General features: G+C 45.9%; 33 protein-coding genes, 1 tRNA gene and 1 pseudogene (1 of these 35 running past the window's edge). 18 read left to right on the top strand and 17 right to left on the bottom strand.

The genetic code is table 11. The annotated features are described in order from the left end of the window. The first annotated feature begins 599 nt into the window (after positions 1-599). The 4 genes from RIG66_RS20010 (at position 600) to RIG66_RS20025 (ending at position 13,933) form a co-directional block, all read left to right on the top strand. Complete coding sequence (locus tag RIG66_RS20010; RefSeq protein WP_446380503.1) at positions 600-1,619, top strand: SH3 domain-containing protein; 1,020 nt, start codon at positions 600-602, stop codon at positions 1,617-1,619. 74 nt (positions 1,620-1,693) lie between these two features. Next, positions 1,694-2,617, top strand: a complete 924-nt coding sequence (locus RIG66_RS20015; protein WP_446380504.1) for a type IV pilin-like G/H family protein — start codon at positions 1,694-1,696, stop codon at positions 2,615-2,617. Positions 2,618-2,994: 377 nt separating this feature from the next. Further along, positions 2,995-8,481 (top strand): AAA family ATPase, encoded by a 5,487-nt coding sequence (locus tag RIG66_RS20020; RefSeq protein ID WP_446380505.1) that lies wholly within the window; start codon positions 2,995-2,997, stop codon positions 8,479-8,481. Positions 8,482-9,271: 790 nt separating this feature from the next. Further along, positions 9,272-13,933 (top strand): response regulator, encoded by a 4,662-nt coding sequence (locus RIG66_RS20025; RefSeq protein WP_446380506.1) that lies wholly within the window; start codon positions 9,272-9,274, stop codon positions 13,931-13,933. Positions 13,934-14,618: 685 nt separating this feature from the next. Here the strand turns inward: RIG66_RS20025 and RIG66_RS20030 are convergent. The 5 genes from RIG66_RS20030 to RIG66_RS20050 form a co-directional block, all read right to left on the bottom strand. Continuing rightward, positions 14,619-14,822: a type II toxin-antitoxin system VapC family toxin gene (locus RIG66_RS20030; RefSeq protein ID WP_446380507.1), complete on the bottom strand. Its 204-nt coding sequence runs from the start codon at positions 14,820-14,822 to the stop codon at positions 14,619-14,621. Next, entirely contained in the window at positions 14,797-14,994 is a 198-nt protein-coding gene (locus tag RIG66_RS20035) for a hypothetical protein (protein WP_446380508.1), read from the bottom strand. The genes RIG66_RS20030 and RIG66_RS20035 overlap by 26 nt, the downstream gene beginning before the upstream one ends. A gap of 58 nt (positions 14,995-15,052) precedes the next feature. Next, positions 15,053-15,646 (bottom strand): hypothetical protein, encoded by a 594-nt coding sequence (locus RIG66_RS20040; RefSeq protein WP_446380509.1) that lies wholly within the window; start codon positions 15,644-15,646, stop codon positions 15,053-15,055. A 113-nt stretch (positions 15,647-15,759) separates the two neighbouring features. Beyond that, a complete protein-coding gene (locus RIG66_RS20045; protein ID WP_446380510.1) occupies positions 15,760-19,785 on the bottom strand; it encodes a response regulator in 4,026 nt (1,341 codons plus the stop codon). Positions 19,786-20,299: 514 nt separating this feature from the next. Continuing rightward, positions 20,300-23,743 (bottom strand): response regulator, encoded by a 3,444-nt coding sequence (locus RIG66_RS20050; RefSeq protein ID WP_446380511.1) that lies wholly within the window; start codon positions 23,741-23,743, stop codon positions 20,300-20,302. A 704-nt stretch (positions 23,744-24,447) separates the two neighbouring features. Between RIG66_RS20050 and ldpA the strand changes: the two genes are divergently transcribed. Both ldpA and RIG66_RS20060 read left to right on the top strand, forming a co-directional pair. Further along, on the top strand, positions 24,448-25,686 hold the full coding sequence (ldpA, locus tag RIG66_RS20055) for a circadian clock protein LdpA (protein WP_446380512.1): 1,239 nt from the start codon (positions 24,448-24,450) through the stop codon (positions 25,684-25,686). A 191-nt stretch (positions 25,687-25,877) separates the two neighbouring features. Further along, positions 25,878-27,593: a R3H domain-containing nucleic acid-binding protein gene (locus tag RIG66_RS20060; protein ID WP_446349997.1), complete on the top strand. Its 1,716-nt coding sequence runs from the start codon at positions 25,878-25,880 to the stop codon at positions 27,591-27,593. Here RIG66_RS20060 and RIG66_RS20065 read toward each other — a convergent pair. Then, positions 27,581-27,814 (bottom strand): hypothetical protein, encoded by a 234-nt coding sequence (locus RIG66_RS20065; protein ID WP_446380513.1) that lies wholly within the window; start codon positions 27,812-27,814, stop codon positions 27,581-27,583. The two genes, RIG66_RS20060 and RIG66_RS20065, sit on opposite strands and share 13 nt — an antisense overlap. 484 nt (positions 27,815-28,298) lie before the next feature. On the opposite strand from RIG66_RS20065, the gene RIG66_RS20070 reads away from it, so the two are divergent. Then, a tRNA-Gln gene (locus tag RIG66_RS20070) sits at positions 28,299-28,370 on the top strand. Between the two features lie 308 nt (positions 28,371-28,678). Here RIG66_RS20070 and RIG66_RS20075 read toward each other — a convergent pair. Beyond that, a complete protein-coding gene (locus RIG66_RS20075) occupies positions 28,679-30,724 on the bottom strand; it encodes an ATP-binding protein (protein ID WP_446380514.1) in 2,046 nt (681 codons plus the stop codon). A 106-nt stretch (positions 30,725-30,830) separates the two neighbouring features. On the opposite strand from RIG66_RS20075, the gene RIG66_RS20080 reads away from it, so the two are divergent. From RIG66_RS20080 to RIG66_RS20095, 4 genes are all read left to right on the top strand, one after another. Next, the gene (locus RIG66_RS20080) at positions 30,831-31,808 is read left to right on the top strand and encodes an eCIS core domain-containing protein (protein WP_446380515.1); all 978 of its coding nucleotides are present in this window, start codon (positions 30,831-30,833) and stop codon (positions 31,806-31,808) included. Between the two features lie 543 nt (positions 31,809-32,351). After that, a complete protein-coding gene (locus RIG66_RS20085) occupies positions 32,352-33,836 on the top strand; it encodes an eCIS core domain-containing protein (protein WP_446380516.1) in 1,485 nt (494 codons plus the stop codon). Positions 33,837-33,862: 26 nt separating this feature from the next. Continuing rightward, positions 33,863-34,525: a hypothetical protein gene (locus RIG66_RS20090; RefSeq protein ID WP_446380517.1), complete on the top strand. Its 663-nt coding sequence runs from the start codon at positions 33,863-33,865 to the stop codon at positions 34,523-34,525. A gap of 236 nt (positions 34,526-34,761) precedes the next feature. Next, the gene (locus RIG66_RS20095; RefSeq protein ID WP_446380518.1) at positions 34,762-35,448 is read left to right on the top strand and encodes a hypothetical protein; all 687 of its coding nucleotides are present in this window, start codon (positions 34,762-34,764) and stop codon (positions 35,446-35,448) included. A gap of 70 nt (positions 35,449-35,518) precedes the next feature. On the opposite strand, the gene ileS is transcribed toward RIG66_RS20095, so the two are convergent. Both ileS and RIG66_RS20105 read right to left on the bottom strand, forming a co-directional pair. Beyond that, on the bottom strand, positions 35,519-39,013 hold the full coding sequence (gene ileS, locus RIG66_RS20100; protein WP_446380519.1) for an isoleucine--tRNA ligase: 3,495 nt from the start codon (positions 39,011-39,013) through the stop codon (positions 35,519-35,521). A gap of 125 nt (positions 39,014-39,138) precedes the next feature. Then, positions 39,139-40,593: a Ycf66 family protein gene (locus RIG66_RS20105; RefSeq protein WP_446380520.1), complete on the bottom strand. Its 1,455-nt coding sequence runs from the start codon at positions 40,591-40,593 to the stop codon at positions 39,139-39,141. Positions 40,594-40,940: 347 nt separating this feature from the next. Here RIG66_RS20105 and RIG66_RS20110 point away from each other — a divergent pair, with 347 nt between their 5' ends. After that, a complete protein-coding gene (locus RIG66_RS20110; protein WP_446380521.1) occupies positions 40,941-41,225 on the top strand; it encodes a hypothetical protein in 285 nt (94 codons plus the stop codon). 201 nt (positions 41,226-41,426) lie between these two features. On the opposite strand, the gene RIG66_RS20115 is transcribed toward RIG66_RS20110, so the two are convergent. Both RIG66_RS20115 and RIG66_RS20120 read right to left on the bottom strand, forming a co-directional pair. After that, a complete protein-coding gene (locus RIG66_RS20115; RefSeq protein ID WP_446380522.1) occupies positions 41,427-43,814 on the bottom strand; it encodes a tetratricopeptide repeat protein in 2,388 nt (795 codons plus the stop codon). A gap of 108 nt (positions 43,815-43,922) precedes the next feature. Next, complete coding sequence (locus RIG66_RS20120) at positions 43,923-44,357, bottom strand: hypothetical protein (RefSeq protein ID WP_446380523.1); 435 nt, start codon at positions 44,355-44,357, stop codon at positions 43,923-43,925. Positions 44,358-44,815: 458 nt separating this feature from the next. On the opposite strand from RIG66_RS20120, the pseudogene RIG66_RS20125 reads away from it, so the two are divergent. Both RIG66_RS20125 and RIG66_RS20130 read left to right on the top strand, forming a co-directional pair. Beyond that, positions 44,816-45,070 (top strand): annotated as a pseudogene (locus RIG66_RS20125) (transposase); the annotation flags it as partial. A 385-nt stretch (positions 45,071-45,455) separates the two neighbouring features. Continuing rightward, complete coding sequence (locus tag RIG66_RS20130) at positions 45,456-46,592, top strand: hypothetical protein (protein WP_446380524.1); 1,137 nt, start codon at positions 45,456-45,458, stop codon at positions 46,590-46,592. Positions 46,593-46,625: 33 nt separating this feature from the next. Here RIG66_RS20130 and RIG66_RS20135 read toward each other — a convergent pair whose 3' ends face one another. The 3 genes from RIG66_RS20135 to RIG66_RS20145 form a co-directional block, all read right to left on the bottom strand. Next, positions 46,626-46,979, bottom strand: a complete 354-nt coding sequence (locus RIG66_RS20135) for a hypothetical protein (protein WP_446380525.1) — start codon at positions 46,977-46,979, stop codon at positions 46,626-46,628. 78 nt (positions 46,980-47,057) lie between these two features. Beyond that, positions 47,058-47,255: a DNA cytosine methyltransferase gene (locus tag RIG66_RS20140; protein ID WP_446380526.1), complete on the bottom strand. Its 198-nt coding sequence runs from the start codon at positions 47,253-47,255 to the stop codon at positions 47,058-47,060. A 132-nt stretch (positions 47,256-47,387) separates the two neighbouring features. Further along, positions 47,388-48,917: a YifB family Mg chelatase-like AAA ATPase gene (locus RIG66_RS20145; RefSeq protein ID WP_446380527.1), complete on the bottom strand. Its 1,530-nt coding sequence runs from the start codon at positions 48,915-48,917 to the stop codon at positions 47,388-47,390. A 361-nt stretch (positions 48,918-49,278) separates the two neighbouring features. Here RIG66_RS20145 and RIG66_RS20150 point away from each other — a divergent pair, with 361 nt between their 5' ends. Genes RIG66_RS20150 through RIG66_RS20160 form a run of 3 tightly spaced genes read left to right on the top strand, consistent with a single transcriptional unit; the run spans position 49,279 to position 51,609 of the window. Beyond that, positions 49,279-50,079, top strand: a complete 801-nt coding sequence (locus RIG66_RS20150) for a TIGR04255 family protein (protein WP_446380528.1) — start codon at positions 49,279-49,281, stop codon at positions 50,077-50,079. Further along, the gene (locus tag RIG66_RS20155) at positions 50,076-50,762 is read left to right on the top strand and encodes a helix-turn-helix domain-containing protein (protein WP_446380529.1); all 687 of its coding nucleotides are present in this window, start codon (positions 50,076-50,078) and stop codon (positions 50,760-50,762) included. The genes RIG66_RS20150 and RIG66_RS20155 overlap by 4 nt, the downstream gene beginning before the upstream one ends. Next, the gene (locus tag RIG66_RS20160; RefSeq protein WP_446380530.1) at positions 50,752-51,609 is read left to right on the top strand and encodes a hypothetical protein; all 858 of its coding nucleotides are present in this window, start codon (positions 50,752-50,754) and stop codon (positions 51,607-51,609) included. Before RIG66_RS20155 ends, RIG66_RS20160 begins: the two co-directional genes overlap by 11 nt. A 58-nt stretch (positions 51,610-51,667) precedes the next feature. On the opposite strand, the gene RIG66_RS20165 is transcribed toward RIG66_RS20160, so the two are convergent. The 3 genes from RIG66_RS20165 to RIG66_RS20175 form a co-directional block, all read right to left on the bottom strand. Then, on the bottom strand, positions 51,668-53,701 hold the full coding sequence (locus tag RIG66_RS20165) for a tetratricopeptide repeat protein (protein ID WP_446380531.1): 2,034 nt from the start codon (positions 53,699-53,701) through the stop codon (positions 51,668-51,670). 227 nt (positions 53,702-53,928) lie between these two features. Continuing rightward, complete coding sequence (locus tag RIG66_RS20170; RefSeq protein ID WP_446380532.1) at positions 53,929-54,102, bottom strand: hypothetical protein; 174 nt, start codon at positions 54,100-54,102, stop codon at positions 53,929-53,931. Positions 54,103-54,114: 12 nt separating this feature from the next. Further along, the gene (locus RIG66_RS20175) at positions 54,115-55,920 is read right to left on the bottom strand and encodes a tetratricopeptide repeat protein (protein ID WP_446380533.1); all 1,806 of its coding nucleotides are present in this window, start codon (positions 55,918-55,920) and stop codon (positions 54,115-54,117) included. Positions 55,921-56,230: 310 nt separating this feature from the next. On the opposite strand from RIG66_RS20175, the gene RIG66_RS20180 reads away from it, so the two are divergent. Next, on the top strand, positions 56,231-57,671 hold the 5' portion of the coding sequence (locus tag RIG66_RS20180) for an AAA family ATPase (RefSeq protein WP_446380534.1). It continues 104 nt past the right edge of the window; the window shows 1,441 of its 1,545 coding nt (coding positions 1-1,441); it begins with the start codon at positions 56,231-56,233; the stop codon falls past the right edge of the window.

The raw sequence follows: 57,671 nt of genomic DNA on the forward strand, positions 1-57,671 counted from the left end.
TTTTACCCCATCCTTAGTCTTAGTAGGACTCTCCGTGCCCGCTTCTGAGCAATCCTCTATTTTGATTTTGCTCGTTCGGAGTGAGGGGAAGCTGGGGTAGCTGGGGAAGCTGGGGGAGCTGGGGTAGATGGGGAATCTGGGGAAGCTGGGGGAGCTGGTGTAGCTGGGGAAGCAGGGGAAGCTGGGGAAGCTGTAGGGGAAGGTTTTCACCCTGATGTGACTCAGTGTAATCAGTGTCACTACCCTCTCACTTCCCCACCCCACTCTTCCCAAGAAATCTGTGAAATCAGTGTTTTGACGAATGACGAATAACAATCCCCACAATTTTGTCTGACTACTGAAATCTTTCTTTTGAGGGAAGTTAGTCTACTTAATTATCCTTAATAATACTACTAGAAAAGAAAATTATAAAATTATACTTAGATGAACCCAGCCGTCGTCGTTTCGCTATCCCCAACTACTTCTGTAAGTCGTCGGACAAAAGATACCCTACTAAGTTTTGTCAACAAGCCTCAAACCCTTACAAAGGACAAAGGACAAATAACGAATGACGCTCTCAAAGGTTCATTACTGCGATAAACGAACCGTGAGGTATTCTGATGGAAACCCTAGCCTATACCCATTTCTCCGCCCAAGCCGATGACAAGATTCCCCAGTCCCAGTTCAGTGCTGATGAGTCTGGTTTTAAGTCAGAGGTTGACTGGAAACTACCGAGTTTAGCCTGGATTCGGGGATTAGCCTTGGCGATCGCACTTTCTTCCTTAACCGTAACCAGTAGCGTTTGGGCGGCTGTGGTTAATACCAATGGTAGTCCCCTAAATGTGCGATCGGGTCCCGGTTTGGGGTATGGCGTGGTTAGCACTCTCGCCAATGGCACTACCATTAATCTCAGTGGTCTTGATGCCGATGGCTGGTCTCAACTCAGCAATGGCAACTGGGTTGCTTCTCGCTGGGTACGAGGTGAAGCTGAGAATGGCGATAGTGATGTTCCATCCGCTGTCTTACGTCCCGGTAGTACGGGGACAGCGGTAACTAATTTGCAAAATCGATTGCAAGAGGTTGGGGTTTATAACGGACCCGTCACTGGCTATTATGGTCGCCTCACCGAAGCCGCTGTGAGAAGGGTTCAGGCGTCTGAGGGATTGACGCCGGATGGGATTGCTGGATCGACGACGTTAACCGCCTTATATGGAGAGGATGGGGATGGGGGAGGTGCAACTCCGGTGACGAATACAGCCGTAGTTAACACCAATAACAATCCCCTCAACGTGCGATCGGGTCCCGGTTTGGGGTATCGTGTGGTGGGTACGGTCGCCGATAACCGAACCGTTAGCCTCAGTGGTCGTAGCGTTAGTGGCTGGTCTCAACTGGCAAATGGCAACTGGGTCTCCTCTCGCTGGATCAGGGGTGAAGGTGGCGGTGGAACTGTAGGGACGGATACAGCCTTGGTGACGACGAATGGGAGTCCCTTGAATGTGCGAACGGGTCCCGGTTTAGGGTATCGGGTTGTTGATACTGTAGCCGATGGCGCTGCGATCGCAACCACGGATCAGACGGCGGATAACTGGATACGGCTGGCTAACGGTGGCTGGGTGTTTTCGGGATGGGTGGCGACGTAAGTGTCCTTTGCCATTCGCCATTTGTCATTCGTCATTGCTAAAATCCAATCAATCAGTTGCTGGGTTGGATGGTTATGGTTAATCCTGTTTCTCTATTGCTTAAGTTGTACCGATCGCGTTTGATATTCGTTCTTTTCGCCTTGCTTGTCTGTAGTGGTGTTCCCTCTCAAGCGCAATCTGAACCGGATAATCCCTCTCCTGCATCTGAGATGCGATCGCCAACGGATGCGGTTACTCAGCAATTAATCGGGGAATGGCAAGCCACTGATCCGGCATCTGGGGAATCAATCCAGTTAATTTTTGCCCCCGATAACCAATTATTTTTTATCTTACCCGCTCAAGATGGGTCGGCTGTGGCAATCGAGGTAGGCTACCAAATTCAGACGGCGACTCAACCGATGCATCTGGATATGGCACTCACACCGGATGAAATTGCCTTGACCATTTTTGAGTTAACCCCAGAGGGGAAGCTGCGCTTAGAATTTAAAGATGTTACGCCGGGAGAACCTCGACCCACGGCGTTTAGTGATACGGCGTTACTCTTGGCAAAGACATCGGATGATACCACCGTACCCGAAGATATTTCCGTGATTGAGTTGGAAACCAGCGCCAACCGATCCAGCCAAGCGATTCCGATGCAGTACATCAGCCTCTTAAATCGCGCCCAGCAAGTGTATTATCTAGAAAATCGTCAATTTGCCAATACCCTCGAACAGCTAGAAATTGCCACAAACCTAGAAACGTCCTTATATACTTATGAAATCGTGCCATCAGGCGATCGCGCTGAGAGTGTCGCGATTACGGCACATCCCAAAGATGAAGGACTTCCCAGCTATATTGGTGCAGTATTTGTCACCACCGTTGATGGATTTGAGACAACCGTCTCTGGAATTTGTCAGAGTGAACAACCTGCAACCTCACCGCCGCCGATGCCAATTCCACCTTCAGCCGATTCTACGGAGATTCAATGTCCTGCTGGATCTCGTCTTTTACAGTAAGTAGGGGCTGCTGTAGGGAGTCTTGCGGTGGGGAGAGGCAATAGGCAATAGGCAATAGGCTTTCTTTGAAGACAAAAGCTTACCTTACAAGGGATTGAGCGATTTTAATTTTTCTTCATTTGTCCTAACTAGAGTGCGTAGTGCTATATTGCTGTCTTTTGAAATTGTTATTTTAGATTTTTCTGCTATTAAGATAGAAACACGTTAAGCTGTTCGGCATTTAAACCTTAATGTCAACAACTGCAAAACCCTTGTAATGCGAGCATCTTGCTCGCTACCCATTCCCAATTTAAATGTGTGACAAGCTTATCGCTCACTCCTGCGTGTGATAGGCTATCACCTTTAAGCAATCCTCTCAGTGTTTCCCCATCTACCCTATGGTTACCGTTGCTGGCTGTCGGATTCTGGATCAAATCTATGAAAGTCGTAACTCTCTCGTCTATCGGGGTATCCGAGAATCGGATCAGCAGTCGGTGATCCTCAAAGTTCTTAAACAAGATTATCCTACGCCCGCAGAAATTAACCGCTATCAACAAGAATATCAAATCACCCGTTCCCTTAACTTTGGGGGTGTGGTTCAAGCCTATAGCTTAGAACCCTATCAAACCACCCTGGTGATTATTTTTGAAGATTTTGGCGGTTCCTCGTTAAAACTCTTACTCCAAGAACGGGGATTTACGCTCAAAGAATTCTTGAGTATCGCCATTCGCAACACCGAAAGCTTAGGTAGAATTCATGCTGCCCATATTATTCACAAAGATATCAACCCTGCCAATATTGTATTCAATCCTGAAACCGAACAACTGAAAATCATTGATTTTGGTATTGCCACGGTTTTATCCCAAGAAAACCCAATTCTGAGAAATCCCTCCGTCTTAGAAGGCACATTAGCCTATATGTCACCGGAACAAACCGGGAGAATGAACCGGGTGCTGGATTATCGGACTGATTTTTATTCGTTAGGAATGACGTTCTATGAATTACTCACCCATCGCCTTCCCTTTGAAACCGATGATCCCCTAGAATTAGTTCATGCTCATCTGGCAAAAGAACCCATTCCGCCTCACCAGATTAATCCAGAGATTTCGCCCGCCCTCTCTGCTATTGTCCTGAAATTATTGGCAAAAAATGCTGAAGATCGGTATCAAAGTGCCTGGGGACTGAAATCCGATTTAACGGTTTGCCTGATGCAATTACAGATGAAGGGAACAATCGAACTATTTACCCTAGGTCGCCAGGATATTTCTGAGCAGTTTCAAATCCCCCAAAAACTGTATGGTCGAGAACGGGAAATTGAAAGTCTACTGGACACCTTTATTCGGGTTACTGGACGTAGTTTATTAGGAGACCCAACGCCAAACTCAATAAGGGCTGGGTTTGAACAAAAGTTATCGTCAACGGCAACACAAAATTCCCTAAACCCGCCCCTACACACTCGAAATTCTCCCAAGGAGATGATGGTTGTATCTGGATATTCTGGTATAGGGAAGTCAGCGCTAGTCCAGGAATTATATAAACCCATTACTCAACGGCGGGGCTATTTTATTCGCGGCAAATTTGATCAATATCAACGGGATATTCCTTACTCAGCCGTGATTCAGGCGTTTCGAGAATTAATCAAACAGTTGTTAACAGAAACTACCCTTCAACTAACCCAGTGGCGCAACCACCTCTTAGCGGCATTGGGGGGGAATGCTCAAATTATTATTGATGTCATTCCTGAAGTTGAACTGATTGTCGGCAAACCTGTTCCAGTTCCCAAGTTACCTCCCACAGAATCACAAAATCGTTTTAAGTTCGTTCTGCACAACTTTATCCAAGTTTTTACCAAACCTGAACATCCATTAGTGATTTTTCTGGATGATTTGCAGTGGGCGGATAGTGCTTCGTTGAAACTGATCGAATGGTTGATGAACTCCTCAGATCAGAGTGAGGCTGAGTCTCATATCGGCGGGATGTTTCTGATTGGTGCTTATCGAGATAATGAAGTGACAGTTTCCCATCCCTTACGATTCACATTCGAGACAATTTGCGTCAGCGGAACCATTATTCATGAGATGGTTTTAGCGCCCTTGGAATTAATCAGCATTATCCAATTAGTTGCAGAAACGCTCAAATGTTCCCCTGATCATGCCCACCATTTGGCTGAATTAATTCAGATTAAAACTGGAGGTAATCCGTTTTTTATTAATGAGTTCATTAAATACTTGTATCAAGAAAAGCTACTCACGTTTAATTCTCAACAGGGAGTGTGGAACTGGAATTTAGCCCAGATTAAATCCCAAGACTTGACCGATAATGTTGTTGCGATTTTGGCAGATAAGATTAAAACATTACCGCCCCAAGTGCAACAGGTTTTACAGTTTGCCGCTTGTTTAGGAAATTCCTTTGAACTGAAACCATTAGCCCTAGTTTTAGGCGAATCCCTGTCCGAAACAGCGGTGCAATTATGGCAGGCAATCGTGGCAGGGTTAATTGTTCCTTTGGGGGAAGACTATAAGTTGATCACTCAGGCGGATATGACTCAAACTTTATTGAATCAACATCAAATAAGCGCCTTGAATTCCCTCTTTTCTAAAACACACAGAGACATTCAAACCTTAACCATTCAATACCAATTTGTCCACGATCGAATTCAACAAGCCGCTTATTCTCTGATTCCTGAGGAACAATGCCAAGCGGTTCATCGGACTGTCGGTCAATTATTACTTAAAAATACGCCAGCCGACCAGGTATCAGACTCTCTGTTTGATATTGTTAACCATCTGAATATCAGTATTGAGTTAATCGACTCCCCTGAAGAACGGCATGAGTTAGCTCAATTGAATCTTTGGGCAGGTCAGAAAGCGAAAGCCGCAACTGCTTATGAACCTGCGAGAAAATACTTAACAATCGGTCGCGAACTGCTGCCGTCAGAGAGTTGGCATGTGCAGTATGACTTGACCCTAAACTTATTTCTGGAAGCCATCGAAGTTGCCTATTTATTGACCGATTTTGAAGCCACCAAAACTTTAACCGATGATGTGCTAAATCGGGCGCAAACTCTGATGGATAAACTTAAGGTTTATGAACTGCAAATTTTATTTGATAGTTCTCAAAATAAAATGCTGTCCGCCATCCAAACCGCACAGCAGGTGTTAAACCTATTAGACATCCCGCTAACTGAAACACCTCCGGTTTATCAAACGGTTGAGGCGTTAGTGGATTTGCCGGAAATGACTGAACCCACTCAATTAGCGGCGTTGCGAATTTTAATGTCTGTGATGGCACCCGCTTATATTACCAAACCCTCCCTCTTACCGTCGCTGATTTTAACCATGGTCAATCTCTGTATTCGCCATGGAAATTCCTCTCTCGCCGCTTACGCCTATAGCGTTTATAGTTTGCTGTTATGTGGTCAACAAGAAACCATTGAGCAAGGCTATCACTTTGGTCAGTTAGCGTTGAAATTATTAGACCGTTTTCCTGCTAAAGACGTACAAGCCAAAGTCTATCAGCAATTTAATGCTTTTGTCCGACCTTGGAAAGAGCCAGCTATAACCACATTAAATCCATTACTCGATACGATACAAACAGCAATTGAAAATGGGGATATTGAATATGCTTGTCACTGTACAGTCAACTATTGTACTTATTCCTTTTTTGTCGGGCTACCCTTAACTGAGGTTGAATCAAAACAAGCTCAACATCTGGAATTGAATCGACAGTTTAAACAAGATTATCAGATTGGGTATATCACAATTTGGCGGAATTTATCTTTATGCTTAATCGAGGCTGACCATTATCCGACATTAGACTGGACGGTTTTTGATCGCCTCCTTCCTGATTTATTAGCAGCAAAAAATCAGATTTCAATTTTGTCTGTTTATTGGGCGAAGTTATTTCTGGCTTACTTATTTGGTGATGAACAAGAAGCGGAAAGGCTGGTTGGGTTGGCTGATGAGTATAAGGGAAGCGTGAATGGCTTATTAAATAATGTTTTAAGCAACTTCTATTCCTCGTTAGTCCTGTTATCTCTGTGCCATTCAGCCAGTCCCCGTAAACGCAAACGCTATCTCAACAAAATAGCCAGACAACAAAAAATAATGCAAACCTGGGCAGACTATGCCCCTTGTAACTTTCAGCATAAATATGACTTAGTGGAGGCGGAACGGGCAGGATTACGCGGCAAAATCCAGCAAGCAATGGAGTATTATGATTGTGCCATTCAAGGTGCTAAAAAACAGGGTTATCTTCAAGACGAAGCCCTAGCTTATGAACGAGCCAGCAATTTCTATCAACGATTAGGTCGGGAAGAAATTGCCCAAGCCTATTTACAAAAAGCTCATTACGTTTATACCCGATGGGGGGCAATGGCGAAAGTTAAACAGTTAGAAGCTACCTATTCCCAATGGCTTTTGACTCGGGTGAATAATAATGAGTCTGGAGGGCTATTACAAAAAAGTTCAACCCTGACCACAACCACCCAAAATGGCAAAAATTCGTCAGAGTATCTTGACTTAAACAGCGTTATGAAAGCGGCGCAAGCGATTTCCGGTGAGATTGTATTGGATAAATTACTGGCGGCGTTGATGAAAATTTTGATTGAAAATGCGGGCGCACAAAAAGGATTTCTGATTTTAGAAACGAAAGGAAAACTCCGAATTGAAGCCGAGGGACAGGTGAATACGCTGACCCAATCCTGTACAGAGTGCAATCAAATTCAGGTCTTTCAATCGACTGACCTAGAAGAGACGCAAGTGGTATCCGTCGCCATCATTAACTATGTGGCACGAACTCAGGAGATTGTGGTGTTAAATGATGCCCTAAATGAGGGACAATTTAGGCAAGATTCCTATATTCAAACCTATCAGCCGAAGTCAATTCTCTGTGCGCCGTTGATTAATCAAGGAAAACTCAGCGGAATTGTCTATTTAGAAAATAATTTGACAACGGGAGCATTTACAGCTAGCCGATTGGAACTCTTGCGTCTCCTATCCGCGCAAGCTGCTACCTCGATTGAAAATGCCCGTTTCTATAGCAGTTTGGCAGAACTGAATCAAGCGTATGAACGGTTTGTTCCGCGCCAATTTCTCCATTTTTTGAATAAGGACAGTATTGTTGATGTCCAGTTTGGAGATAATGTTCAAAAAGAAATGTCAATCCTATTTTCGGATATTCGCGCCTTCACGACATTATCAGAAACGCTGACGCCGGAGGACAATTTTAAGTTTATTAATGCTTATTTATCGCGCATGGAACCAGCGATTACTGACCATAATGGCTTTATTGATAAATATATAGGTGATGCAATTATGGCATTGTTTAGTGGTCAGGCTGATGATGCAGTTAAGGCGGGAATTGCTATGCTACACCAACTGAGGCTCTATAATCAACATCGACAGAATTCCGGCTATCCTCCCATCCGGATTGGGATTGGGATTAATACGGGAGGGTTAATGCTGGGAACCATTGGTGGAGTCTCGCGCATGGATAGCACGGTGATTAGTGATGCGGTGAATTTAGCCTCTCGCATTGAAGAATTAACCAAATATTATCAAGTCCCCTTATTAATTTCTCATCATACGTTTTCTCGTTTATCTGATCCGACTAATTATGCGATTCGCCTGATTGATAAAGTGAAGGTGAAGGGAAAATCGGAATTGGTAACTGTTTATGAAGTGTTTGATGCAGATTTATCTCAGATTAAAGCTGCCAAATTAGCCACGTTACAAACCTTTACTGAAGCCTGGTATTTTTATAACATGAAGGCGTTTGCTGAGGCAAAAAAACGCTTTGCTGAGGTGCTGCGGGTCAATCCTCAAGACCAAGTAGCTAAAATCTATCTCAACCGTTGTCAAAACACTGATTTCACAGATTCATAACGGTTAATAGTGGTGATTGTCATTTATCAAAACACTGATTTCACCGATTTATTGGAGAGAGTGGGTTAGTCAGTAGGGTGCGTTAGCGTAGCGTAACGCACCATTGCCACCATATATGATGTACCTGCGTAAGTCTTGGCTACGTCATTCGTAAAGTCGGGGCGGGTTTAGTTACCTCTGGGTGTAACCAAAAAGATAGTAGTGAAACCCGCCCCTACACAATCTCCCCCAGCTTCCCCAGCTTCCCCAGCTTCCCCAGCTTCCCCAGCTTCCCCAGCTTCCCCCTCTTACCCCTCTTCCCTAGCTTCCCTTCTCATTGAGTTGAGCCGACACTCCATCGTTAGAGAGTTGCTGCTATGAGCGAATTAGCATATTATAAAAATGCCGCAATACAAGTAATACGCTAGTATAACACAATAATGGCTTTGAGCTAGAGAGGCAAAAGGATTGAATTTGTCAGTTCTGTCTAGTACCGCTATCTGGCATGTACAGATGCAATACGTCTCTTGACAAAAGTCGAAACGGTTTAACTGTAACGCTTTCTGGTGAAAGAGATTGGGTGGGAAACGTTCACCGTGAAAATCGAGCGAATACTGTGCCGACTTTTCGCAAAACCATACTCATTTAAACATCTTTTTTAAGTTTTCCCCTAAATCTATTTAACTCGTTTATCGATTGAATAGATTGGGTGCATCGCTAATTGGGGTTGAACGACATAAAAAAAGGACTGAATTCTGCTTAAAAATGTAGGGTTTATTTCCTTAACTTTAGCGATCTCCAAGCGACTCTTATGTCAATGCCATCTCTCAAGCGCCTAATTGACAACGGTTTAACGAATGTGCCTCTACGAACGGTATTCGTAGTCCCTTTTCTGGTACAAGTTTTTGCCACAGTCGGCGTCATTGGTTGGTTATCCTTTCGCCACGGAAAGCGGGCGGTGAATGAGGTGGCGACTCAATTACAAGATGAAATTACGGTTCATATTGAGGATCGGTTGGAGCAATATTTAGCGATTCCCCATCAGATTAATCAGAGTAATCAAGATGCGATTCATCTGGGAAGCTTGACTTTAGACACCTTGCAACCCTGGGAACAGCATTTGTGGCGACAAGTGCAACGATTTGATTCTGTGAGTTATATTGGTGTAGCAAATGAACAGCGCGGACTGATTGCGGCGGGACGACAAAATCGGGACCAACTGGTGATTATCCAAGCGAATCCTGGGACAGATTTTGATCTCTATACTTATAGTACCCACAGTGAAGGCGATCGCAAAACCCTGATCGAGAGTAGTAAAAACTACGACCCCCGCCTGCGACCCTGGTATAAAGCCGCCTTGCAAGCCGATAAACCCACCTGGAGTGACATTTACCCCCATTTTGGTGAAGGCGATCGCACGTTGCTAATCAGCGCCATTCAACCCGTTTACGACAGCAATCAGCAGGTTCAGGGTGTCTTAAACACAACCCTGCGTCTTTCCACGATTAACGATTTCCTGCAAACGTTAAAAATCGGTAAATCGGGACGCCTGTTTATTATGGAACGTTCTGGATTCTTAGTCGCCACATCCACTCCGGAACCGCCCTTTCAACATAACCCCAATCAAATTACGCGGTTAAAAGCTAGCCAAAGTCGTGACCCCTTAATTCAAGCCAGCGCCAACTATTTAACGCAACAGTTTGGCGACTTCAATTCGATTCAAGCATCCCAGCGCCTGGACTTTAAGCGTCAAGGACAGCGCCAATTTTTACAAGTCATGCCCTTACAAGATAGCCACGGATTAGACTGGTTAATTGTCGTGGTTTTCCCTGAAGCTGACTTCTTGGATCACATTCATAATAATACACAATCGACAATCCTACTCTGTCTGGTTGCATTAATCATCGCCACGGGAGTTGGTATGAGTACCGCCCACTGGATTATTCAACCCATCCAGCGCTTAAATCAAGCCGCCAATGCTATTGCTAAGGGGGAATGGGATCAAAAAATTGAGGTTCATCGGAACGCTGAACTGGGGAATCTTAGCACCGCCTTTAATCAAATGGCGGCTCAATTAAACCAATCCTTTGCCACTCTCAAAGACCAGAATCATCAGATGAACCGCTTAAATGAGGCATTGGCAAAAAGTGAGAAACAGTTAGCTCAAATCTTAGAAACCGTACCCGTTGGTATCGTGGTGGTTGATGCTCAGGGAAAATTTCATTATACCAACGATAAAGCACAACGGTTTATGGGACAAGAGTTTACGCTAGACGCGATCGCGGATAATTTTTGTGCGGTTCATCACTGGTATATCGCCGGAACCGATCAAGTTTATCCGACCGAAGAGTTACCGATTGTTCGCGCCTTACAGGGACAACGATTTATTGTCCATAATATTGAAATTCACCAAGACGACCAGATTATTCCGATTGAAACCTGGAGCAAACCCATCCTGGATGAACAGGGTGAAATTATTTATGCCATTGCCGTTCTTAACGATATCACAGAGCGCAAAAAAACCGAAGCAGAACGGATGCGTTTTACTCAAGAACTGGAATTCAAAGACCATCAAAATGCCGCTTGGCAGCGCCTAGACAAGCTCAAAGATGAATTTTTAGCTAATACCTCCCACCAACTCCGTACTCCTCTCTATGGCATTGTCGGCATTGCTGAATCGTTAATCGATGGTGCTACCGGAGAGTTACCCTTACAAACCCGGATCAATTTAGGTACAATTATCGCCACCGGGCGGCGCTTATCCAACTTAGTCAATGACATTCTCGATTTTGCCAAACTCAGAAACCAAGACATTCAACTCCAGCAACAGCCCGTGGGGGTACGAGAAATAGCGGAGGTGGTTCTCCGACTCAGTTATCCGCTGATTGGTGATAAAGAGTTACAACTGATTAATGCCATTTCTCCTGACTTACCTATCGCTTATGCCGATGAAAATCGGGTGCAGCAGATTTTGCAAAACTTAGTGGACAATGCGATTAAGTTTACCGATAGAGGAACGGTCAAAATTTCGGCTCAATTGGTAAGCTCAAGGCAGACATTAGAGGGTAGAGGTGCAGCAGTACAGTGGGGCAAGGGAGAGTTGAAAGAGTTAACTCAAAACCATGTCCTTGAGCGAAGTGAAGGAGTAGTCAGCGTGGTTTTGGAATCAACGGTATCGTCAACCGATGGCGCAAATTTTATCAACCCACCTCTACCAACCCGGTTCCCTATAAGCGAAGTGGAGGATCAAAACCTTGTCCTAGAACAAAGTGAAGAGTTAACATCCAGTCAGGACGGGTTTTGTACAAACGTTACTATCAATAGCGACAAGAAAGTTCCATTACCCGCCCCGACAAACCATGCCCTCGAACCCAGTGAAGGGTCAACATTCAAAATGCTAGCCATTACTGTCTCTGACACAGGAATTGGCATCCCCAAGTCTCAAGTAAACTGTATTTTTGAATCCTTTGAACAAGGGGAGGGTTTTCTAGGGCATCAGTATGGCGGTACAGGGTTAGGGTTAGCCCTGACGAAAAAGCTGGTAGAGTTGTATGGGGGAACGATTGAGGTGCAATCAACCTTAGGCGTCGGCTCTCAGTTTACGTTTACGTTGCCAATTTTTGACGGACAAATTCCAGACTTTAAGCCAGAGCCGATTGAGTCAATTGTGGCAATACCTAAGACAGTTTACAGTGCCAATTCCTCTGGAATTCAACCTGCTAGTGTCGGTAATTCTTGTCCCCTATTGCTGACACTTACTCAACCAGACTTAACGCTAAAACAAAACCCCAATTTCCAGGATGACGACCCCTTAATCAACCCGTTCAAAATTTTAATCGTCGATGATGATACAGTAAATCGCCAGATACTCGTCAACTATTTATCCTTAGAAAATTATCAAGTTACTCAAGCTGCCAATGGTAGGGAAGCTTTAGACATAATTGAAAAGGGTTTTCAGCCCGACCTAGTTTTACTCGATGCGATTATGCCGCGCATGACTGGGTATGATGTTTGTAAAAAACTGCGTGAATTCTATCCCCCTACTGAACTACCCGTGTTAATGTTGACGGCTAACGAGCAAGTGAATGACTTAGTGGCAGGCTTTAGTGTGGGCGTGAATGATTATTTGACCAAACCGATTGCCAAATACAAACTTTTGGTCAGGATTAAAACTCATCTGCGTTTATCAACCATTGCCAAAGAAAATGCTCAACTTTACGCAGCGGTGCGGGAAAGTGAGCGGAGATTGATGCAATTTTTAGACGCCGTACCCGTGGGAATTTTTATCCTCGATGCCAAGGGCAAACCTTACTATGCTAATGAAGCGGCTAAACAGATTTTGGGCAAAGGCATTGTTGAAGCTATTACCATTGAAGAATTAGCTGAGTTGTATCAAGCCTATCGCACAGGAACCGATCAACTCTATCCCATCCAGCAAATGCCTATTTTTCTGGCGTTGCAGGGAAAAACTTCCACTGTTGATGATATTGAAATTCACCGAGGAGATCAGGTTATCCCGATTGAGGTGTGGGGGACTCCCATCTATGAGGAACAGGGGGAAATGGCTTATGGGATGGTTGCCTTTCAAGATATCCGCGATCGCAAAAAAGCGGAAGCGGAACGGGAAGCGTTTACTCGTGAGTTATTTCAACTCAATCAAGCCTACGAACGGTTTGTTCCAGGTCAATTTCTCCAGTTTTTACAGAAAAAAAGTATTGTAGATGTGCAACTGGGGGATCACGTTCAACAGGAAATGTCTGTTCTCTTTGCCGATATTCGCAACTTTACGGCGCTGTCGGAACAGATGAATCCCCGTGAAAATTTTAATTTTATTAATGCTTTCTTAAGTCGCATGGAACCTGCCATTCGGGAACATAATGGTTTTGTTGATAAATATATTGGCGATGAAATTATGGCACTGTTTAGTGGCAATGCTGATGAAGCAGTGCAGGCGGGAATTACCATGTTTGAGCGGCTGGCTTTATATAACCAACATCGGGCTAATTATGACTATGCACCCATTGAGATTGGTATAGGAATCAATACCGGAGAATTAATGCTGGGAACCGTGGGCGGATTTTCCCGCATGGATAGCACGGTGATTAGTGATGCGGTGAATTTAGCCGCCCGCCTGGAAGAATTAACTAAAATTTATCAAGTACGGCTATTAATCTCGCACCATACATTCTTGAGGTTGTCGAATCCCGGTGACTATGGGATGCGTCTTGTGGATAAGGTGAATGTGAAAGGGAAAGCCAAAAAAGTAACCGTCTATGAAGTCTTTGATGCTGATCCGCCGGAGATACGAAAAGCAAAGATGGCGACAAAAACGGCATTCGAGGAAGGGCTAATGTTATATTATCGCGATCGCCTCTCCGACGCAGCTCAACGGTTTAGCCAATGTTTGCAGGTTCATCCAGGGGATAAGGTGGCGCAACATTATCTTAAACGTTGTCAGCATCGGATGCGATGATGTTATTGGTCATTCGTCATTTGTCATTCGTCATTTGTCATTCGTCATTTGTCATTTGTCATTTGCTATATTTCCCCGTTAACATCGGTGGGTTACGGCGGATACGGCATTAAATGGTTATCGCTTCGATTTAAATTCCGCCTAACCCACCCTACTGGCTGTTCATTGTTCATTGCTATGAACGAGTTATCGGTGGGGAGGGCGGGTTTTGTTGTTCATTGATTGGTGACAAGTTGTTTGAGTGGCTAAACCCGGGTCTTCCGTAGTTAGTGTGCTAAATTGTTAGTTAGATTTGCCCAAGTATTGGACAGCAATAGCTTTAACCGTTTTTACCCGAATTTCAATTTATTTTGAGGCGATCAAAAGCTACAGCCCTTGTGTGGAAAACTTTCTGACTCATTAAAACTGATAATTTAGCACACTAAGTCCGGAAGACCCTGTTTTTTTAAACTGTTAGGGGTGAGATAGGGCAGGTTTTGTTTTTCATTGATGGATAATATGATGTCCGGCAAATCACCCTTAATAAAAAAGCCCGAAACCCTTGCGGTTAAAGCATTGCTATTATGGGCAATTCACCGGACTTGATATAACAAGCTAGCGTTAGTCCCTAAACCCGCCCCTACATCAGCTAAAGCACGGACTTTAGAGACAGATAAGGGAGTGACTTGGAATTACATCGTTTTATTTATCTGCTATTTAGTCTTTTCATGGCAGTAGGATTCGTTAAAATCCTATATAGTTCAATAATGTTTTGTTCCGCTAACACTCCTTGAATCTTATTGTCTACTGCCATTTTCAGCAGTTCTGCTGAATCTATATGATAAGTTGCAGAGCGATCATGGGCGTAAACTAAAACATTTGTATCAAAGAATATTTTGCTCTGGCTCATAAATTTTTTCTCTATTAATATATTCGTCTTTGACTGCTAGTTCAAAAGTGGGAAAAGGATAATTTTCTTGGGGTATTGGAGTAATGGCAATATCTACTTGATCACCTTCTTTAATATTTTCAGGTAAACGTTCTAATAGAATAATTGTTTGTCCTTGTATGTAACCTTTCATAATTTATTGCAAAATAGAAAATCTAAGCTTCTGTGAAAATTATTTAAGTTTAAATTGACTACCTTCCTGTCCACAATGCCAACCCACCACCGCGTCCTCTTGCTGCAATTGCCCGTTTTTCGACAATAAAATAAGTAAAAAATGCCTTATCTTTTAACGGTTTATCATCAAAAGAAGCCTCTCGCTCTTGACCGCCGCGAATATATCCGTTATACAATGTTAACCCAAATAATGACACGTTCATACGGGTGAAATCAAAAGCCAGGATATTCTTTGTGGCAAAAAACTGAGTCGGTCCAGTGACAACCAGTTGCAGAGATCCCATTTGTACTGAATTTACCACTGTTCCTTGCTCTTGACTGGCTTCTGAGGGGGAGTAGGATAACTGAATCTTCACCCATTTGGGCAAAAACCGCCCTGCACCCAAAACCACGCCAGCACGCTGGCGAGAGCGTTTAGTTCCGGTGATAAACCCTAATCGCCATGTTCCCAGTAACTCGGAATAGCTATGGCGTACTTTTGTCTGTTTGGCTGTCTTCTCAGCGGTTAACAGCGCCTCAACCACAGCCTTTGATTCAGGGGGTTGGGCAGAAGGCGTGGTTAAATATGCGATCGCGTGATCAAGTGTCGGATCAGTTAAGTCTGTGGTCATAACGATTACTATACCAAAAGAGTGGAATAGTTGTAGGTTGGGTTTCGACTTCGCTCAACCCAACGACTTCGCTCAACCCAACAGAATCTAGGGCTAAGGTTCCCTACTACGAACTAAGGTTCGGGTTTGTGTTCTAATAAAACTGTTTTCACGGGTTCATATTCAACCTTAATTTGGGATAATAACGCGGCTGTCACTTCAAGATTCTCACTCTTCGCCTGAGCTTCTAACTCCTGACATAAATGAGCCAGACGGGTGGCTCCTACCATCGCACTGCTGGATTTCAACGTGTGAGCAGTTCGCGTCACCAGTTCGGTTTCTCCCTGGCTAATCCCATCAGACAAGTCTTGTAAGAGTTTAGGCGCATCCTCTAGATAGCGGGTAATCACTTCGGCTAATACCTCCTCTTGGTTGAGCATCTCACGTAATTGTTGAAAAATTACGGGATCAAACACGGCTTTATCGGACAGATCCAATCCCGCCACCGTGGTACTATCCGATGGGGTTGTATCAACAGAACTCCCAGAGGCTTTAATCTCCTCTCCCCCTGCTCCCTCTGCTCCCTCTGCTCCCTCTGCTCCCCCTGCTCCCTCAGCTAGGGCGGGTTTAGGTAAGTTAGAGGTTTTCTCCGCAAGGGTATTGGTAAAACCCGCCCCTACATTCCCTGCTTTCTTTAACGCCTCAACCAATTCCTCAATACGGATGGGTTTGCTGATATAATCATCCATACCTGCCTCGATGCACATTTCGCGATCGCCCACCATGGCATTAGCGGTCATGGCAATTATTCGCGGACGTTTCGATTGCTTATTCTGATCTGACCACTCTTGACAAATGTGCCGGGATGCCTCTAACCCATCCATTTCTGGCATCTGTACGTCCATAAACACCACATCATAAGGCTGACGCTGTAGCGCTTCGAGAACTTCTAACCCATTCCCTGCGACATCCGCTCGATACCCCATCCGTTGCAACAAATGTAATGCTACCTGTTGATTCACCGGATTATCTTCCGCCAGTAAAATCCGTAGGGGTAACCGTTCACCCATCTTGGCGTCAATGTCTGGTTTCTTAGCGCTGTGGATTTTCACCTTAATCGGTATCCCCGCCATCGCTTGCATCAGCACATCACACAGTTGAGACTGTTTAATCGGTTTAGTCAGAAACCCAGCAAACGTCTGCTTCACATCAGGTGTATCGACTTGCAACTCACCCAGAGACGAGAGCATCACCAGAGGCAGCGTTTGACAACCGGGAACTTTACGGATTTTTTGCGCCAATGTCACCCCATCCATCTCTGGCATCTGCATATCCAGAATCGCCAGATCAAACCGTTCTCCCTGATGCAGCCAGTCTAAGGCTTGAACCCCTGATTGTGCCGCATAGCATTCCATTCCCCAAACTTGAGCTTGGCGCATCAAAATCTTGCGATTGGTGTCATTATCATCAACAATTAGCAGTCGTTGACCATCGAGTTCCAATAGACAAACCTGATTCGTATTCTGCTGGGTACTCGGATCAGCCGGAACCACCAACGTGAAGTAAAAGGTTGAACCCACTCCATCTTGACTTTCTACCCACATTGTCCCACCCATCATTTCGCACAATTGCTTACAGATGGCAAGTCCCAATCCTGTACCACCGTATTTGCGGGTGGTTGAGGAGTCTACTTGACTGAAGGGTTGAAATAATCGATTTAATCGTTCTGGAGGAATACCAATTCCGGTATCCTTAACCGCAAATTGAATCCGATAATGAGGGGTAGCCGCCGAGGGAGTAATCCGTGGAGTTAGGCTAGTTTTTGTTTCCAGGCGTTCCCATTGCTCATAGTCGAGTTTCTCGGCGTTAACGGAAACAATCACTTCCCCCGATTGGGTAAATTTAACTGCATTGCTTAACAGATTCACCAGAATTTGCCGTAAGCGGGTTACATCACCAATAATCATTCGGGGAGTTTGAGGTGTGATTTGATAGGCAAGTTCTAAGTTTTTATCAGTGGCTTTGGCGGCTAACAGATCCAAACAATTTTCAATACAAACTTGCAGATCAAAGGAGACTTCTTCCAACTCCAGTTTGCCGGATTCAATCTTGGAGAAGTCAAGAATATCATTAATAATGGTGAGTAAGGTATCGCCACTATTACGAATTGTGGTGACAAATTCCTGTTGTTGAGAGGTTAACTGCGTATCCAAAAGCAGTCCAGTCATGCCAATCACCCCATTCATCGGCGTGCGAATTTCATGACTCATCGTGGCGAGAAACTCACTTTTAGCCCGAGTCGCCGCTAAAGCCGCATCGCGAGCTTGTGCCAATTCTTGTGCCGCCTGTTGACGCTCAATTTCGCCACCAATCCACTGCGCCATCAGTCGTAACAGTTCTATTTCTATATCTTTGAATGGCGTTTGCCGGGGGGTGAGACTGGCGAAACAGAGCGTACCATACAAGTCTCCAGCGACAACCACAGGGACACCGATATAGGCTTCGACTTGGAAAACTTTGAAGCCGGGGTGATTGTGCCACTGGCTGGTGCTAGCGGATAAGATACAAAGGGGTTTTTTGGCGTGTACGATTTCGCCGCAGTAGGTTTGTTTCAGGTCAAGAGTGACGCCTTTGAAGCTCAAATCATTGGGCATTTGGGCGGCGATGATTTCATAACGCCCGTTCTCGGTGTCAATGTTTTCGATATGAGAGAGGATACCGACATCCAGATTAAACTGGCGGCGTCCCATGGTTAGTAAGTTTTGCAGCTTTTGCTCAAAGTCAGAATTTTGTCCGGTTGTGACTTCGTATAAAGCGCGAATTATGGCAGCATTTTCGCGCAGTTCTTGCTCAATGTGTTTGCGTTGAGTAATATCAATGGCAATGCCTAGAATTGCTGGGGTTGCTGAACCGGTGACATAAAAGGGAATGCGGGTGGTTTGCACGATGCGGATATTCCCGTGAGCATCGGGAACTCGTTCTTCTGGGATGTGTTTGGGTTGTCCCTGTTGGATAATTTGCCGTTCTTCTTCGCGAACGCGGCGCAGTTGTTCGGGGGATTTAATAAAGTCCTCGTCTTTGTGGTTAAGCAAGTGTTCGACTGTTGTCCCGTAAGCATCCGCGATCGCTTGATTGACTAAGATAAACTGTCCATCTAAATTTTTGGCGAAAATAAAGTGAGGCACTAGATCAATGATTTGGCGTAGCTTTTGCTCACTAGCTTGTAACTGTTCGGCGGCTTGCTTGCGATCGCTAATATCTTCGACGGAGCCTTCATAGTACAGCAATACCCCATTCCCATCCCGCACCGCACGAGTATTTTCACTAATCCAGATAATACTCCCATCTTGGCGATATACTTGGGACTCGAAGCTGGAGACAGAACCCTGTTGATGAATTAGGCGTTTAAATTCAGCCCGTTGGTTTTGATCCACGTAGAGTTGATGTTCCCCATTCGTGAGTCGGCTGATCAGGGCTTCGGAAGAGGGATAGCCATAAATCTTCGCTAGAGCCGGGTTAGCACTAAGATACCGTCCATCGGGGGTGGTTTGGAAGATCCCCCAACCCGCGTTTTCAAAGATACTGCGATATTTTTCTTCGGCTTCAAACAGGGCTTCGGCGACTTGGATACGTTCTTTAATTTCCCGTTCTAACTTCTGATTCACCTGTGTCAATTCCTGAGTGCGCTCATTCACACGCTCCTCAAGTTGAGCATTCAGGGTACGCACCTCGGCTTCTGCTTGCTTGCGATCGCGGATTTCCATTTCCAACGCCTGATTCGCCGCTTGTAATTGAGCGGGGCTGGGTAGCGCCAAGGCTTGGGGAGTCAGCGGAATCAGTACCATCGCCGTGTAACAGGAAACCAGAGCCGTAAACGCTTTAATCAAGCCAGAGAGCCAATAATCTGGAAACCAAAGTGTCCAGACTCCCATGACATGAGTCATTCCACAGGCAATAATAAAAGCACCAAATAAGAAAAATATTCTGGGAAACGGGACATCCTCTCGCTGGCTAACAAAGTAAAGCAGAGTAACAGGAATTGAAAAATAAGCCAGCGCGATTAAGGCGTCAGAAATAACATGTAGGGAAACTAAATTCGTTTGCCACAAGTAGCAATGACCGTGAGGAATATACAACAGTGTTGTTAATAAATCTGGCATTGTTAAGTAGTCGAACACAATTAAATTGAGATTAGGGAACAGGGAACAGGCAACAGTAAGGGGTTGAGGCTCCAAATCATTTCTTAGTACAGCGAAAATAATTTATGTCCAGGTACTTAGTCCTTTAATAATCCCGCCGATTGATTCCCTTATCATCGGGAATGAATGCTCCATGTTGTTTGGCTGTGTAGGGGCGCATAGCGATGCGCCCTGACGCCCTTGATTGGGGGACACCAAGTCCAAGCTGCTGTCGAAACAAAGGAAATCAGGGATATGATTGAATTCCGTTTTCTGTAGGAAATGGCGAAAGATTAAAATCTAATGGTAAATCACCCGTTTCTGTCTATTTAGTAGCACAACTTGTCAGAACTCTTTATCCTCTAACATGGAATACTTTATCTATAATAAACATTTTGGCTTGACGAATGATGTAGCTTGCTGCTCAAAGGAAGCGAGTATGACAAATGACAAATGACAAATGACAAATGACAAATTTGGAGTTGTGCAGCCAGCCCTACTTAGAACTTGACACTGCAGCCGTGGACATTTGGCTCAACGCTCGAACTAATTCTTGTACCCGAATCGGTTTACTGATGTAATCATCCATACCAGCAGCTAAACAAGTTTCGCGATCGCCTTGCATAGCATTGGCAGTCATGGCAATAATTCGTGGACGTTCTGTAGCTGACCATTCCCGGACTAGGCAACGGGTGGCTGCTAATCCATCCATTTCTGGCATTTGTACGTCCATTAATACCACATCATAGGGCTGACGGTGTAAGGCTTCAATCACTTCTAACCCATTCCCCGCCACATCGGCTCGATACCCCATGCGGTGGAGTAGCTGCAATACCACTTGTTGGTTCACCGCGTTATCCTCAGCCACCAGAATTCGCAAGGGTAGACGCTGCGCCATTTGCGGATCAATCTGGGAAGAAATGGAGGAGGGTTTCACAGGAATCGGCTTGCCCACCAAAACCTGATTCATGACATCATACAGTTGAGACTGTTTAATCGGTTTGGTCAGAATCGCGTTAAAATGCTCCTTGACACTGGGTTGACTCAGATCAGTCATGCCAATAGAGGTTAACAGAATTAAAGGTAAATCCTGATACCCGGGTTGCTGATGAATCGCTACAGCCAGATTCAATCCATCCGTTGAGGACATTTGCCCATCCAGAATCGCCAGATCAAAGGGTTCATACCCACGCAACCATTCCATCACTTGGGTTCTCGACGCCGCTGTTTGGGGTTGCATTTGCCATACCTGACTGCGCTGGAGCAAAATGTCACGGTTGGTGCTAGTCTCACCCACAATCAGCAATCGTTTCCCGACTAAAGACGACTCAGCCCGTTCCGTTTCCGATTCCGCCTCAGCCACCCCATTCACCATCACCGTAAAATAAAAGGTTGAACCCACACCAACCTCACTTTCTACCCACATCGTACCGCCCATAATTTGACTCAGTTGTTTGCAGATAGCCAGTCCCAGCCCGGTGCCGCCGTATTTGCGGCTGGTGGAGGAATCTACTTGGCTGAAGGGTTTAAATAAACGGTTTAATCGATCCTGGGGAATACCAATGCCCGTATCCTTCACCGCAAATTGTAACCGATAACGGGGGGGAGTGGCAGATGAAACAGCAACCGAATCCGACTCCATCTCCGCTGCGGCTAACCGATGCGCTGTTACCGAAACCACCACTTCCCCCGCCTGGGTAAATTTAACCGCATTACCGAGTAAATTCACCAGAATTTGGCGCACACGGGTAACATCGCCGATAACGGTTCTGGGGGTTTGAGGCGAGAATTGGTAAGCGAGTTCCAAGTTTTTGGCAGAGGCTTTGGTGGATAGCAAGTCCAGGGATTCTTCGATACAGGTTCGCAAATCGAAGGGAATTTCTTCTAGGTCTAGTTTGCCAGATTCAATCTTGGAAAAGTCGAGAATATCATTAATAATGGTGAGTAAAGTATCGCCACTATTGCGAATCGTTTGCACAAATTCCTGCTGTTCTGCATCCAGTTCCGTATCCAGGAGCAATCCCGTCATGCCAATCACCCCATTCATCGGTGTGCGAATCTCATGGCTCATGGTTGCCAGAAACTCACTTTTTGCCTGAGTTGCAGCTAGGGCGGCGTCGTGAGCATCGGCGAGTTCTTTGGCGGCTTGTTGGCGTTCGATTTCCCCACCAATCCATTGTGCCATTAATCGTAATAGTTCGATATCGAGTGCTTTAAAGGGTTTGTGGTGGGGGGTGAAACTAGAAAAACTCAGGGTACCATAGGGTTGACCTGCGACAACAACCGGGACACCCAGATAGGCTTCTAGTTTAAAGGTTTGATAACAGGGATGATCACACCACTCACTATGGCTGGCGGCGGGAATAGACAGAGGTTGATTGGCTTGCAGCGTGGCGTGACAATAGGTTTGGCTTAAATCCAGGTGAACTCCCTTGGGATTAAGGTGATTGGGTAACTGAGTCGCGATCGCGTGATACTGATTGTCGGTGACGTGAGATAGGATGCCAATCTCTAGGTTAAACTGCTCGCGTCCCATTGCCAACAGGTTTTGCAAGCATTGGTCAAAATCCAGTTCGACGGAGGATGTGAAATTATATAATGCCCGAATCGCGGCTTCACTTTCACGCAGTTCTTGTTCAACTTGTTTGCGTTGGGTAATCTCAATAGAGATACCCAGAACAGCGGGGGTGTCTGAGTCATTGAGATAGAAGGGCATTTTCGTTGTTTGTAAAATGCGAATCTTGCCCTGAGCATCTGTTAAAATTTCTTCGGGAATATATTTTCGCTCTCGTTGATCAATCACGGCTACGTCGTCGGCGCGGAAGCGATGCACTTGTTCGGGGATAGGCGCCACATCTACCTCGTTTCGTCCCAGCAGGTGTTCGACAGAGGTGTCATAGGCGTCGGCTAGCGCCTGATTGACGAGAATAAATTCACCCTCCCGATTCTTGGCGAAAATAAAATGGGGGACTAAATCTATCACCTGACGCAGCTTTTGTTCACTGGCTTGTAACTGCTTCTGCGCCTGGGTGCGAGCCGTAATATCTTCGACGGAACCTTCATAATATAAGAGCGCTCCCTGATGATCACGCACAGCACGACAGTTCTCACAAATCCAGATGATACTGCCATCTCGACGATACACTTGACATTCAAACCCAGAGACTGCACCCTGTTCGTGGACTAAGCGGATACATTCGTGGCGCTGGCTGGGATTCACATACAGTTGATGTTCAACATCGGTAATGTGATCAATTAACTCATCGGATGAAGCATAGCCATAAATTCGCGCCAAGGCGGGATTGGCACTCAGATACCGTCCATCGGGTGTGGTTTGGAAGATGCCACCTACGGCATTCTCAAAAATGCTACGATATTTTTCTTCGGCTTGGCGTAGCGCGTCTTCAGCGTGAATGCGTTCCTGGATTTGAGCGGCTAATTGGTGATTCACCTGTTGGAGTTCTTGGGTTCGCTCATTGACACGCTGTTCAAGTTGTGTATTGAGCGATCGCACCTCGGCTTCAGCTTGTTGGCGATCGCGAATTTGCGTTTCTAAGGCTTGGTTAGCGGCTTCGAGTTGAGCGGGACTCGGTAAGGCTAACGCTTGGGGAATTAGGGGAATCAGGGCTAATGCTGTATAACAGGAAATTAAGGCGGTTATAGCTTTAATTCCACCCGATAGCCAATAATGGGGATACCAAAGTGTCCATACTCCCATAACATGGGTCATGCCACAGGCAATAATGAAGGCGCCAAAGAGGAAGAAGACTTTGGGAAAGGGGATATCCCGTCGCTTATTCACAAAATACAGCAGAGTACCGGGAATGGAATAGTACGCCAGGGCTATTAATGAGTCAGACGCAACATGAAGGGACACGAGATTAGTCTGCCACAAGTAGCAATGCCCGTGGGGGATAAAGGAAAATGGTAATAAAGTCATTTGGTAAACACCCTTGCCAACGTTTGGATGGGTTTTCTCTGATTCCCCATTATTTCACGCGGGCAAGCAGCTATATTAAACGGGAGCATCCCGTTTTGGACAAAGCATTACCTGCAGTAAAGCAATTGCAAGGGTTTCAGCCCCCTTCAAAGAGCCAACGTGCCAAATTGGGATGCTCCCTATTAAACGGAATCTCTACTCTCCTTAACTGACTGAAGAGTATGGCGATGAACCGAGAGTAGCTTTACAGAATCTTTAACCTTTTCTCCCGGAACTTTACCGAAACTTTATAGATCTAGCCCTGGGATTGCAGTAATCTTTTTAGTGTAGTAGAGAGTTAAGGTTGACTCCGCCAAATGAACAGAGCGGGGTCTTTTTGTGGGAATGGGGAATCCTTCAAAGGGTTTGGTTACCCAACCCCTACTGTCGGCAGGGTCAACAGGATTCATGAATGTTACAAAAATTAAACATGAAATCCATGTCCATTCATAATTGGGGATGAAAAACAGCACCCTCTGGATTTACCCCCCAGATTTAGGGGTGAACCTGACTAAACTGCCTAGATATGGCGAAATTGATGCATCTGAGTCGCGATCGCAGGGGTAGCATCCCCACCTTAACCCTAAACCCTAGGGCTGATTATCCCCCAGGTTTCTTGAGAAATAAATCTCCCCATTTTTGGCACAAGGAATTAGCATATAAGGGTGACTAAACTGTACACTCCCTTACAATCCCTAAGGGAAGGTCGCTGGTTCAAGCTCATCTGTGGCGCTAGTTTTCAGCACCTCCCTGCCGTTCGTAACCTCACCTTGGCGTATACTCTAGCTGGGGCTGATTGTATTGATGTGGCAGCTGACCCTGCCGTAATTGCGGCGGCAAAGACAGCCTTAGGGGTGGCGACAAGTCTGGTGGAGTCCGGTCAAGCACAAGGCATGGGATACAGTAACCAACCCTGGTTAATGGTCAGTTTAAATGATGGGGAAGATCCCCATTTTCGCAAAGCTGAATTTAATCCCAATGCTTGTCCTCCCGACTGTCCCCGTCCTTGCCAAACGATTTGTCCGGTTCAAGCTATTGTCTTTGAGCCACCGTCAACTCCGCCGGAGTCCCTAAAACAGGGGAAACCTGACCAACCCCTCACCTATCCTCACTCGCCCAAGGGATTCTCCGGTGTTATTGATCAACGCTGTTATGGCTGCGGACGTTGCTTACCCGTTTGCCCCAGTCAACTGATCTATACTCGCTCCTATGTATCCACCCCCACAACGTTAGCGGAACTGATTCTTTCAACGGGCGTTGATGCTTTGGAAATTCACACCCAAGTCGGGCATTTTACTGATTTTAAACGACTCTGGGGCGCGATCGCTCCCTGGATGCATACCCTGAAGTTGCTAGCTATCAGTTGTCCAGATGGTGAAGGCATGATTGATTATCTCTGGGAACTTTACCATCTGATCACGCCCTTACCTTGTCCCCTCCTCTGGCAAACCGATGGCAAACCCATGAGCGGTGATATTGGTACAGGAACCACGCGCAAAGCCGTGAAACTGGCACAAAAGGTGTTATCCGCCAACTTACCTGGATACGTGCAACTGGCGGGTGGAACCAATCACCATACCGTCAGTAAACTCAAAGCAGCAGGACTCCTCAACCCTGGAACCCCAGAAGACGCTACCGCTAACCCCATCCAGCCCTTTGTCGCGGGTGTGGCTTACGGAAGCTATGCCCGGGTATTACTGGCTCCAATTTTAGACCAACTCGATCAATACCATGAAGCAAATCATAATATCAATTTCCAAGCATTTCCATTATCATCAAGGGCAAACCTGGAAAATGATCCGCATCGGCTGGCAAAAGCCGTGGCTCTAGCCCATTCCTTGGTGTCTCAACTGAAGTCTGTGCCTAAGCCTGTTCAACCCGAACTCAGTAGGTTCTGTCAATAGTCCTCAAACCCTTACATAAACAAAGGACAAAGGACGAATGACAAAGGACGTAGCTTGCTTCTCAAGGGAGCGAGTATGACAAACGACGAACGACGAATGACAAGCCTATGGTGAATGCCAACGGGATGAACCCATCCCATCCCCAATCGTTATCCAATCAAGCCTTATCTAACACCACCAATTTAGCTGGGATGCAGATTACTGAGGATCTCCAAAAATTACTCGCTATTTTGCCAGAGGATATTCGCCAAATCCTGGAGCAACACCCCCATCGCGACAATTTAATTGAAGTGGTGATGGATTTGGGTCGATTTCCTGAGGTGCGTTTCCCCTCTGGTGCCGAATATCTGTCCGAAACCCCTGTCACCGCTGAACAATTAAACTATTGTGTTGAGCGGGTTGGGCATTTCAGTGGGGATAATCGAGCCGGACTGGAGAAAACCTTACACCGGATTAGCGCGATTCGCAATCGCCCCGGCGACATTATCGGGTTAACCTGTCGCGTCGGACGAGCGGTGTTTGGCACTATTGGTCTGATTCATGATCTCGTCGAACGGGGTCAATCAATTTTGATGTTGGGGCGTCCAGGTGTGGGCAAAACGACGGCGTTACGCGAAATTGCCCGGGTGCTGGCAGATGATCTACAAAAACGGGTGGTAATTATTGATACCTCCAATGAAATTGCTGGCGATGGCGATATTCCCCATCCTGCCATTGGTCGAGCTCGGCGGATGCAAGTGTCGCGTCCAGAACTTCAACATCAGGTGATGATTGAAGCGGTAGAAAATCACATGCCCGAAGTGATTGTCATTGATGAAATTGGCACCGAACTCGAAGCCCTCGCTGCTCGCACGATCGCAGAACGAGGGGTACAGTTAGTGGGAACAGCCCATGGAAACCAAATTGAGAATCTGATTAAAAATCCTACACTCTCCGATTTAGTCGGTGGGATTCAAGCCGTAACTTTGGGTGATGATGAAGCCAGACGCCGAGGTTCTCAAAAGACGGTATTGGAACGCAAAGCCCCGCCCACGTTTGAGATTGCCGTGGAAATGCTGGAGCGTCAGCGCTGGGTAGTGCATGAGAGTGTGGCGGATACCGTGGATGCGCTACTGCGGGGACGCAAACCGAATCCCCAAGTGCGGACGGTGGATGAGCAGAATAAGGTAATTATTACCCGTGAATTCCCCGATGCACCCGCTCCCCTGGAGCGCCGTACCCAGTCCGGTTTAGTGGCACAACCAAGTGGCTGGCGTTCGTCGGGACAGATGCAGCCACTATCGCGTTCCTCATCATCGGCTGCGGCTCAAACCAGTTATTTTGATCAGCTGCTTCATGATTCTTGGCAACAACCCAATTCCGTTGGCGAGGTTATAGACACGATTGGACCCAATGGTGAAGATTTGCCACTCCATGTCTATCCGTATGGGGTGAGTCGCCATCAAATTGAGCAGGTGATTCGGGTGCTAAATTTACCCGTTGTCTTAACCAAGGACATGGATAGCGCCGATGCCATTTTAGGCTTGCGATCGCATGTTAAAAGTCACTCAAAACTGCGCTCAATTGCCCGCTCCCGGCAAATTCCCATCCACGCCGTTAAAGCCAGCACCGTTCCCCAAGTGAGTCGCGCCCTGCGGCGGATGTTGGATATGGATGATCCTGGAGTTCCCGATGCAGCGGATTTGCGCTTGTTTACCCAAAGTGGCAGTGATGATGAGATTGAGGCGCTAGAAGAAGCACGGTTAGCCGTCGAGCAAATCGTGATTCCTAATGGACAGCCCGTCGAGTTACTGCCGCGATCGCCAAAAGTGCGAAAGATGCAGCACGAACTGGTGGAACATTATCGCCTCAAGTCCGATAGTTTTGGCGATGAACCCAATCGCCGCTTGCGAATCTACCCCGCTTGATGGCAAGGGGTAGGAGTGGAGCAAGAGGATAGCGTGTAGAGTAGCTCACGAGACTCTTGCTTCACCCGTTCTTCCATCACCGCTTGCTGCAATTGGATGAACGCTGTAAAGTCTTCCCAGTCGTACTTGTTCGCTAAAAGCTGACGCAATTGGTCTTCAGCTTGTAGGGTCAGATAGCCAGTCTTTTCCGCTTCTTGAACAATTTCGCGAATTAATCTCATTAGTGAATCTCCAGCGTTAATCGGTAGGTTAAAGTTGTGCCAGGTTCTATGACGAGTTATCTTCAGCTATAGTCCCCCCTAGATATAAATCGCCAGTAGAGCGTTGCTCTTACTGGGTCTGGCGGTATGGTGACAACTCGACATGTTATCAAATTTTTTCTTTACAAAAGAATACAAATTGAGTTCAACCCTTGGACAAAAATCCTCCTAACCTGAAGATATGTAAAAGCTACGTTCCCCTGATTAATGCAGCTAATGCCTTATTGTAGGGTATTTAAGCGTAATATAAAGATTATATTAACTTTTTCACCCTTGACGGACGAGTTAAATAATCTTAGCTTATCTTAATATTTGTTTATATATGGGGAGTCCGCCGCGTAAATTGAGCCTTCTGTTCCCTGAGATCAGGAGAAATCAGGCAATTTTCAAAAATCTCTTGACATATTCCCAGCCACAACTGCTAATATAAGCAAGGTACACACATTGGGGTGTAGCCAAGCGGTAAGGCAGCGGGTTTTGGTCCCGCCATTCCCAGGTTCGAATCCTGGCACCCCAGTCGCATCTACCCGACAAAATAATTCGATTAATCGATTCGGCGGAATTCCCCACTCTCTTACAGGGTGGGGATTAATAGTTGGACAATTAGGGGTTGCTGAATAAGTCTGGTGGTGGGGGTAGGGAGCAAGGGGAGCAGGGGAAGCAGGGGAAGCAGGGGAAGCAGGGGAAGCAGGGGAAGCAGGGGAGATGGGGAAGATGGAAGACAACATTTCTATAACCCATTACCCTATTGCCTATTGCCTATAGCACACCGAGCGAAGCGTTCGACTGAGCGCTCACGCCGAAGTCCGAGGTGTTGCCTATTGCCTAGCGCGTAGCGCTATATTTGGATTTAGATTTTGACTTAGATTTAGATTTCGATGGCTCCAACCAATCCTGAGTACCAACACTAATCACGGTTTGAATCTGCATCTTAATCCCTTCAGTTTGCGCGGCTGCCAATAGATGCTTCATTCCCACTGGCTCTGAGGCCTCAGCGGCGAGAAAGGCTGCTGCCAAAGCAATATTGTGGATACTGCCTCCGGAAACAGCCAGCCGCGCTAACTTCTCAAAATTCAATCGTCGGGTGGGGGTAGACTTGGGAAAGACGCGCCGCCAAATCTGCTCTCGTTGCATTGCATCCGGGAAGGGAAATTCCAGCACAAAGCGCAATCGTCGCTCGAAGGCTGAGTCAATGGAGTCTCTTAAATTGGTCGTGAGAATCGCCAACCCTTGATAGCTTTCTAAGCGCTGGAGTAGATAACTGACTTCTTGGTTGGCATAGCGATCGCGGGCGTCTTTGACTTGACCCCGTTTGGCAAACAGGGAGTCGGCTTCGTCGAATAATAAGACTACGCCGCCGACTTCAGCCGCGTCAAAGATTTGAGCTAGGTTTTTCTCCGTTTCTCCAATATATTTACTGACAACCGCACTCAGATCGATGCGGTACAGGTCGAGGTGCAGTTCTTTGGCAATAATTTCAGCAGCAGTGGTTTTACCTGTACCACTTTGACCATAGAATAACGCCGTCAGTCCCAGTCCCCGACTCTGTTTTCCACCCATTCCCCAATCCTGGTAAACTTTGGCGCGTTGGCGGGTGTGGGCGACAATTTCCTTCAGGGTTTTGAGTTGGGATTCGGGCAGAATCAGGTCATCCCACGTCATTGGCGTTTCAATACGTTGGGCGAGTGCATCTAGGCGGGGACGGGCTTGGTGGCGGCTGGTATTCCACAGGGTTGTTCCTAAATTGGTGTGACGATTGCGGTTAACCTGATGGATGGCTTGGGTGCAGACGGAATGAATCGCACTTTGGCTGAGATTGAATTGGGCGATTAAGCGATTAACGTCGCCATTGAGTTCGTTTCCATTGTCTGCCAGATAGGTGAAAAATAGGGAACGTTGTTCTTGGAGAGTGAGTTTGGGTATATCGTAGGTGGTTAGCGATCGCTCTGTTACGGGAAGTCGCTGTTGGCTACTTAGGATTAGGGGGGTATTGATTTCAGCAATAAATTGAGAAATCAGGGATAGTTCCAGCGCATCTGCCATGTTCACAGAGTCACATTCGAGGAACAATACACAATTGGTCAAGATAGCTTCCCGTTCCCAGCGTCGCCGTAATTGATGCAGTTGGATGGAATCCGAGGGAAGTACCGTTGCTGACATACGACGGATAGAACAGCCAAATAATGTCGTGGCTTCAGCCGCAATGCGGCGTTTTGTGGTCAAATCTGAGCCAGACAATTCGATAATGGGCAGGTTTGAGGTGGGGGTAGAGTCAGACCAAGCCGAAGCAATTATCTGGGCGATTTGCTGATGGGATGGGGGAAGGGCTAATTCTCCTGTTAAGCCGAGATCCAAGGGTTTAACTCGCTCATCAAGTTGAGAATCGATGCTGGGTTCGCCTAAAAGATAGCAGAGAATACGCGGGTCAATGCGGAGGGGCGATTGGGTTAAAGTTACACCTGGAGCGATTTCAATCAGTTGCCAGTATTGTAAGGGGGATTGTCGTCCTAGGACACTTAAACTGACGTGGGGTAAGGCGGATAGGGCTAAACTCAGGGTGGGATAATTAATCTGGGAGTCGCCACTGGCTTGGCGACAGAGTAAGGGGAAATCCGGGTCGAGTTCCATGCCTACACATAGGAGAAGGATATCGCGATCGCAGGCAGATAAGCCGAATTGGGTGCAGAGGATATCCAAGGCAAAGGGAGTCGCCGAGTTAGGTATTTCCGGTGGGGAAAAATCGGGATTTGGATCAGTTGTCTGATTCTGTTTCTGGGAAATATAGCATTCAAGATGACGATAGACTCGGTTAACCGAGGTCATCAAATATTGATAATTAGCTTTGTACCAATCTATTGCTGTAGAAGTCATAGAATGGGTAGAATCCCTGAAATGGAAGTCGATTTTGTCCGATATAATTTTTATATACAGGATATAGTTTTGTTGAATTAATTGCAAGTTATATAGTCATCAGCTTATGCAAGAAGCTCAACAGAAGAAACCTTCATTTATTCCACCCACTCCTGCGCCCAAAGACGCTGCTGATCAAGGGTTTACACCACTGCGATTTCCCGTACAGGCACAAGCCAAACAACCGTCTGCTTCAGGAAAGGCGACTCGCGCTTATTCCAGTTATGACCGAGATTTGATTCAGACAAAGCTGCTGGAAGGGATGGATAGGGCGATACCCAGACAGGGGCAAGCTGAAGCCATCCAGCCCAAAGATGCCCACTGTGAAGCCGAAGATGGTGTGCAACTCAAAGACGATGGGGAGTCGGTACAACAGAAGTCGCCCCAAGATATTGCCGCTGATGGATTTAGGGGGACACCGAGACAATTACCGCATCTGGATAAAATCCAACAGTCCTTTGGTCAAGACTTATCCCATGTTCAAGCGTATATGGGGAAAGATGCGGCGGCGGCATCTCAGAAGTTGAGGGCGGCGGCTTATACCTCTGGAAATCGGATTGCCTTTGCCAAGACTCCGAGTGTCGGATTGGCAGCCCATGAAGCTGCCCACGTTATGCAGCAACAATCAGGTCAAAGTAAGCAAAAGGAGTCACTTGTCCAATTGCAGACAGTACCCCCTGGTCCTCTTTTAGGATCAGGTTTAGCTCAAACAGAAATATCGCGCCAACAGGTAGCGGCCATCAATGCTTTCCGGCGCAACTATATGGATATGCGTGAGGCAAATTGGATTGGCGGTGATCTTTATTTCCACTGCAAGGCTAATTGTGAAGCTGCTCAGGTTGGTTCTCATGGTGCGACGATGGCAGCATACTTAAGTAATTCTAGAGAGTTTATTGACCGGATTACAGGTGACCCACCCGAAGCCAGCAATGACGATCAGGAAGCTAATCGTTATGGTCGTAGAGGTGGTAGGAACAATACCGATGGATCATGTAAAGATATTTGTGAAACATTTCGTCCAGAAGGTTTGCCTGATCAATATTAAACATCATGAAAAGTAAGATTATAATAATTTCAGCTTTCCTAGTTGTAATCTTGGCTTTTATGCATTTGCCTTGGGTAAGGCATTTTTTAGCTGTAGATAAATGTCTAGATAGAGGCGGTCGTTGGAATGATAAAAGTAATGAATGTGAATCCCCGCGCTACTAGTTAACTATTGAATCCATCAGTTTATCAGCTTATGCAGGAAGCTCAACACCTTTTGATCCTCATTTTCATATAGACCCTAGACTGGATATCGCTCGAGATTTTGCAGCGATCAGCGTGTTTTTATCTATGTCATCAATCTTTTTGTGTTTGGTGATTTTACCTCAAAATCGACGAATAATACGTTGGATAATAACGCTCACGGCTATAGCCTCATTAAGAATTAGTGCTTATCGACTAGCAGAAGCTATGTGGCTCTCCCGTACTTGAGGTAATAATTTTGTTTCTGGGAAATATAGCATTCAAGATGTTGTCCGATATAATTTTTATATACAGCATATAGTTTACTATAATTAATTGCAAGTTATATAATTATCAGCTTATGCAGGAAGCTCAACAGAAAAAACCTTCGTTTATTCCACCCGCCCCTGCGCCCAAAGACGCTGCTGATCAAGGGTTTGCACCACCGCGATTTCCCGTACAGTCACACGCCAAACAACCTTCTGCTTCAGGAAAGGCGACTCGCGCTTATTCCAGTTATGACCGAGATTTGATTCAGACAAAGCTGCTTGAAGGGATGGATAGGGCGATGCCTAGACAGGGGCAAGCTGAAGCCATCCAGTCGAAAGATGCCCACTGTGAAGCCGAAGATGGGGTGCAACTTAAAGACGATGGGGAGTCGGTACAACAGAAATCGCCCCAAGACATTGCCGCAGATGGATTTAGGGGGACACCCAGACGACTGCCGCACCTGGATAAAATCCAACAGTCCTTTGGTCAAGACTTATCCCATGTTCAAGCGTATACGGGTAAAGAGGCGGCGGCGGCATCTCAGAAGTTGGGGGCAGCGGCTTATACCTCTGGAAATCGGATTGCCTTTGCCAAGACTCCGAGTGTAGGGTTAGCCGCCCATGAAGCGGCGCATGTCATGCAGCAACAATCTGGGAAGGTGCAACTGAAGGATGGTTTGGGACAGGTGGGGGATAAGTATGAACAGCACGCCGATGCGGTAGCCGATGCCGTAGTAGCTGGAGAATCGGCTAAACCTTTATTGAGAGAGTATACAGGAGACACTGCGATCGCGCAGTCGATGCCTTCAGTGATGGCACAAGCCGAAAATGCGCCGCGACAACCGGGTGCGATCGGGCAAGATGTTTGGGCATCTGCGGAGGTCAAATTGATTGATGAGAGAAATTTTGGCAGTGCTTTGGCGGGAAGAGGCGGAAACTTAGGCAGTGAGGGAACCTATTACATTAATCCCAGAATCTCTGCCACATTGGGCGCAACCCAAGGCAAATTCCAAGGAACGCCCAGATTATTTCTCGGTGACAAAACCGTTGGTAGCCACGTTCGGTTGATGGTTTCCAACCCACAAACAGAGCAAAGAGTTTTCGGGGGAGGACATGAAGGATACAAGTTTACTGCAACTTACACCTTAAAGAACGCTAAAACCTGGGAAACACCTAACATGAATTTCAACTTTGGCGTTCATAATCGTCGGCAACTCGAGGGAAGTCTCGGTGCTTCTGGAAGGTTGCCAATTAAAAAGCTGCTTCCCGTAGAGGCAAATGCCAATATTGGCACGAATTTCAGCAGTGAACAGGATTTTAAGGCAAATGTTGAAGAGTTTTCATTAGGCGGAACCAACAGCTACTATGCCCATACGCATAAAATTTCTCTCTACATAAGTTCTGCGGGGAATGGAGGTGGAGAAGAAATTGAGTCTGGAGGTGATGGAAATCATACTCCAGACGGTGTTTATGTCTCTCAAAAAGTTGAGAGTAAGCACGTTGAGGCTGATGATGGTAGCCATAGCTATCTCACGTACCATGAAAAACCAAGAGTGAATATGCCATTACAAAAATAAAATAAAAATGAGGAATTAAACCTAAAATGAAACCTCAAACAAGAATCAACGTCGTCGTAGTGTTAACTACTATAACAATGGCGAGTTGTTCAGGAGAACATATCCCTTTTCTCGGACAGTCTCGCCCTCAGCCAATCCCTCCGCCGGAACCGATTAATTGTCCAGAAATACCAACGGTTGAGGAAATACCAAATACTCCTGTATCGGGTCAAGTTTATGGGCGAGAGTTTTCCTTAGACAAGTCAGACATCTCTTTTCCTAAATTACGGATACAGCATGGAAATCTTGATCCCCAGGCAATCACAGTGCGATTTGTTTTTGACATACTCATTGGTGCTTCATCTCCTGTAGAACCAATAGAATACAACACCTCCAAGGCGGAAGGGACAACATACGCTTATGGAGGAAGATACGGCACAGAACGCGAAAGTGTCTGGGATTATCGTGTTTTAGCTACGGAATACGTGAAAAATCTGCAAGAAGATTCGGATGTTGATCATTATACGTTGTGGTCTTACGGGACTTCACTGGAGAACCCAGATCATCGTGTATTTTTGCAGATTGGTCAGCGACAGGGAGATTACCTTCCGGGAAAACTCTATCTGTGCGTACCGAAAATGGCAACCGAGATTCAGGGTACTTTTAACGCTAAACTCTCACTGGGTGGCGGAACTTTTGTTGGTGACTGAATTGAATTTCAAGATTAATTTTATCTATAGTGTGTCTAGTTAATTCATATACCAAAAAACATCGATTAGGACTTTCGGCATCATTGTAGAGACGTTGCATGCAACGTCTCTACATAAATGATGTGTCCTAACTCTTCTAATTGTACAATTAATTAATTTATACGCGCTATATTAACTTATGCAGGAATTCTCCACCCATGAATATGTCCCTGCAACAATGAGGAAGTAAACCCAACATGAAACCTCGAACAAGAATAAACGTTGTAGTAATTTTAAGTACTCTAACAATGGCGAGTTGTTCAAGAGACAGCATCCCCTTTCTCGGACAATCGCGCCCCCAGCCAATCCCTCCGCCGGAACCGATTAATTGTCCAGAAATACCAACGGTTGAAGAAATACCAAACACTCCTGTATCTGGTCAAGTCTATGGGCGAGAATTTTCCTTAGATAAGTCAGATATTTCTCTTCTTTATTTACGCATACAACACGGTAATCTTGATCCGCAGGCAATCACGGTGCGATTTAGTTTTGACATCCCAGTTGGATCTTCATATTTTGACCCAGTTGAATCTTCATCTCCTGTAGAACCGATAGAATACTACACCTCCAAGGCGGAAGGAACAACTTATGCTTACGGAGGAAGATATGGCACAGAACGTGAAAGTATCTGGGATTACCGTGTTTCAGCGACGGAGTATGTAAACAATCTGCAAGATAATTCAGATGTCGATCATTACATGTTATGGGATTACAGTACTTCGCTTGACTATCCAGATTACCGAGTATTTGTGCAAATTGGTCAGCGACAGGGAGATTACCTTCCGGGCAAACTCTATTTGTGCATACCGGAAGCTGCAACTGAGATTCAAGGAACGTTTAACGCTAAACTATCACCCCCTAACGGAACTTTTGTCGATGACTGATACCGAAATTCATCTGGCTATAATGCCTAAACGAATGACAAATGACAAATGACAAAGGACAAATGACAAACTACCATTGACCCGCTAACGCCGCCCGACACCGTTCGCAAATGGTGGAATGCTCGATAATTTTACCCACAAACGGGGAATAGTTCCAGCAGCGATCGCACTTTTCGCCCTCAGCTTTGACAACCCCCACCCAAACCTGTTCTGACTGACTGCGATAGTCAGCATTTTCAAGCGCATCCGGGGAGTCTAATACCTCAACTTGGGAGGCTAAGAACAAATAGCGCAACTCATCCACCCCGTTACTGAGAACCGTAAACCGTTCCCCTAGAATTTTGGGTTGGGGTTGTGGTTGTACTGGCGCTGGAGGTTCGGCTTCAGGTTCCACCGTTTCGGGTTCTGGTTGGGGAGAACCTTCACCCAATACCTCTGTTTTTAGCGATCGCGCTTTCTGGACTAATTCTTGCCGATTGGGGGCGCGGAGTAAATAGCGATTGACAAACCAACCACTGTAGCCAATCCCCACCAATTGTAAGATATCTGCTACTAAGGGGAGATATGCGATCGAATCTAATACTGTTGCGGTTACTTTTAAGGTAATCGGTATCGCTACCGCTACCCCCACCGTTAACCATACGCGCTGATTTTCGCTGAAAATCTGGCGTAGCGTCGCCAAGACAGTGGACAGAATTTGATTAACATTCCACTCTTTTGCTTCTGTCTGTGAGGACAGTATTTCTGAAGCTAATGCTGCTTCTGGTTCCTTCAGCATCAGTTCCGGTTTCGGGGTTTGCAACCACAGACGCGGAATCCCACTGGGGTTTAATTTCCGCAACTGTTGGCGTAATTGCGTATCGGGGACATGAAGCAAGACTTTCGCTTCTAGAGAAGAACCGATCATCTTCTCTGCCCTAGCTTGTTCTAACACCTTATTCACCTCGGTGCGAATCGCCCGTAACCTTGTCCATTTTTCGACTAATTCTGGTTTTTTCCAGGTTTCATCTAACTGCACCCATCCCGACTCAAACACCGATTTATAAGGTGTGGGATAAGGCAGATATTGCCAGATATCTTCTGCGGTATGGCATAATACAGGCGCAATGGATCGAGCTAAATTTTCCAGTGCGATCGCTAATACCGTCTGACAACTGCGGCGTCGTATCGAATCCGGATGACTGATATATAGACGATCTTTCGCCACATCTAAATAAAAGTTGGACAAATCCACCACACAGAAATTCTGCACTGTTTGGAAGAAGCGGAAAAACTGATAACTGTCAAACGCCTCCGTTACCTCGCCAAATACCTCCGTCATCCGGTGCAGCATATAGCGGTCTAATTCCGGTAACTGTTCATACGCCACCGCATTTTTAGCCGGGTCAAAATCATGCAGATTTCCCAATAAAAATCGCGCCGTATTGCGAATCTTGCGATAAATATCGGAAAGCTGTTTCAGTATCCCTTGACCAATGGGAACATCGACCGAATAGTCCACAGACGACACCCACAGCCGCAGCATATCTGCACCATACGGCGGTTCCTGTTTATGATTCTTTCCGCCTTCAATAATCGTCGCGGGGTCTACCACATTCCCCACAGACTTACTCATTTTACGTCCTTGTTCATCCAGAACAAAGCCGTGGGTTAGCACTGATTTATAGGGCGCACAACCATTTGTTGCCACACTGGTGAGGATACTGGATTGGAACCACCCCCGATGTTGATCTGACCCTTCCAGGTACATATCGACAGGGTAGGATAATTCCTCACGTTCTTGAACAACTCCCGCCCAAGACGAACCGGAATCAAACCAGACATCCATCGTATCGGTTCCTTTGCGATACGTGCGACCATTATTTCGGTAGGATTCGGGTAATAATTCCGTTACGGGCAATTCCCACCACGCATCAGACCCTTTTTCAGCGATAATCCCTTGTACGTGGGCGATGGTTTCTTCTGTCAACAGAGGTTCATTCGTCTCCTCATCATAAAACACCGGAATCGGCACCCCCCAACTCCGTTGGCGGGAGATACACCAATCCGAACGTTCCGACACCATCGCGGTAATCCGGTTTTCGCCTTGGGAAGGAATCCAATTAACCGACTGAATCGCCTTCATCACTTCTTCCCGGAAGCCATCCACTGACGCAAACCATTGTTCCGTCGCCCGGAAAATTGTTGGTTCTTTGGTGCGCCAATCGTAGGGATATTTATGGACGTAGTTTTCCTCTTTGAGGAAGGAACCCGCCTCTTTGAGGGCGTCAATTACCGCCGGATTCGCATTCCGCAGCACATTTAACCCAGCAAAGGGTCCAGCTTCGGTGGTAAAATCTCCATTTCCATCTACGGGAGAGATAATCGGTAAATTGTAGCGCTGACCGACGATATAATCTTCTTGACCATGACCCGGTGCGGTATGGACTAATCCGGTTCCCGATTCCGTGGTAATATAATCGCCACCAATCACAATTGGACTTTCCCGGTCAAAGAGGGGATGGCGATAGGTACACTGGTCTAATTCTTCTCCTTTCAGCGTGGTTTTGACGGTTAGGTCTTTATCCAGGGTTTGAGAGAGGCGTTCGACTAATTCCGCCGCCACGATTAAGTATTTAAACCCTTCGGCTTCCGTGTCTGAGTCGGCTGATGCTTCTGCGTCTGGGGATTCCTCGTCTTGAGTGGGGGCAAATCCTTTTGCCTTTGACTTACTTGACTTAGCGGATTTCTCCGCCTCCTGACTGGCTGATTTCCCTGATACTTCCACAACCGCATACGTCAGTTCTGGATTCACCGCCACGGCTAAGTTACCGGGAATTGTCCAGGGAGTGGTTGTCCAGATGGCGACACCCAAATCCACTAAATAGGGTTTTAGTCGCGCTTCCACAGATTCTGTGGCTTTGGTGAGGGGAAACGCGGCATAAAGACTGCGGGAGGTATGTCCTTCCGGATATTCTAACTCGGCTTCTGCCAAGGCGGTTTGGGAACTGGGACTCCAATGAACGGGCTTCATTCCCCGATAGATATACCCTTTTAGCACCATCTGACCGAATACGCCAATTTGCGCGGCTTCGTATTCCGGGGTTAAGGTCAGGTAAGGGTTATCCCAGTCTCCCCATACACCATACCGTTGAAACCCTTGGCGCTGCTGATCAACTGTTTTCAGGGCAAAGTTTCTGGCTTTGCGCCGCAGTTTTATCGGGGTTAGGGCTTGTCTGTCTTCTGGGTCCATGGCTTGCAGGACTTTCAGTTCAATGGGTAAGCCATGGCAATCCCAGCCAGGAATGTAGCGAACTTTATGCCCTTGCAGCAGCTTATATTTATTGATGATATCTTTAAGAATTTTATTTAGGGCGTGTCCAATATGTAACGCCCCATTCGCGTAGGGGGGACCATCATGCAAGATGAAACTATCACCGGGATTCGTCTGTGACAGTCGCTGATAAATTTGTTGGTCTTGCCAAAACTTTTGCAGTTCCGGTTCCCGTTTGACCGCGTTTGCCCGCATACTAAATTGGGTTTGGGGCAGATTTACGGTGTCTTTGTAGGATTTAGCGTCTGTCACAGTTCGACCTATGGGTTAATGGTTATACGTTTGAGGGAGTCGGGATGGTTACCGATTACTCCTTTTTACATAAGCAGCTTTATCTATCCCTACATTATGGGTGAGAATTTGCCATCTTTTCAACTTTACTGGGGAGGATTTTCTGAATCTTGAGATTGTCGGGTTTTGGCGTCACCCTCACCGATTGGTTCAGCGGGAGGCGATAATGGCGATTCTGGGGCAATATCTGCGACTGGGATGTCTGGAGACTCATCCGATTCCGGTTCCGGGGATTGGTTCGCGGCGTCTACCTGTTCGGGTTCAGGCGGATTCGGGCGCATCAGGGGTTCTGAGTCAGCGGGTTGAGTCGTCTCAGTTGCTGATTCCGCTGGGGTTTCTGGGGGTTGGATGTCTGGGTTCTGAGTGAGTTCCGGTTCAGTTGTTGGTGTTTCTGCTGCTGGGGTAACGTCAACGGTTTGGGTTTCCGCTGGGGTTTCGTCGGCTGCGGCTGTTTCTTCTATACTCTGACGTGGAGTTGGGGAAGCGTCGAGTGGGGTGTCTGGCGGACTAGATTCAGGGATTTCTGGTGCGGGTGAGGGGGGAATATCCTCTGATACTGTCTGCGGTTCCTTCGTTTTAGCGGGTTTTGCCTTCCCTTTGCCCAAGAACTTATTGAAAAATCCCCTAATTCCCTGACGTTGTTTGGTTTGTTTCTGGACGGGTTTGGTGGGTGTTTCGGCTACAGGTGTCTCAGTTAACGTCTGTTCTTCTAGGGGTGTCTCGGCTACAGGTGTCTCGGTTAATGTCCATTCTTCTAGGGGTGTCTCGGTTAATGTCCATTCTTCTAGGGGTGTCTGGGTTGGAGACTCGTCTGGGGCAAATTCCCCTATCGGTTCTGGCGGGGTTGTTTCCTCTGCGGGTTCCTCAACCCGTTCAGTTGGTGTTGTTTCTACTGTTTCCCTGACTTGAGTCGGTTCGGTGATATCCGCGATTACGGGTTCCTCTAGGGGTTCCTCTAGGGTTTCCGCTGGGGTTTCCTCGCTTACCTCTGTGGAAGAGGCGACGGGGACATCGCGTTCTTCCGATGGCGGTTGCACTTCCTCGGTTATTTCCGTAACTGTTCCAGGGAAGGGTTCTCCCATTTCCGTTTTGGCTGGGGCGATTTCCGTCTCTGGCGCGGCGGGTTCTGTCACAGGTTCCGGTTCAGTTACGACTGGGGTTGGCGTCACTGGCTGTTTACGGAACACCCGGGCGACGGGTTGAACCACTAGGTTTTTTGCCAGTTGGAACATCCCAGAACTAGCTATTTTTTCCTGAACTTGGGGCGAAATTTCGGTTTGGGCTTCAGGTAAAGCCAACTGTCGCCGCATCATCAGGGTTTGCCAGCCTAACCAGCCCAATAGAGATACACTGGCGAGTTGACTCAGGAGTACCGCCCCGGTAATCCGCCCTGCACATACCCACAAGACGAGGGCGTAGAAAAATCCGACACCACTCCAGAAGAAGTCGCTTTTGCGGTGGACTTCGGGAAAAAAGAATGCTGCCATGTAATAGGCAAAGCTACCAAGACCGATAACCAACGCGAGGACGTATGGCAACATTAGGCGGATACTCCTTGAAACAGACGTTCATCATTGTAGAGGGTATAGGGTTAGAGGAACCCTTAACTCTATCCTTATTATTTTCAGCAGGTTGAGTGCGATCGCGCCAAGTCCATTGTAACGAGATGTTACAAACTCTCGTTGATTCACCACCTTGTCGGGGCACCATCCTTGCGCCCGATTCAAGTCCCATCGCTGATGACAAACCCATGGTACTGACTGGTATGCTGGTGGGCCCTTGCGAAGTCGAAACCCACCCTACTATCAGCATTTTCCGGTTGACAATTTTTGCCTATCCTGCATGGCTATTTTGGCTAAAATAAGTGTTCAAAGGGATGTTAGACCCTATGGCTAATTATAAAGAGGTACTCCGTCTATCTGGCAGCCTCACTCTTGATGAGAAAATGCAATTAATTGAAGCGTTGTCAAGGTTGATTCGCCAACAAATTAACTTATCTCAGGAAACGCCCTCATCCGTCTTGGATATTGATGTTGAGTCTGAGCCATTAATAGGGTTATGTGACGGTACAGAAAAAACAAGGGTAAGTTTGAAAAAATGGCGGGGATTTTTGCCCAAGCGTGTGGATGCTCTAGAATTCCAGAATTCACTCAGACAAGAATGGAATGAATAATAGTTAAGTTTGTAGTAGGCACTTTAGTGCCTTATAATGTCTGATGTGTCGGTATCGAAATTATATTTTTTTTTAACGCAGAGGACGCAGAGGGATACGCAGAGGTACGCAGAGGAATTGGCAGTATTGAGGAGAATTTGTAAAGGTTTATAGAAGTAAGCGGAAATGATAGGATAGGTGGTTTATCTGTTCAATTGTTTCTCATGGATGCTGACGCGGACACTTGATGAAGGCGCGGATGATTCGCCATAGGATTAGGGTAGTAAATGCAAGTAGGGCAAAGGGAAATACGATTAATCCCGCGATGAAGCATAAGGCTAGATGCAGTTTACCCCGTTGAGCAAATTTAATTGTTGATTTGAGCCATTGGGGATAAGGCATAGCATCAATAGGAAGCTCAAGTTCTTGTAATATTTTAAATCCTTTACATAAGGCATTCAATCCTTCCTGGGTTCTACCAATTATGGGATACGTATAGCCTAAATTTTGCAAAGTTTTAGCAATCCCAAGGCGATCGAAGATGTCTTCACGAATTTTTAAAGACTGTTGATAATAGTCTATTGCTCGTTTATATTGTCCTAGGAGTTTATAGGTATTGCCCAAATTCCCCAGAGAATTAGCAATACCAGAGCGATCGCCAATTTCTTTCAATATTGTTAAAGATTGCTGATGGTAGTCTATTGCCTGTTGATGCTTGCCAATAGAATTGTAAACGCCACCCAAATTTCCCAAAGACTTGGCAATTCCTGAACGCTTTCTGATTTCCTTGAATATCACCAAAGATTGCTGATAGTAATCTATTGCCAATTGATATTTTCCTAGGAGATTGTAATCATCGCCCAAATTATGCAAGGAACCAGCAATACCAGAGCGATCACTGACTTCCTTAAATATCCCCAAACATTGCTGATGGTAGTCTATTGCCCGTTGGTGTTTACCAAGGGAATTATAAATACTGCCCAAACCCATCATAGAACTAGCAATTGTCGGTCGATCTGCTATTTTTATAGATATCGCTAAAGACTGCTGATAATATTCTATTGCTCTTTGGTATTCCCCTAGTGAATTGTAAGTATTGCCCAAATTATTCAGAACTCTAGCTATCCCAGAGCGATCATCAATTTTTTGATAAATAGCTAAAGACAACTGATGACATTCTATTGCCTGTTTGTATTCCCCTAGGGCATCGTAAGCATTGCCCAAATTCTTAAGAGACATGGGAAATTGCCACTCTGACTGACTCAAGTTCCAGTTTTGCACTAACTGCCTATGCAGTTCAACCTGCATTTTGCTATACCCACGCAATGTTAAAAACTCATCACATTCGCGTAGAATATCGAAGGCTGTAATATACTGTTTAAGTTCACACCAGTGATAGAATATTTCCAGATATTCAGTTATATCCTCTATTTTTTCCCAAGGTGGTTGTTTAGTGTTTAAACAATAATAATCGATCGCCCGTTGATGCGCCTGGTTTAAATCTCCCGTTTGGCATTTAGCATATTCCTGAATCAACGGCTGAAACTTAAACCACCGCCCCTCATTTTTATCTCTTTCTTCCTGTAATAGGGAACGCCTCACCAACTGGCGCAAATCTTGTTCAATGCTTTTGGTATTGGGTTTCCCCCTTTTAGATCCCCCCAACCCCCCTTCAAAAGGGGGGCTAAGAGAATCTAGAGAATCTAAGGAAGAATCTAGAGAGGATCTTTTCTGCTTATTTTGAGGTTGAGATACCTTTAAATCCCGTTCAAAAGAGAGACTATGAATCTGCACTAACGCCATGGCTGAATTAAAGGGAATCCGATAAACACATACTCCCAATAGCAATTGCTGCATTCTCTGGCTAATTCGCCCAAAACTCTCATCCAACACCCGCCGCATCCAGATATCAACTTTACCCCGATGCAATCCGGTTAAATTCTCATCCGTTAATAAATGGGAGATATCCGCCAACCCATAGCGCTGCAAATACCGAATCTGAGGATCGAATTCTTCCTCTTCTAATAAGAACCCAGCCACTAGCGTTAATAATAAAGGATGTCCCTCTACCTTCTGGGAAAACTCGACTAATTCCTCATCTGTTCCCCGAATCCCCAGCGCCTGCAATAACGTCGCCCCTTCCACAGGTTCTAATCCTGGTAAAGATAACCATTGACATCGAATCGGCGGCAAATCCAGACGTTCCCGCGTTGTCACCAGTACGACACTTTTCCCGCCACATTCCAACCAGCCATAGAAAAATTGCCGATAGGATTCATCGCGAATAGACGTATTCTTGTTATCCCCACCATCAGATTGCAGCAGGGTTTCTAGATTATCCATCACCAGCAAATACCGTCCCTGACGTAGATGATTGACTAATGCATCCCCCAGAGATTGTTCGGGTATCGCCTCGATAGTTTCCTGAGATACTCCAAATTTTAATAAAACTCGCCGCGCTAACTCGGTAAACCCAATCCGGCTAATATCTGCCCAAACTTTATCCTCAAATTCTGTACTATCTTCGTCGTAAATCTTAGCCGCCAGCGTCGATTTTCCTAACCCACCGATACCCGTAATTCCAATGACGCGAGTCTTCCCATCCGCCATCCAATCTTGAGTGGTTTGGCGTTCTAAATTTCGCCCTTGCCAATTATCGGTACTGGGGCGGATTTCATCTAAATTGGGTGGGGTGCTGCGCTGATTTTCTACCAGTAGTCAGTGGTAGTGGGTATCTCTCCCGCCAATTCGCCCAATGGAGTCGGCTTTAGTATCGCTAATAATATCGCCTGTTGTCTCGGCTTTCACTTCAACCGTGCGGCTGCTGCGATCGCTCTTTTGATTCAGAGTCCGCTGATCGGCTATACTACTGACGTTTATAACCTGTCCAGCTAAACGTTCAACCTCTTGGGCAAAAGCCGGATCTTGTTTCATCACCGCTTGTAAATACTGTGTTACCTTGGCTAAGTCAGATTGAGAACCTTGTTGGGCGGCTGCGATCGCGCGATCGGCTTCGGGATTGCTTGACAATTTGCGCTTAATGGTATCTCGCAGTTTAGTAATTACCCCTTCTGTCGCCTTACCCACCCCGGTTTCGATAACCGCACCACACGCGATTTTGGCAGCTTCTACGACGAGTAATTCTGGCATCATAGCTCAAGCGAATGATAATAGTTTCTATGAAAATTTTAGCCCTACGGTGCAGGGTTCAGGGTTGACTCAACCTAGACTTGTCAAGCCTATCCTTATTCTCCACAGGTTGAGTGCGATCGCGCCAAGTCCATTGTAACGATATGTTACAAGTTCCCGTTTATTCGCCGCGTTATCAATATTAGGGTAGGGGCAATAGTTACAAGTTCAGGTACAAGTTTGTCAAGCCGTAAGGCAACCGGGAATCTACAATCATTGGTAGTCCTGGGTAGAGAGATGGGAAAGTTTTGACCCTTCACGTCCGAAAGAAGGCATGGCATCTCTCCTGTGTAGGGGCGGGTTTTACTACTATCGTTTCTAACCTAACCCAGATGTAACTAAACCCGCCCGTCTAGTGGACTGACACAGCTAAAATTGTGGAATAGATTGTAGGTTGGGTTGACGACTGTTACCCAAACCTAGGTGAGGGAACTTTAAAAATAATTGATTGGTTAAACAAGGCTCAGAATTACTATAAAAAAAGTGTATCAGCCATAAAACGATGGTTTGCTGAAGTCGTTGGGTACTTTGAAAGCAGAACAACCAATGGAGTTGTTGAAGAAGTTAACAACAAACTGAAACTATTAAAATGGTGTGGCTTTGGCTTTAGGAACTTTAATAATCTTACTATACGCGCTTTAGTTTTGTGGCATTATCCTAACCGTTTAGCACACTAAGTAGGGAAGACCCAACATTATCCGACATTGGTAGCTGCGACATCGTTTCGTTCGTAGTAGGCGCTTTAGCGCCATCATCGCCTCAACACTTACCCTCAAATTCTAAGCAACATTATCCGACATCGGGGATTAAGCAAAGGGCGACCCAAGTCAATTAAATGGAATCGCGTTGTTCACTAATGCAGGCGGGTCGCCCCTACCGCAGTCTCAGCGGTGTTAAGTTCAATCCTCAGCAGTTCATCATCATTGAAACCGTATTGTTCTAGAATAGCGAAATCCTTATACCTCAATTTATTACAAAACGATGACAAAAAGGAGTCAAAACACGCCACAATAAAGAATCAAAACCAGTGATTTAACCAACACATCGCCATTTGAAAGTTGAATGACACGAAAGCCTCACGATCAATTTGCCAAGCAATACCTAGAGGAATTATTAGCCCCTCTAGGAAACGTCGAAACCAGTCGGGAAATATCCCCCGAAATCCGCCAAGTTGATGTTTGGTTTGTGCCAACACCATCACCAGCAACCGCACCCGAAAACCTGGGATTACTGGGGCGAATGGCAACAACCGCCTGTCTATTAGAACCCTTCCGCAATCCACCCAGCCCCGCCGAGGTACTCGACTGCCAAAGCAAGTTAAACTCAGTACGCAGTGAAATGCGGCGAAAAGCCAGACGAGAACGGACTTCATTTCCCGACACCGATTGGCCCCACTTGTGGATTCTCTCACCCTCTTGTTCCACAAGATTATTAAACGGATTTGGTGCAAGACTGAATCAGTCAGGAAACTGGGGAGACGGTGTATATTTTATGCCAGAGTTCCTGAAAACAGGATTAATCGCCATCAACCAACTGCCCGTCACTGAAGATACACTATGGTTAAGGGTTTTGGGAAAACGCGGAACTCAGAAGCAAGCGATCGATGAATTGGTCGCTTTACCCCAACAGAACCCTTATCGGCAGACAATTTTACAGATTCTGGCAAACTGGCGTATCACGATCAACGAAAGCAACAATTTAAGTGAACAGGACAGGGAATTGCTAATGAACTTATCACCAGCTTACTTAAAATGGCAAGAAGAAACCTTAGAACAAGGCAAGCGAGAGGGTATACAAGAAGGCAAACTTGAAGGCAGACTTGAAGGCAGACTTGAAGGACAACGCCAAATGGCGGAAAACTTTCTCCGAGTACGATTTGGGGAACTTGACCCAAACTTAGCGAGTGCGATCGCGCCCATGTTACAGTTACCCCCTCAGGAGTTGACTCGGCTATTATTTAACCTTGAACGTGAGGAACTGTTACTGTGGTTTGGTAATCTGCCAATGCGAGACGAAACCTCAAGACAAGAAGCCGTAGAAAGGTTTCTGAGAGTACGATTTGGGGAACTTGAACCCGAATTAGCGAGTGCGATCGCATCAATGTTACAATTACCTACCCAAGAATTAACTTCCCTACTAACTACCCTTTCCCATGAGCAATTGTTAGAACGATTTGCCCCAAATACAAATGACGAATGACCACTGATAATAGGAACTTCATTATATTCCTTATCAAGATGAAGTCATACCAAAAACGCGACTGAAATTATATCGCCACTGCAACGCAGGAGTTGCTGGATTAACCCGTAATGGCGGTATCTCAAGACCTTGAAATATAATCTTTTCGAGTACCGCGATTAACAACATTTCAATAACACTACCAATTGTCTTACCATCTAAGTTGGGCAATGTGTGCTGAGTTCGTAACTGCTCATACCATTTGGGAAGTTTTCCTCCTCGTCCCACACGAGTTAATACGTCTGCTAATTGTTCCGTGTTTTCTCCCTTTAGAGCGCGATTCACTTCCTGAATTGTTGTATCCAGTGATTCTCTTAATCTGGCGCGTAATTCTTCTTTAGCAAGCATCAATTATAGAGAAAAGTGATAATTGTTCAAATTTAGGTTTTTTCAGTTGGACGATCTTATTTTCTACGATACAGTCCATCACCCACCCAGCCATAACTGGAGGAATGGCATTTCCGAAAAGCGCATATTGATCATAGAGCGATCGCGGTATACTTGACAGGCTTTCGGACAACGATCATTTGCCCAGATTGTGTCTATTTTTCTCTGATCCGCCGCAATCCGGAATCCTCCAATCCCGCAAAATAACTCAACGGTGGTGCAGATGTCATTTGTCATTTGTCATTTGTAAAGGTTTGAGGTTTGTTGACATAAGTTAATATAGTCGAGTTCATTTCCACCAACCTACTTAATCTGTGTCATTCAATCGTGAGTCTTCTGGTAAGTGTAATTCAATCTGTGTAATCTGTGTTACTGCATTCGATCAATAGTACGATATTGGATCGCTTCAGCAATGTGTGCTGTTTTCAACGTTTCAGCCCCCGATAAATCCGCAATTGTGCGGGCGACTTTGAGGATGCGATCGCTCGCCCTGGCAGATAGTCCAAGTTTGCGAATTGCCCCTTCTAAAAGATTGCGACTACTATCCTCTAAATGACACCATTGTCTCAAATGACCACTTTGCATCTGGGCATTGCAGCGCAGTGTGGGTTCTGAGTTGAAGCGATGACGGGCGCGATCGCGGGCTACTTTGACTCTCTCCCTTACGGCTTCTGACGCTTCGCTTTGGGGTTGTCGAGTAATCTCTTCGGGTTTAAGGCGATTCACCGCAACTTGTAAGTCAATTCGATCCATTAACGGACCTGAAAGTTTTGCCCAATAGTTCTCCCGTTGTCGCGCTGAACAGGTGCAGGGTTGCAGGGTATCGCCAAAGTAACCACAGGGACAGGGATTGGTACTAGCAACTAGGGTAAATTGTGCCGGAAACAAAACGGATTGTCGGGTGCGAGAAATGGTCACATAACCATCTTCTAAGGGTTGACGCAAAAATTCCAACACATTACGCTTAAATTCGGTTAATTCATCCAGAAATAATACCCCTCGGTGCGCCAAGGAAATTTCGCCGGGACGAGGAAAACTACCTCCCCCAACTAATGATGGACCTGATGCGGAATGGTGGGGACTGCGGAAGGGGCGATGTTTGATTAGTCTACCTTTATCTTTGAGTAATCCGGCTACAGAATAAATTTGGGTAACTTCTAGGGCTTCTGCAAAACTTAAGGGCGGTAAAATTCCCGGTAATCGTCGCGCCAGCATGGTTTTACCGCTTCCCGGTGGACCGACGAAAATTAAATTATGACCTCCTGCGGCGGCTATTTCTAACGCCCGACGCGCATGGGATTGACCTTTGACTTCGTTTAAGTTTCCGCCTGTAAACTGATAGGAGGATGATTGGGGTAATTCATCCATGGTTACCGGAGAATAGCGTTCCGGTTGATTCAAAAAATCTGCCACCTCAGCCAGATGCTGGAATCCGTACACGTCTAATCCACGCACCACGGCGGCTTCTTGGGCATTATCGGCGGGTACAACTAACCCCGAAATCCCCAAACTTTGGGCGGCGGCGGCGATGGGTAAGACTCCCGCAATGGGGCGTAAATTGCCATCCAAGGAGACTTCGCCTAAAAATAGATAATCGCCTAATAATTCAGGATTGACTTGCTGCGAGGCGGCGAGAATCCCCACACTAATGGGTAAATCAAAGCTGGGTCCCTCTTTGCGTAAGTCGGCGGGAGTGAGATTAATCACGATTTTCCGCATCGGGAAGACAAACCCGGCATTTTTTAACGCCGCCCTCACCCGTTCTCGCGATTCTTGGACGGCGGTATCGGGTAATCCCACGACAACAATTCCGGGTAATCCGCCTGACACATCGACTTCCACACCGACTTTCACCGCATCGATGCCAACTAGCGAAGCACTCCAAACCCTGGCAAGCATATCGGTTGATCCTGAGTTTCATTGGCAATTATAGGACGTGCGATCGCAACCGTCTATTTTAAACTGGTGAATGCAATCACTCAAGAGTGTCCCATGGCTCCAAATACTAACCCCCTAAAATCTCCCTTGCTCGCCATAGTGCCATGGCACGAAAGGAACATACTAGAAGTGCTGTGGATACTAGGTTTCCTCTAATTTTTCTCCATGGCTCAATACTCTACAGAAAAACCTTTAAGCTTTACATTTCTTAAACTTCACACTCTACTTCACACTTTTGCTCTACGATAGCGATAGGCGTAGTATCTCTCATATCCAAATCTATGCCCAATTTCTCGCTCAAGTCCCAAAAAGGATGTAGAAAGTGGTCAATACCAATCCACTCATTGCACAACCACCTCAAGAAGTACCGTTGAAGAATGCACCTTTGGTGCGAGTGATTGCACAGGTGAGCTTTCCACCTATTCTTTCGATTGAGAAAAAAGAGTTTGTGGGTTCATTTCAAGAGGCAATTCGAGAAACCTATCCTATCCTACATCTGGAACAGACTCAGGGTTTAGTTTTGGGTTCCCCAGATATTGTGCAAACTGTACCTCAACTAACTTGGCGATTTTTAGACACAACAAATAGTTGGCGAGTCTCATTAGCACCCAACTTTGTGGCAATAGAAACAACGGCTTACTCAAGTCGTAGCGATTTTATAGAACGTTTTAAAAACGTACTAATAGCACTTGAAAAAAATTTTAATCCCAAGGTTATTGAACGATTTGGATTACGCTATATCGATCGACTTGTTGGTCAAGAACTTAAGGATATATCGTTACTTGTGAAACCTGAGATAGCTGGTATCGTCGCTACTGACTTTACAGAATATATTTCTCAGACTATTAATGAATCTTGGTTTATGATTCCCGATGGAGGTGAGCAAATTATCGCTAGGTGGGGATTGATGTCTGCTGATGTAACGTTTGATCCTGATGCAATTGAACCTATTGATCAAGCGAGCTGGATACTTGATATAGATATGTCTTCAAAGTCAAAGAACCGAGAATTCAGTGTTGAGGCATTAATAAGTGAAGCACATAATTTTGCTGAAAGAATTTATACGTTCTTTAGATGGGCAGTACAGGATGAATTTTTGCGGCGATTTGGAGGAGAATTATGATTACTATTTCAGCAAAAAAACACGCTCAGCTATCGAGTACTTCTGCCTTCGGAGCTATGGGTAAATTAGATACTCATCCATTTATTGGTTCTAGAATTTTTATAGATCGTTCTAGCAAAACGACTTCCAGAACTACTGTTTTTCCCAGTGCGTTAGTTGCTTTGGACATGACAACAAGTGGCGTGACTCTACCGTCCACTGGTTCTAAAGAAACGACACAGAAAGCTGTTAACAAACTAAAGAAATTGAGTGGATTGACCTGGGAGCAACTCGCTAAACTCTTCGATGTTTCCCGTAGAAGTCTTCATGCTTGGGCAAGTGGACAACCGTTATCTCCACCTAATCAGCAGAAACTGGATCGACTGTTAAATACTATTGAACACATTAACCGAGGGAGCGCAAGTCTCAATCGCAGTCTTTTGTTGAAACCGGATAGTGATGGTAGATCTCCTTTTGATTTACTGGTAGCAGGTGAACACGAAAAGGTAAAACAGATTCTTGGTTTTGGTAATGCTCCTAAGAAACCACAGCTAAAACCCTTATCCAAAGATGCATACAGGTCACGTATGCCACCGAATCCAGCAGATTTAGTTGATGCTCTCCAAGATACTATCCATCGTGAGGTTGGACGCTCCAGACCAGCCAGAGTTGCAAGGAGTCGAAGAAACAGTAGTGAGCAATGAGCGTGATGTTTGGATTCAGCAAGTAGACGCTGCTGTTGGAGAGTGGCGTCAAGGTGATTGTACTCTTGGAGAACATTGGTTCCTCTACCGCTTTAATCCTAAACGTCCTTTGGCAGATGAGTCGGCTAATCTTGTACAAGAAGAAACTGACCTTGCAGAATCCGAGGTCAAGGGTTTTGCTGTAGTTACACAAACATGTGATATTGTGCGTCCTTGTGGGGATCGTCCATTTATAGAGGTGGTGCCTCTTGTAGAGGTTGATGAAAAACGTTTGCATGAGATCCAACGAAGTAGACGACCTCAGTATGCCTATATCCCAGGAGTTTCTCAATTTAGTCTGGTTGCTGATCTTGATCGTGTGATGACAGTAGAAAAGGCTGTTGTGGCAGAATGGAAGCGTATACCAGGATGTCAAAACGATGACGAGGTTAGGATATTAGGACAAGCATTAGCACGGAAGCGAGTTCGATTTGCTTTTCCTGATGACTTCATTGCATTTGCACAAAAACTTCAAAAGCGGATGCAAGATAAGCACGATAAATTAAGCGTTGAAGGGGATGCCCTTCGTGCCTTACGAGAAATTAGAGTACGTGCAGCACCATCTTGGAATGCTCGTGAAATCGAACTGATATTTTGGTTTATCCGTAATGAAGAACAAGTTCAGTTTCAGGAACAAGAGTGGCATCAATATCTGGAAAAATGGTTGCAATTACTCCCTAAATCTGAGCGATTTCAATCGGTAGATGGTGTAGTCGTGTCTCTCGAAGACATGACCGCCAAAGATTATGTTGAGAGCGATCCGCTTGATTTCGATCACCTCTCCTCAAGAAATGAGACTGGAAATTGAAGTCCATATCCCTAATTGATGAATGCCAATTTTTATTTATATTCTAATCAACCGTTCCTCAATTCCACAGCTTGGACATTAAGTAATTGGCTTGTTCATAGCGTCCTTGAGATTTGTAAAGGGCGGCTAAATTATTCAAACTGATCGCGACATCGGGATGGTCTTCTCCCCATAACCGTTTACCCAGTTCCAAAACTTTGAGATAGAGGGGTTCGGCTTGCTCGTAGCGCCCTTGATAATGATAGAGTAATGCCAAATTATTCATACTGGTGACTACATCAGGATGGATATCTCCGAATAAACGTTTTCTCAAATGTAAGGCTTGCAGATAGAAGGGTTCGGCTTTGTCATAGTGTCCCTGATAATGATAGAGTAAAGCTAAATTGTTCAGACTCGTTGCCACATCAGGATGGTTCTCTCCCAACAAGCGTTTGCGAATATTTAAAGCTTCTAAATAAAACGATTCGGTTTTGTTATTGGGTCCTTTAGAGAAATAAAGTCCTGCCAAATTATTCAAGCTTTGTGCGACATCGGGATGGTTCTCTCCCAATAAACGTTTTCTGATGTCTAAGGCTTGCAGATAGAGGGGTTCAGCTTTCTCGTAGCGTCCTTGAGAGAAGTAGAGGGCGGCTAGGTTGTTGAGGTTCGTGGCGACATCGGGATGGTTGTCTCCCAATAAGCGTTTTTGCAAGTCCAAGGCTTGCAGATAAAGGGGTTCAGCATCCTCATAGCGTCCTTGGGACTTATAAAGGGCGGCGAGATTGTTCAGGGTGGTGGCTACATCCGGATGATCCTCGCCCAGCAAGCGTTTTTCGATGTCTAAGGCTTGCAGATAAAGGGGTTCGGCGTCTTCGTAGCGTCTTTGATAATGATAGAGTAATCCGAGATTGCTAAGGCTGGTTGTCACGTCTAAATGATCATCGCCTAAGTGACGTTTCCTCAAGTCCAAAGCTTGCAGATAAAGGGGTTCGGCGTCCTCATAGCGTCCTTGACAAAAATAGAGGGTGGCTAAATCGTTGAGACTATGAGCGAGATCTGGATGATCATCTCCCAGTAAGCGTTTCCTCAAGTCCAAGGCTTGTAGATAAAGGGGTTCGGCTTGGGCGTACTGTCCTTGAGCCTGGTAAAGTTTTGCCAAGTTGTTGAGGCTGGTGGCGACATCAGGATGAGCATCGCCCAACCAGCGTTTTCTGAGTTCTAAGGCTTCTAAATAAAGGGGTTCAGCTTCCCGGTAGCGTCCTTGCAGTCGGTAGAGTTCGGCTAAATTATTCACCGTTTCGGCTAAGGTTGTGTCTAAGCCGAGTTCTTTTTTTAGCTCAATGGCTTGACTCAAATACTCAACGGCTAAGGCTTGTTCTTGAGGATAATCCAGAGATTCGCCCTGTTCTAAGCGTCGTTGATAAAGTTGTCCGACTTGAGCATATAAGGTTGCCAAATTCGGATCGTTGACGCCGCGTTTGGCTTTGGTGTACTCGATCAAGGCGTTGAGATCGGCAACCGGAAAGACTGATACGTTTTGATCCCAAGCGTCGCTTTCTTCGATAAGATGGCGGAATGGCTCAATGTTTTGAATGGGAATAGCGGCTGTTTTTTTGGAGTGGAAGCGAAAGACAGCTTGACACCAATTTTGGAACTCTGGGGCGTTTTGACTTAGCTGACTCTCTAGTTGGTGAGTTAGCCACAGGACAAGTGGACAAGCCAAGGCTGATAATGCGTCTTGGTTTTCTGGTAAAGAGGCGAAAAAAATTTCCTGTTCTGAATGCTGGGCGTCGAATTTGAGCCAGAGAAGTTGTTCAGCACCCGTCACGGTGACAACGACGTTTCCCCCCTGAGGTAAATTGTCATCGGTTTGGACGAGTTGAGTAATGGCGTGGCTCAGGTTCGGGTCATCCTTAACCAAGGTAACATGATGCGATCGCATAGAGGCGGCGAGTTCGGTTTCATCGCGTTCAATCAGTTGGTTGCGGTAATGGATATCATCACAAACCGCTAGGATTACACTCAACTTACCTTGACTGGCTTGAATTGCTGTCAGTAAATCGCCATACGTTTTTTCATTATCAACCGTCGGGTCAGACAACTCCGTCATCATAAAATTAACCTCCAATCTTGTAATCGCTCTTGAACGATTTGGTGAACCTCATCGGTTTTGACGATTGCCATACTCTAGAACATTAAGACTATACAGATTATGCCCAAATTCCAGTGTTTTGGGTTCATCCGGTTAAAGTCAGAGTTAGTTGTGTTTAAGAGTTTATAGTCGAGTTCACCTAAAAAAAATGACAAAGTTATTGTGAATCGCGTTAATCCGAATCAATCCTAAGCACATTCGACAATAGTTATCCCTGATTCGGAGCGTTTGGTAGCAACACCCACTCCTATAGGGTACATTCTCTTTAGCTGTCTGTCGATTTCGTTTTTCCCCCTTATCTCCCCTATCTTCCTTATCTCCTTTATCTCCCCTATCTTTCCCATCTCCCCTATCTTCCCCATCTCCCCTAAAAATTATCCCATCGCCGCACGCAGATCATCGAGATTTTTCCGAATTGTTGCTGTAGTTGGATGATTAGCGCCGAGTCGTTCTTCACAAATCATCAACGCTTGAACATACAGGGGTTCGGCTAATTCATATTCTCCTTGAGACGAATAAAGTCCTGCCAAATTATTCAGATTTTGTGCCACATCCGGATGATCTTCCCCTAGCCAGCGTTTTCCTAACTCCCAAGCTTGGGAATAGAAGTCTTTGGCTTTGTCGTGACGTCCTTGAAAGAAGTAGAGTATGGCTAAATTATTCAGATTTTGGGCTACATCGGGATGTTCATCTCCCAGTAAGCGTTTCCGCAACTCTAAGGCTTGCAGATAGAGAGGTTCGGCTTCATCGTAGCGTCCCTGCGTGGAATAAAGTTCGGCGAGATTTTTATAGAGTGCGGCTAAGTTATTCAGGCTGGTTAACACATCGGGATGCTCCTCTCCTAATAATTGCCTACCCACATCCAACACCTCCACATAAAGAGGTTCGGCTTGCTCGTAGCGTCCTTGATAATGGTAGAGCAATGCTAAGTTATTTAAGCTGGTCACTACATCAGGATGGTTCGCGCCGAATAACCGTTTCCTTAAGTCCAACGCTTGGCGATAGAGGGGTTCAGCTTCCTCGTAGTGTCCTTGGGAGTGGTGGAGTAATGCTAAATTATTCAGATTCGTGGCGATATCCGGATGAGTATCGCCCAATAAACGTTGCCAGATTTCCAACGCTTGGCGATAGAGCGGTTCGGCTTCACCCTGACGTCCTTGAGAGAAGTAGAGTCCGGCTAAGTTGTTGAGGCTTTGTGCCACATCAGGATGATTATCACCGAATAAGCGTTTCCTGATTTCCCAGGCTTGCAGATAGAGGGGTTCGGCTTCCTCGTAACGTTCTTGGAAGAAATAGAGTGCAGCTAGATTGTTCATATTAGTCGCCACATCGGGATGCTCATCTCCCAGCAGACGTCTCATCACTTCCAAGGCTTGCAGATAGAGGGGTTCGGCTTGGGTGTAGTGTCCTTGGGTTCTGTAGAGTTCTGCTAAATTATTCAAGCTAGTGGCGACATCGGGATGGTTCCTTCCCAGTAAACGTTTCCTCAGTTCCAAGGCTTGCAGATAAAGCGGTTTGGCTTGGTCATAGCGTCCCAGCAAGAAGTAAAGTAAGGCTAGGTTGTTAAGACTGGTGGCAACATCAGGATGGTTCTCTCCTAAACTGCGTTTCCTTAACTCCAAGGCTTGCAGATAAAGAGATTCGGCTTCCTCGTAGCGTCCTTGGAAGAAGTAGAGGGCGGCGAGATCATTGAGGCTAATGGCGATATCAGGATGGTTCTCTCCTAAGTTACGTTTCCTCAGTTCTAAGGCTTGCAGATAAAGCGGTTCGGCTTGGGGATACTGTCCCTGAGAGTGATAGAGTCGTGCTAGGTTGTTGAGGCTGGTGGCGATATCAGGATGGTTCTCTCCTAAGTTACGTTTTCTTATGTCTAAGGCTTGCAAATAAAGCGGTTCGGCTTGGTCGTAGCGTCCTTGGGTTCTGTAGAGTTCCGCCAGATGATTAAGCGTTGTCGCTAAGTCAGTGTCTAACCCCAATCGTCGTTGCAGGTCAACCGCTTTATGGAAATATTCAATGGCGAGGGCAAGTTCGTGCTGGTAATCCTCAAATTCTCCATTTTCCAGTCGGCTTTGATAGAGTTGTCCGAGTTGAGCATACAAGTTCGCCAGACTCGGGTCTTGGCTTCCCCCTTTTGCTTCAGTTTGTTGAATTAAGGCTTTGAGGTCTGCTAATGGTATCACCTGGTTTGCCCCCTGATGCCAGTATTTATCCTTCCTGTACTATAGCAATCCTTTTTGGTTGAGGTTAGGGCAGGGGATGAAAAACTGGTAAATTTATCGGGATGGGTGTCACTCTACTTTTTTTTTACCCTGATGTCACTCAATTCACCCCGACTCAAAACGATAGCAAGGCAATCCGGGAGCGTTACGGATTGTCAACCAACTTATGTTTATTGAAACGGATGAAAGATATGAGTTAAAATCAATCAGGTGTATGCAACTTGATGATTAGGATAGAACAGCTTTTAAAAAACTGTATAGGGTTAACATTATGCTAACCAGGCTAAAAGTTTCTGGTTTTAAAAACCTTGTTAATGTGGATGTCCGCTTTAGTCCATTTACCTGTGTAGCGGGTGCAAATGGTGTAGGTAAATCTAACTTGTTTGATGCGATCAGGTTTCTGTCAGCCTTGGCTGATCTTCCTCTAATTGAAGCCGCTTTATCTGTTCGAGATGAGGGAGGTAGGACAGGAGATGTCCGTAGTCTGTTTCATCGGATTGGCAATGACTATGCTCCACAGATGTCATTTGAAGCTGAGATGATTGTGCCAGGTGAAGGCGTTGATGATTTAGGACAAACTGCCAAAGCTAGTATTACCTTTCTTCGCTACTCTATAAAGCTAGCCTATCGGCAAGATGATAGTCTCCGCTCATTAGGATCACTGGAACTGCTGAAAGAAGAGTTAGTTCATATTAATCTTGGTGATGCCCCTAAGCATTTGCTATTTAATCACAAGGCGAAAACTTGGCGCAAGTCGGCGGTGAAAGGACAGCGCCGAGTCCCTTATTTTATTTCTACAGAAGGTGAGGGGACAAATCGAGTGATTAAGCTCCATCAAGACGGCGGAAGCAGTGGTAGACCCTTAGCTCGTTCAGCAGCTGATCTGCCTCGAACTGTACTGTCTGTGACCAATGCAGCCGAAAGCCCAACAGCACTACTGGCACGTCGGGAAATGCAATCTTGGCAGTTATTACAGCTAGAACCTTCCTCTTTGCGACAACCCGACGAATTTACGGCTCCGACAAAATTAGGAACAGATGGCTCTCATCTAGCTTCAACTCTCTATCATTTGGCACGGCTGAGAAAAAATCTCCGCCAATCTGATCAGGAAGCCGAAGCGCAGGTTTATGCTCAAGTTGCAGGTCGTTTGGCAGAATTGCTCGATGATGTCGGAGAGGTAGGAATAGAGCGGGATGATCGTCGCGAACTGCTCACATTAATAGTCACAACTAGAGATGGTACAATCCATCCGGCGCGATCGCTCTCAGATGGAACAATGCGCTTTTTGGCGTTAGCGGTACTGGAATTAGACCCAGAAGCTCAAGGTTTATTGTGCTTAGAAGAACCTGAAAATGGTATTCATCCAGAGCGTATCCCGAAGATCCTCGAACTCCTACAAGACATCGCTACGGATGTTGAAGAACCCGTTGATCAAGACAATCCCCTACGCCAAGTGATCATCAATACCCACTCGCCAGCCGTTGTACAGCAAGTCCCAGAAGATAGTCTTTTGGTAGCTGAGTTGAAGGAAGAAAAAACACCGTCAGGACAATGGTTTAAAGGGGTACGTTTTAGTTGTCTACCGAATACTTGGCGACACCTTAAAGTTGCGGAAACCGAAAATACAAGTACTGTTCCTTTAGGTAAACTTCTCACCTACTTAAATCCAGTTCCTCCAGAACAGCCAGAGCTAAATGGCAATGGGCAACTGG

The sequence above is a fragment of the Coleofasciculus sp. E2-BRE-01 genome (genome assembly GCF_040221695.1).
Classification (GTDB): domain Bacteria; phylum Cyanobacteriota; class Cyanobacteriia; order Cyanobacteriales; family Coleofasciculaceae; genus Coleofasciculus.

Coding starts and splice junctions, on each gene's coding strand:
- RIG66_RS20010 (WP_446380503.1), top strand. CDS start 600: ATGGAAACCCTAGCCTATACCCATTTCTCCGCCCAAGCCGATGACAAG.
- RIG66_RS20015 (WP_446380504.1), top strand. CDS start 1,694: ATGGTTAATCCTGTTTCTCTATTGCTTAAGTTGTACCGATCGCGTTTG.
- RIG66_RS20020 (WP_446380505.1), top strand. CDS start 2,995: ATGGTTACCGTTGCTGGCTGTCGGATTCTGGATCAAATCTATGAAAGT.
- RIG66_RS20025 (WP_446380506.1), top strand. CDS start 9,272: ATGTCAATGCCATCTCTCAAGCGCCTAATTGACAACGGTTTAACGAAT.
- RIG66_RS20030 (WP_446380507.1), bottom strand. CDS start 14,822: ATGAGCCAGAGCAAAATATTCTTTGATACAAATGTTTTAGTTTACGCC.
- RIG66_RS20035 (WP_446380508.1), bottom strand. CDS start 14,994: ATGAAAGGTTACATACAAGGACAAACAATTATTCTATTAGAACGTTTA.
- RIG66_RS20040 (WP_446380509.1), bottom strand. CDS start 15,646: ATGACCACAGACTTAACTGATCCGACACTTGATCACGCGATCGCATAT.
- RIG66_RS20045 (WP_446380510.1), bottom strand. CDS start 19,785: ATGCCAGATTTATTAACAACACTGTTGTATATTCCTCACGGTCATTGC.
- RIG66_RS20050 (WP_446380511.1), bottom strand. CDS start 23,743: ATGACTTTATTACCATTTTCCTTTATCCCCCACGGGCATTGCTACTTG.
- RIG66_RS20060 (WP_446349997.1), top strand. CDS start 25,878: ATGCAGATTACTGAGGATCTCCAAAAATTACTCGCTATTTTGCCAGAG.
- RIG66_RS20065 (WP_446380513.1), bottom strand. CDS start 27,814: ATGAGATTAATTCGCGAAATTGTTCAAGAAGCGGAAAAGACTGGCTAT.
- RIG66_RS20075 (WP_446380514.1), bottom strand. CDS start 30,724: ATGACTTCTACAGCAATAGATTGGTACAAAGCTAATTATCAATATTTG.
- RIG66_RS20080 (WP_446380515.1), top strand. CDS start 30,831: ATGCAAGAAGCTCAACAGAAGAAACCTTCATTTATTCCACCCACTCCT.
- RIG66_RS20085 (WP_446380516.1), top strand. CDS start 32,352: ATGCAGGAAGCTCAACAGAAAAAACCTTCGTTTATTCCACCCGCCCCT.
- RIG66_RS20090 (WP_446380517.1), top strand. CDS start 33,863: ATGAAACCTCAAACAAGAATCAACGTCGTCGTAGTGTTAACTACTATA.
- RIG66_RS20095 (WP_446380518.1), top strand. CDS start 34,762: ATGAAACCTCGAACAAGAATAAACGTTGTAGTAATTTTAAGTACTCTA.
- RIG66_RS20105 (WP_446380520.1), bottom strand. CDS start 40,593: ATGTTGCCATACGTCCTCGCGTTGGTTATCGGTCTTGGTAGCTTTGCC.
- RIG66_RS20110 (WP_446380521.1), top strand. CDS start 40,941: ATGGCTAATTATAAAGAGGTACTCCGTCTATCTGGCAGCCTCACTCTT.
- RIG66_RS20115 (WP_446380522.1), bottom strand. CDS start 43,814: ATGGCGGATGGGAAGACTCGCGTCATTGGAATTACGGGTATCGGTGGG.
- RIG66_RS20120 (WP_446380523.1), bottom strand. CDS start 44,357: ATGATGCCAGAATTACTCGTCGTAGAAGCTGCCAAAATCGCGTGTGGT.
- RIG66_RS20130 (WP_446380524.1), top strand. CDS start 45,456: ATGACACGAAAGCCTCACGATCAATTTGCCAAGCAATACCTAGAGGAA.
- RIG66_RS20135 (WP_446380525.1), bottom strand. CDS start 46,979: ATGCTTGCTAAAGAAGAATTACGCGCCAGATTAAGAGAATCACTGGAT.
- RIG66_RS20140 (WP_446380526.1), bottom strand. CDS start 47,255: ATGACAAATGACATCTGCACCACCGTTGAGTTATTTTGCGGGATTGGA.
- RIG66_RS20145 (WP_446380527.1), bottom strand. CDS start 48,917: ATGCTTGCCAGGGTTTGGAGTGCTTCGCTAGTTGGCATCGATGCGGTG.
- RIG66_RS20155 (WP_446380529.1), top strand. CDS start 50,076: ATGATTACTATTTCAGCAAAAAAACACGCTCAGCTATCGAGTACTTCT.
- RIG66_RS20165 (WP_446380531.1), bottom strand. CDS start 53,701: ATGATGACGGAGTTGTCTGACCCGACGGTTGATAATGAAAAAACGTAT.
- RIG66_RS20170 (WP_446380532.1), bottom strand. CDS start 54,102: ATGGGGAAGATAGGGGAGATGGGAAAGATAGGGGAGATAAAGGAGATA.